Source organism: Amycolatopsis sp. NPDC114478 (assembly GCF_055633805.1).
Genome location: NZ_JBVKDO010000043.1, coordinates 1 through 40911, shown reverse-complemented (window position 1 = coordinate 40911; position 40911 = coordinate 1). Strand labels below are relative to the sequence as shown.

The window sequence follows — 40911 nt, the reverse complement described above, 5'->3', positions numbered from 1 at the left end:
CGCCCGGTCCCATTCCGAACCCGGAAGCTAAGCCTGACAGCGCCGATGGTACTGCAACCGAAGGGTTGTGGGAGAGTAGGACACCGCCGAACTTTCTTTGGGGAAGGGCCTGGGCCCGGTTGAGACGCGAGTCTTCCGGCCCAGGCCCTTTTTCATGCCTACGGCCAACTTCCCGCCGGCACGAACGGTCGCGCGAAGCCGGCGGGCCTCGATGGCGCCACCGATCGGAACTCCAGTCGCAGTGACCGGTCCGTTCGCTGTGCACCTGGCCTTACATCAGGGCCGCCAGACTGAGGCGCCACCGGCGCGAGCGGACCGTTCGCGCCGTGGCAAGCCGAAGGGAAACCGGCCGTGCGAAGGCCGCTGGCCCGCCGGCAGCCAACGGCCGACCCGCCTCGGCGCAGTGCGAGCGACTCGCCTCGATGCAGTGGAGCGACTCGCCTCGGGCGCAGTGTGAGCGACTCGCGTCGGCGCAGTGCGAAGTGATCCGCTTCGGCGCGGTGCAAGCGACTCGCGTCGGCGCAGTACGGAGCGACCCGCTTGGGCACGAGTGCAAGCGACCCGCGTCGGCGCAGTGCGGAGAGCCTCGCCTCGGCGAGAGCGAGCGGCCCACCCCTACCGCGCACGCCCGGCACCAAGAGCGGCCCGCAGCGCGAACGGAACCGTTCGCGCTCACCTCGCCCGCGCGAACGCCCCACTCACTCCCCGCGCCAGGGCGAATGGACCGTTCGTGCCCACCTCGCCCGCGAGCGGTCCACTCACTCCCCACTCCAGGCACGAAAAAGGGCCGGAGCTCCAACCGAGCCCCGGCCCTCCCGCCGACCAAACGACCAACCAGCCAGCGGCTACTTCACCGCCGACCCGGCCTGCCAATCAGCCCAAGACTTCGTCCAGTCGCCGTACAGGTCCCACACCGGCAGCTGCGGCCCGCCCGAGTTGGTCACCTCCACGACGTCCCCCAGGCCCATGTTCTGGAAGAACCACTGGGCATTCGCCCCGTTGAGGTTGATGCAGCCGTGGGACACGTTCGAACTTCCCTGCTGCCCCACGCTGTTCGGGTTCTCGTGGACGAACTCGCCGTCGTTGGAGATCCGCTCCGACCACTTCTCGTTGGACCGGTACGCCTTCGGGTCCGGTGGGCAGACCCCGTACGTGCACGAGTCCATCGTGTAGTTGGCCTGCTTGTCCGAAATGACGTGCGCGCCCAGGTGGGTGGGCGTCGCGTCCTTGCCCATCGAGATCGGCATCGACTTGACCATCGCGCCGTTGTGGAAGATCTGCATCTGCTCGGTGTTCCCGTCCGCCTTCGCGATCCAGGAGTCGTGGACCTTGTACGTCTCCGTGCGGTCCTCCGCGCCGAACACCCCGCCGCCGAAGTCGACGCCGTAGATCTTCGCCGTCACCTTCAGCGTCGTGCCGGCCTTCCAGTACTCCTTCGGCCGGTAGTGGACGTTCGAGTCGTCGATCCAGTACCAGCTGCCCTCCTGCTTCGGCGTCGACTCGACCGTCAGGGCCTTCTCCACCGCCGCCTTGTTCTTGACGGCGATCTTGCCGAAGCTGAACACGATCGGCTGGCCGACGCCGACGCCCGTGCTCGCCACCGCGGACGGCGCCGGGATCAGGTTGGCGTTCGCCTGCTTCTTCGGCGCGATCGTGCTGATCTGGTTGTCCTGCTCGACCGCCTTGCCGTCGGCGCCCTGGGCGTGCGCGACGATCTTGTACGTCGCGCCGTAGCCGAGCGGCTCGGTCGAGGTCCAGCTGGCTCCGTCGGCCGCGAGGTTGCCGCCGACCTTCGTCCCCTTCGCGGTGTTGGTCACCGTGACGTCGAGGAGCTTCCCGTTGGCCACCTTGACGACGATGGGGGTCGCCGGGTTCACTCCCGCGCCGCCCGCGGGTTCGAACGACACGGCGACCGGGTTCGCCGCCGCCGACGCGGAACCGGACACGGGCGCCCCGCCGCCGGGTGAGCCGCCGTCGTCACCGGACGAGCAAGCGGAAGCCAGCAGTGCTCCGGCGAGGATTCCGGCCACCGAAAGTAAAATCTTCTTGGGGGGCATATTATCTCTTTTTGGGAATTGGGGTCGGCGGGCATTCGTCGTTCAAAACTACGCGATAGCGATGACGTTCTTCCCGGCGGATCGGTGCATCGGCGTGACGCGAATCACGTGACGACGAGGCCTGGAGCCCCGTACAGTCCCGGCCCGCTCACCGAGATCCCGTCGAGGAACTCGCGGGCGGCCGAGTACGCCTCATCCGCCAGTGCTTCGGTGTGCCCGAAATCGAGCGGGTTCACACGTACCGGTGCCGGCCCCGGCAGGTACACCACCGGCACCGAGCCCGCCGCCACCGGCGCTTCCAGCACCGCCTGGTTCCGCATGCTGATCATCGCGGTGAACATCATCACCTCGGCGAACGTCCGCGGCGCCTCCGGCAGCTTCCCCGGGAACGCGCAGTCGAGCACCACCAGCGACTTCGCGCCCATCGCCAGCGCTTGGCGCATCGGCACGTTCGCGACGAGCCCGCCGTCGTACAGCAACCGCCCGTCGTGCTCCACCGGCGGGAAGATCCCCGGGATCGCGCAGCTGGCCAGCAGCGGCTCGAGCAGCCGCCCGGACCGGATCAGCAGCGGCTCGGCCGTGTCGACCTGCGTCGTGACGACGCCGAGCGGCAGCGCCAGGTCCTCGAACCGGGTGCCGGCGCCGAGGTGGTCGGCGATGATCCCGGTCAGGCCGCTGTTGGGGAACAGGTGCGTCTTGCTCTGCGTCAGCGTCCGGACGCGGCTCAGCACGCCGCCGGGGAACGCCTCGGCGCGCGTCATGTGCGCCCAGATGTCGTGCAGGCGCGGCAACGGGTCGCCGCCAGGTAGGGCGAGCACCGCCGCGTTGAGCGAGCCGACCGACGTGCCCGTCACCAGATCGGGTGACAGCCCGGCCTCGGCGAGCGCGCGCAGCATGCCGACCTGCATGGCGCCGAGGCTGCCGCCCCCGCCGAGGACGAACCCGATCGGCCGGGGAAGATCCGCGAGACTCATACCGCCGAATGTAGTAAGCCCGACTTTCGCAGGTCGTGCGGGTCGTGAAGACGGCGTTAGCCTGCTGGGCGTGGCCGAGCTGGAGCTGCGCCATCTCAGGGCCGTCCGCGCCGTCGCGGACGGCGGCAGCGTGAGCCGTGCCGCGACCGTCCTGGGCGTCAGCCAGCCCGCGCTCACCGCGCAGCTCAAGCGGATCGAGCGGATCCTCGGCGGCGACCTGTTCGTGCGCGGGCCCAGCGGCGTCCGCCCGACGGAGCTCGGCCGGTTCGTGCTCGCCCGCGCCGACGCGCTGCTGTCGGACATGCAGGCGCTCGTCGCTTCCGCGCGGCGCCACGGCGAAAGCGGGCCGGAGACGCTGCGGATCGGGTACGTGCCGCTGCTCATCATCGGCCGGTTCATCGAGGAGCTGGGGGAGCGGGAGCTCGACGTCCAGACGTACGCAGAACCGGCGTCGCTGACGCTGCTGAAGCTGCTCTCGACCGGCCGGGTCGACGTCGCGCTGCTCGAACGGTTCGACGGCACCGAAGCACACCACTTCGCCGGCCTGACCGTCCGGACGCTGGCCACCGAGCCGATCTTCGTCGGCATCGCCGAGGGACACCCGGCGATCCGCGACGGCGTCGTCGACCTCGCCGACCTGGCCGGCTGCGACTGGATCCTCCCGCCCCCGCACGAAAACTGCGTGCGCGTGCGGTTCCTGCAGGCGTGCGCGGCGGCCGGGTTCAGCCCGCGCGTGCGGCACTTCACGTCGGAGGCGGGCACCGCGGGGACGCTCATCGCGCAGGGCGCGGTCTGCCTCGCGCAGGCGGCGTCGGCGCCACCGCCGGGGCTGGTCGCGCTGCCCCTGCGCGGCGACCCGCTGTGGACGACGCTGCTGTTCGCGACGCGCGAGGACGACGCGCGGACGCCGACCACCGACGAGGTGTTCCGGTGCGCGAAAGCCGCGCACACCGCGTCGCGGCAACGGAATCCGCACTTCGCGCGGTGGTGCGGGCTCGCGCCCGCTCGATAGGCGGCACAACGCCGGTGTTGTCCCCGCTGGGATTACGAGTCCCCACCTGTTGCCGACGAGGAGCAACGAATGCACTTCAGACGAGCAATGGCGCGCTGGGCCGCGAGCGGCCTGACCATCGCGCGGTTCCTCGGCTACGGCACGAGCGTCAGCCAGAACACCTTCTGCGACTACTCGCGCGGCTACCAGGTGCTCGGGCTGCGGCCGGGCACGGTGACCGGCGCGCTCAGCCTGGCGTCGGTGCAGACGGAGATCGGCGCGCGCCGCCCGATCGAGACGGGCATCTACTGGACCGCCGGCGGCGGCCAGGCTTCGGCTGCGTCTTCGCCCGCCGATGACGTCGTCGCGGCGGTCCGGGCGGCGCAGCCCCAGCTTTCGGCGTTCTACGGCCAGCTCGACCGGCGGGCGGGCGTGGCGCGCGCCGGGACGCCGGGTGCGGCGCCGGCGACGTTCGCGTACTACGCGGTGCGGACGGCCGCCTCGACGTGCCGTCAGGCGACGGTGTGGGTGGCGCGCGCGGCGGACGGCTGGACCGCGACCACCTTCACGACGGGCACCGAGGAGCTGACGTACCCGGCGCAGGCGGGCGGTGACCTGGTGTTCACCGAGCCGCAGGTCAACGCGTGGTACCGGGTGCGCGGCGGCCGCGTGCCGGCGCTCAACGACCCGGGTCGGCGAGTGCGTGCCGGTGGCGGCGTACCAGCGGCTGGTGCACGGGCTGTACGGCGACAAGCTGCCCGGCTCGGCTTACCGGGCGCAGGGCAAGCTCGGTGGCTACGACTTGGCCGCGGCGCCGGTTTCGGCGCCGGGTAAGGGAACCTGGCCGCTCGTCGCCGGTGGGGCGCTGCCGGCGCTCGGCTGGGCCACCGGCAAGGCGGCGCGCGCCCGCCGTCGACGCCGGGAGGGTGCGGCCCGGGTCGCACCCTCAGGGAGTCACGGGACTCGCTCGGGTTCGCGGTCCGAAGCCGCCGATACCTTCCGCTTCTTCAAGCGCAGCAAGAAGAACACCGCTACCGCGGCGAGCACGCCCACCACGATCAAGCCGCCCGTGTTCAGCGCGCCTTCGATCCGCTTCGCCGCCTCGCCCAACGCCGCGCCGATGCTGATGTGGACCAGTGACCAGCAGAACGCGCCCGCCGCCGCGGCGGGCAGGAACCTGCGGAACGGCAGCCCCGAGGTGCCCGCCGCCGCCGGGGTCAGCGTGCGGATCACCGGCAGGAACCGGGCGAAGAACACCGCCCACGCGCCCCGGCGTTCCAGCACCGACGTCGCCTTGTCCCAGGCGTCGAGGCCGTACTTGCGGATCAGCTTCGTCTCGCGCAGCCGTGGCCCGAAACGGCGGCCGATCGCGTAGCCGAGCGCGTCGCCCGCGGTCGCGCAGAGCGTCACGACCAGCCAGAGCACCACGAACCGGGCGACGGTGTTCGCCGTCGTCGCGGCGATCAGCAGGCCGGATTCGCCCGGCGCCAGGAAACCCAGCCCGATCGTGCACTCGGCGAACACCAGGCCGCCGGTCGCCGCGACGAGGCCCGGTTCCGGGAGTCCTTGCAACCAGCTGAGGAGGTCCGAAACCAGGGCCATGCCACCCACTTTACCGATCCTTTAAGGACCATGGGGTGACGTGCGTCACCGCGCCAGCAGCGACGCCGCTTCCTGCGCGGCCGGGCCTTCGGCGGCCAGGTGGGCCAGGTTCTCCGGGAGGACTTCGCCGCGGTGCGCCTTGGTCTGGGCGTAGAGCCGTCCCGCGCGGTAGGACGACCGCACCAACGGACCCGCCATCACACCCGCGAAACCCATCGCCTCCGCAGCCTTCGAATGCTCGACGAACTCCTCCGGCTTCACCCACCGATCCACCGGATGATGCCGAGCAGAAGGACGCAAATACTGCGTGATCGTCAAGATCTCACACCCCGCGTCGACCAGATCCTGCATCGCCGGAGCCACCTCATCCGGCGTCTCACCCATCCCCAGGATCAGGTTCGACTTCGTCACCAACCCGGCCTCACGCGCCTTCGTGATGACCTCCAGCGACCGCGCGTACCGGAAACCAGGACGGATCCGCTTGAAGATCCGCGGCACCGTCTCCACGTTGTGGGCAAGGACCTCCGGCCGCGACCCGAACACCTCAGCCAGCTGCGCCGGATCCGCGTTGAAGTCCGGGATCAGCAACTCAACACCCGTGCCGGGGTTCAGCGCGTGGATCTGCCGGACCGTCTCGGCATACAGCCAAGCGCCGCCATCCTCAAGGTCATCACGGGCCACGCCGGTGACCGTCGAATACCGCAACCCCATCGCCTGCACGGACTCCGCCACCTTCCGCGGCTCAGTCCGATCCAGAGCGGCGGGCTTACCGGTGTCGATCTGACAGAAGTCACACCGCCGCGTGCATTGGTCCCCACCGATCAAGAACGTGGCTTCGCGGTCTTCCCAGCACTCGTAGATGTTGGGACACCCGGCCTCTTCGCACACCGTGTGCAGACCCTCGCGACGCACGAGACCTTTGAGTTCGGTGAACTCCGGTCCCATCCGCACCCGCGTCTTGATCCACGACGGCTTCTTCTCGATCGGCGTCTCACTGTTGCGAACCTCGAGACGCAGCAGCTTCCGGCCTTCAGGCGCAGCACTCACGTCCCCAACCGTACGCCCGTCCGGGCTACGCGGGGTCGGGGGTGACGCCGGTCAAGCCCGCCGTCAGCTCCCACAGTGCCGACCCCAGCGACTCGCTGCGCGCCGCGGCCACCGTCGGCACGCGAGCCGGGTATCCGCGCAGGTTGCCGAGGCCGCGGGGGCCGAAGTAGCTGCCGCCTTCGACGCCGTCCGCCGTCGCCGCGTACAGCTGCGGGAGGGCGCCGACGCGGGTGTTCTGGGCGAACAGCAGCTCGCCGGCGCGGTGGCCGCCGGCGATCAGCGAGCGCACCACCGGGTTCGAATACGAGCGAGCCATGCCGCTGCCGAGACCCGTCGCGGTGTAGCCCGGGTGAGCGGCGACGCTGATCACGTCGGAGCCGGCCGCGCGCAGGCGGCGGTCCAGCTCGAGCGCGAACACCTGGTCGGCGAGCTTCGACTGCCCGTACGCGGCGGCCGCGTTGTAGCGGCGGTGGTCGCCGTTCGGGTCGTCGAGGTGGATGCGGGCGCCGACGGCGGCCAGGCTCGACAGCGTGACGACCCGGCCGCGCAGGGCGGGCATCAGCAGCCACGTCAGCGCCGCGTGGCCGAGGTAGTTGGTGCCGAACTGCAGCTCGAAGCCGTCGGCGGTGCGGCCGCGGGCGGTCGCCATCACACCGGCGTTGTTGACCAGGATGTCCAGGGCGTCACCGGTCAGCTCCCGGGTCGACGCGGCGGCCGCGCGCACCGAGGCGAGCTCGCTCAGGTCCAGTGGGATGAGCTCGGGCTCGGCGCCCGCGGCGGCCGTCTTGACGATGTCCAGTGCCTTCGCCCCGCGTTCGGCGGAGCGGCAGGCGAGGAGCACGCGAGCCCCCTTGCTCGCGAGCACCTCGGCGGTGCGCAGCCCGAGCCCCGAGTTCGCCCCGGTGACCAGCACGGTCCGGCCGGTCTGGTCGGGGATGTCGGCGTCGGTCCAGCGCTCCGTCATGCGCTCACTAAACCCTGTTCACGCCGAGGGCGCGAGCAGACGCCGCAGGTGTCCCATGACGGGACGGCGGCGGGCGGGCTCTTCACGGCTCGTGCGCAGCAGCGCCTCGAGCGCGTAACCCACCTTGGCGATCTCTTCACCCGGCTCGCGCGGGTCGGCCAGTCCGGCCGTGACGGCGAGCATCCGCAGCTCGCCTTCGTGCATGCGGCGCAGCGACGCGTGCCGCTCGTAAGCCCCGTCGAGCACCGCGCGCAGCGTCTCGTGCTCGTCGACGGCGGAGCGCCACGCACGCGTGACGGCGTCGACGTGGTCGCCGAGGCCGTCGGCGTCGTCCGGGTCGGTGACCTCGGCGCGCAGGCGGCCGCTCAGCGTCCGCGTCCACTGGTACTGCAGCGCCAGCAGGACGTTCTCCTCGGTGCCGAAGTGCTCTTCGGCGCCGGGGACCTCCTCCAGCGGCAGCGGCGCGGCCGGGTTGCGGCCCGCCAGGCGGACGGTGGCTTCGAGGATTTCCTGGCGTCGGTAGAAGTCTGTCCAGCTCATGGTGTGGCTCCCCTTCCGTGGCCCGGGTCATACCGCGGGTCTGCGGCATACTCCCGGTACGGACCTGACGACGCGAACATACCATGAGTACGGAGAGATCCTCCGGGCGTAAGGTTGTGAAGGTGGCGACAATGAGGTCCAGACGACTCGACTACTCCGAGTCGACGCGGTCGGCGCTGGTCGACAGCGCGGTGGAACTGTTCACGAAACGCGGTTACGCGGGTACCTCGCTGGACGAGATCGCCAAACGCGCCCGCGTCACGAAAGGCGCGCTGTACCACCACTTCAGCGGCAAGCAGGCGCTCTTCGAAGCCGCGTTCGACCAGGTCGAAAGCCTCGTCTACGACCGCCTGGACAAGATCATGACCGGCGAGGGCTCCCCGTGGGAACGCGCCCTCGGCGGCCTCAACGCGTTCATCCGCGCCTGCCTCGACCCCGCTTACCAGCGGATCGCCATCCACGAGGCGCCGGTCGTCATGGGCTGGGAACGCTGGCGCGAAGCCGAGGAGCGGTGCAGCTTCGGGCTCGTGCGGTCCGGCCTGCAGTCGCTGATCGACGCGGGCGAGGTCGAACCCGTGCCGGTCGAGGTGACCGCGCGGCTGCTGTTCGGCGCGCTGTCGAGCGCGGCAACCGAAATCGCCAGTTCGCCGGACCCGAAGAAGGTCGGCGCCGAGATCGAGGACGTCATCGTCCGCATGCTGGTACGGCTGCGGCGCACGGAGCCCGACGTCTCTATAGGCTGACTTTCGTGGACTTGAGGATCTTCACCGAGCCCCAGCAGGGGGCCAGCTACGACGACCTGCTGCGCGTCGCCAAGGCGACCGAAGCCGCCGGCTACGACGCCTTCTTCCGCAGCGACCACTACCTGAAGATGGGCGCGGCCGACGGCCTGCCCGGCCCGACCGACGCCTGGATCACCCTCGCCGGCCTGGCTCGCGAGACCAGCCGGATCCGGCTCGGCACGCTCGTCACCGCGGCGACGTTCCGGCACCCGGGCCCGCTGGCCATCTCGGTCGCCCAGGTCGACCAGATGTCCGGCGGCCGCGTCGAGTTCGGCCTCGGCTCCGGCTGGTACGACGCCGAGCACGAGGCGTACGGCCTCACGCTGCCGCCGCTGAAGGAGCGCTTCGACCGCTACGCCGAACAGCTCGAGATCATCACCGGGCTGTGGAAGACGCCGGTCGGCTCGACGTTCTCGTTCAAGGGCGAGTACTACTCGCTGTCGGACTCGCCGGCCCTGCCGAAGCCCGCCCAGTCGCCGGCGCCGCCGGTGATCGTCGGCGGCCAGGGCAAGAAGCGCACCCCGCAGCTGGCGGCCAGGTTCGCGGACGAGTTCAACCTGCCGTTCGTCGACGCCGAGGCGGCGGCCGCGCAGTTCGCGCGCGTCGACGCAGCGGCCGCGGAGATCGGCCGCGACCCCAAGGAGATCCTGCGGTCGGTGGCGCTGACCATCGCCGTCGGCCGCTCCGAAGATGAGGTCGCGCGCCGGGCGTCGGCGGTCGGCCGCGATGTCACCGAGCTGCGGGCGAACGGCCTGGCCGGGACGCCCGCCGAGGTCGTCCACCGGATCGGGCAGTGGCGGGAGAAGACCGGGATCACCCGGATCTACCTGCAGCTGCTGGACCTGTCGGACCTGGACCAGATCGAACTGGTCGCTTCCGAGGTCGCGCCGCAGCTGGACTGAACGCGGACCGGGCGCCTCCCGCGGGAGGCGCCCGTTTCCGTCAGTTCTGCAGGGCGAAGGTGACGCCCGCCGCCTTCGGGGCCTCCGGGCGCGGGAGCCAGCGGTCCTCGCTCACCGGGAGCTCGCCTTCCAGCGCCGCCAAAACCGCGTCGCGGGCCAAGGGCAAGACCGCTTCCACGCTCACGTCCCGCTGCAGCTCGTACGACAGCGACGTCACGCCCGCGTCGCGGATGCCGCACGGCACGATCGTGTCGAACGCCGACAGGTCCGCGTTGCAGTTCAGCTCGAAGCCGTGCATCGTCACGCCGCGCTGGACGCGGATGCCGATCGCCGCGATCTTGCGCTCGATGCCGCGGTCGTCGGCCGGGATCCAGACGCCGCTGCGGCCCTCCACCCGGCCGCTGTGCACGCCCAGCTGGTCGCACACGTGGATCAGCGCTTCCTCCAGCCGCCGCACGTAGTGGACGACGTCGATCGGGTCGCCGAGCTTCACGATCGGGTAGCCGACCAGCTGGCCCGGGCCGTGCCAGGTGATCTTGCCGCCGCGGTCGACGTCGATCACCGGGGTGCCGTCGGCCGGGCGGTCGGCCGGCTCGGTGCGCTTGCCCGCGGTGTACACCGACGGGTGCTGCAGCAGGAACATCGTGTCCGGCGCGGTGCCGTCGGCGCGCTCGGTGAGCCGGGTCCGCTGGAGCTCCCAGGCTTCGGTGTAGTCGATCGTGCCGAGCTCCCGGACGTCGACGGGCTCGGTGCTGGCGCGGCAAGTGGTGCGGGAAGAACTCACTCGTCGAGGCTACGCCCGTCACCCGGGGGAAGCAGCCGCAAGGCGCACGCTGAGAGCAGCCCGACACCGGTCACCGCGAGCACTGCGCCGATCGTGTCGGTGACCCAGTGCACGCCGAGCACGACGCGGCAGGCGGCGGACAGCACGACGGCGACCGCGACGGCTGCCGCCACCCGGCGGACCACCCGCGGCCACACCCACGCGCACAGCAGGAGCAGCACGAACCCGGTGCTCGCCACCGACACCACGTGCCCGCTCGGGTAGCTCAGGTCCGGGTAGTCGCGCGGGCGCTCCCGCAGGAAGATCGGCTTGAACACCAGGCTCGTCAGCCGGCACAGCAGCAGCACCACGGCGAGCCGCACGCACAACCCGAAGTGCTGCCGGCGGCGCAGCGCCAGCGCCAGCAGCGCGGCTCCCAGGACGAAGGGGAGCACCGGCCCGAGGACGTCGCTGCCGATCTGCGCGACCCGGCCCAGTGGCTCCGCGTACACGCCGCGCAGCGCGTTCGCGACTTCGACGTCGAGGGTCAGCGGCTGCCGCGCCACGCTCAGCCCGAGCAGGACGAACGCGGCGAAGAACACTCCGCCGACGACCAGCCAGCGCTGCAGCGGGACGCTCATGCCGCTGCCAGCGCGCGGTCGAGCGTCGGGTGCCGGAACGCGTAGCCGGACCGTTCCAGCGCGGCCGGGACGGCCCGCTGCCCGAACAACGCCATCTCTTCGCCGGCCTGGCCGAGCACGGCCTTGAGCGCGACGCCCGGCACCCACCACGGCGCCGGGCGGTGCAGCGCGCGGCCGACCGCGCGGGTGAACTCGGCGTTGGTCACCGGCTCCGGCCCGGTCAGGTTCACCGGCCCGGACAGGTCGTTCGCCAGGACGTGGGCGATGGCGCCGACCTCGTCGTCGAGGGAGATCCACGGCATGTACTGGCGGCCGTCGCCGAGCCGCCCGCCCAGGCCCAGCCGGAAGAGCGGCCGCAGCGTGCCGTAGAGGCCGCCCTTCGCCGAAAGCACCAGCCCGGTCCGGATGTGCACGACCCGCGCGTCACCCGCCGGCGCCGTCGCGGCTTCCCAGGCTTCGCAGAGTTCGGCGAGGAACCCGCGCCCGCGCGGAGCCGATTCGTCCACTGTGGACTCGTGGGTGTGGCCGTAGTAGCCGACGGCGGAAGCGTTGACCAGCACGCCGACCCCGTGTTCGGCGACGGCTTCGGCGAGCACCTCGGTCGGCTCGACCCGGCTGTCGGTGAGCTGCTGCTTGCGCATCGCGCTCCACCGCCCGGGGAACAACGGCTTCCCGCCCAGGTTCACGACGGCGTCCACGCCCTCGAACGCGCCGTCGGCGATGGTCCCCGACGGCGGGTCCCAGCGGAATTCCCCGCCACCGCGCGCTTCCCGGCGCACCAGACGGCGGACTTCGTGCCCGTCGCCCAGCAGGCGCTCGCCCAGCGCCGACCCGATCAAGCCGCTCGCTCCGGCGATGAGTACTCGCATGCTCCGATCGTTGCGCATCCGCTGCGCGACCGCACTCCCGGACACGGCGAAGGCCGCCACGGAAAGTCCGTGGCGGCCTTCGTCAGTGGTGCCTTCAGAGGCCGAGTTCGCCCTCGAAGTTGCCCTCTTCCAGGCGCTGCTTGATCGTCGTCAGGAAGCGGCCCGCGTCGGCCCCGTCCACCAGGCGGTGGTCGTAGGTCAGCGGCAGGTACGCCATCGACCGGACGGCGATCGTGTCGTTGCCGTCGGCGTCCGCGACCACGACCGGGCGCTTGACGACCGCGCCGGTGCCGAGGATGCCCGACTGCGGCTGCACGATGATCGGCGTGTCGAACAGCGCGCCGACGCTGCCGATGTTCGTGATCGAGAACGTGCCGCCCGACAGCTCGTCCGGCTTGATCTGGCCCGAGCGCGCGCGGCCCGCCAGGTCGGCGATCCGGTGCGCGAGACCGGCCAGGCTCAGCTCGCCCGCGTCGTGGATCACGACCGAGAGCAGCCCGCGCTCGGTGTCCACCGCGATGCCCAGGTGCACGGCGCCGTGGTAGGTGATCTCCTTCGTGTCCTCGTTGTAGGACGCGTTGACGTTCGGGTGCTGCTTGAGCGCCTCGACCGTGGCCTTCGCGAAGAACGGCAGGAACGTCAGGTTGACGCCCTCGCGCTCCTTGAAGGCCGCCTTCGCGCGCTGGCGCAGCTTGGCGATCTTCGTGACGTCGACCTCCTGGACCTGCGTGAGCTGCGCGGCGATCTGCAGCGACTCGCGGGTCTTGGTGGCCGTGATCTGGCGGATCCGGCTGGCCTTCTGGACCGTGCCGCGCAGCGCGGCGAGCTCCGGCGACACCGGGGCCGCGGGACGCGCGGCCGGCGCCGACGGGGCGGCAGCGGCGGCCGGAGCGGCAGCGGCGGGAGCCGGGGCAGCCGCCTTCTGCTTCTCCTCGGCCGCGGCCAGGACGTCCTGCTTGCGGATCCGGCCGCCGACGCCGCTGCCGGACAGCGACGCGAGGTCGATGCCGTGCTCGGTCGCCAGCTTGCGGACCAGCGGCGTGACGTACGGGCCGTCCGCCGAACCGTCCTTCGCCGCGGCGGCCGGGGCCGCCTCGGCCGCCTTCGCCGCGGGCGCGGCCTGCGGCTCGGGCTTCGGTTCCGGCTTGGGCTCGGGCTTGGACTCCTGAACCGGCTCGGGCTTCGGCTCCGGCTTGGGTTCCGGCTTCGGCTCGGGCTTCGACTCGGCCTTCGGCGCCGCGTTCGCGTCACCGATGACCGCCAGGACGCCGCCGACCTCGACGGTCTCGTCCTCGCCCGCGCGGATCTCCAGCACCGTGCCGGCGACCGGCGACGGCACCTCGGTGTCGACCTTGTCGGTGGAGATCTCGAGCAGCGGCTCGTCGACCTCGACCGAGTCGCCGACCGCCTTCAGCCAGCGCGTGACGGTGCCTTCGGTGACGCTCTCGCCCAGCTCGGGCAGCTTCACCTCGGTGCCTTCGCCACCGGCGGCCGGCGCGGTGTCCGGCTTGCTCGGCGCGCTGTCGGCGACCTGCGGCTCGGACTGCGCCGGCTCGGACGGCTGCTCGGGCTCGGGCTCCGGCTCGGACTTCTGCTCTTCCTGCGCGGGGGCGGAGGACTCGGGCGCGCCGCCGGAACCGTCGTCGATCACGGCCAGCTCGGCGCCGACCTCGACCGTCTCGTCCTCGGCGGCGCTGATCTTCACGACCGTGCCCGCGACGGGAGAGGGGACCTCGGTGTCGACCTTGTCGGTCGAGATCTCGAGCAACGGCTCGTCGACCTCGACGGTGTCGCCCTCCTGCTTAAGCCACCGGGTGACGGTGCCTTCGGTGACGCTCTCCCCGAGCTCCGGCAATGTGACGGAGTAGGCCATCGTTCGCTGACTCCTCTTCCAAGTTCTGCGTGGTCTGGATTCTGCTGGTGGGACGTCAGCTGTGCACGTGCAGCGGCTTCCCCGCGAGGGCGAGGAACGCTTCACCGAGGGCCTCGGTCTGGGTGGGGTGGGCGTGGATGAGCGGCGCGACGTCCTCGGGGAACGCCTCCCAGCTGTAGATCAGCTGCGCTTCGCCGATCAGCTCGCCGACGCGGTCGCCGACCATGTGGACGCCCACGACCGGGCCGTCCGGGGCCTTGACCAGCTTGACCCCGCCGGAGGTCTTGAGGATCTGGCTCTTGCCGTTGCCGCCGAGGTCGTAGGTGAACGTCGTGACGTCGGCGCCGTACTTGTCCTTCGCCTGCGACTCGGTCAGCCCGACCGACGCGACCTCCGGGTGCGAGTAGGTGACCCGCGGGATGCCGCTCTCGTCGATGACGCGCGGGTTCTGCCCGGCGATCTCCTCGGCGACGAAGATGCCCTGCTGGAAGCCGCGGTGCGCGAGCTGCAGGCCCGGGACGATGTCGCCGACGGCGTAGACGTTCGGCAGGTTCGTGCGCAGCCGCTCGTCGGTGAGGACGAAGCCGCGCTCGATCTTGACGCCGGCCTCCTCGTAGCCGTGGCCCGCCGAGTTCGGCCCGCGGCCGACGGCGACCAGCAGCAGGTCGGCCTCGATCGTCTCGCCGGACTCCAGCGAGACGCTCACGCCGTTCTCGTCCTGCTTCGCGCCGGTGAACTTCACGCCGGTCTTGAAGGCGATCTTGCGGCGGCGGAAGGCGCGCTCGAGCTGCTTGGACGCGAACTCGTCCTCGTTCGGGACCAGCCGCGGCAGCGCCTCGACGATGGTGACGTCGACGCCGAAGGAGGCCCAGACGCTGGCGAACTCGACGCCGATCACACCGCCACCGAGCACCACGACCTTCTTGGGGACGTAGTCCAGGGCGAGGGCCTGCTCGCTGGCGATGACGCGCCCGCCCAGCTCCAGGCCGGGCAGCGTGCGCGAGTACGAACCGGTGGCGAGGATGACGTTCTTGCCGGTGTAGCGGGTGCCGTCCACCTCGACGGTCGTGCCGCCGACGAACGTGCCGCTGCCCTCGACCAGGTTCACCTTGTGCGCCTTGGCCAGGCCCTGCAGGCCCTTGTACAGCCGGGCGACGATGCCGTCCTTGTACTTGTTGACCCCGGCGATGTCGATGCCTTCGAAGGCGGCCTTGACGCCGACGGCTTCGGCGTCGCGGGTCTCGTCGGCGACCTCGGCGGCGTGGAGCAGGGCCTTGGTCGGGATGCAGCCCCGGTGGAGGCAGGTCCCGCCCAGCTTGTCCTTCTCGATCAGCGTGACGGAAAGGCCCAGCTCGGCCGCGCGGAAAGCCGCGGCGTAGCCGCCCGATCCGCCTCCCAGGATCACGAGGTCGGCGGAGGTGTCGGTCACTTGTATAACTCCTCGGCAAGCAGTGGGGTGGTGCTCTGTCGCCGCGTCCGCCCGGTATAACCGCGCGCGCGACATCCGCCATCTTGTCACTACGCCGGACGGGGCTGCGACCTAGCCGGGTGTGCGACGCCGACCACACGTGGACATCGGGATAATGAGTGGGGTAGGTCTCGGGAGGAGAGGTGGTCGTGGTGGGGCTCTTCGACTCGCTGCGCAGGCGGGCCAAGGGTGGTCAACGGGCCGGTACGCTGCGGAAAGCCAATTCCGAGGACACCCGGCACCTGGAGGAGTGGGTGGCCTCCCGCCGGGGTGTCGAGGCCTTCGTCGAACCGAAGACGAACGTCACCGAGACCACTGTGGTGTTGATCGCCCACGACGGCGAGTGGACCCGGCGCCGCATCGGCAGCCTGGAGGCCGCCCAGCAGTTCGGCCACCGCCGGTCGATCCCGGTCTACGAGGTCGCGCGGGTCGGCTACCCGAAGCGGATGCGGGAGTACACCGAGCGCAAGAAGCGCGGCCAGGTCTAGAGCTCGATCCGGCCGACGACCTCGCCGTTGAAGGTCTGGCCGGTCGGTTTGAAGCCAAGCTTGAGGTAGAACTCCTCCGGCCCGCCCTCGGCCGGGATCCAGAGCACCGTTGCGCTCGTGTTGGCCCGCCGGCGGGCCTCCTCCAGGACCGTCTCCACGGCGAACCGGCCGTAGCCGCGGCCCTGCACGCCCGCGCCGACGTTGAGCCGCCAGATCCCGCAGCGGAAGAAGTCCAGCTCGGCACCCGGGTCGAAGGCACCCATCACGAACGCGACCGGCTCGCCGTCGTCCAGGACCAGCCGTGGCCAGGCGACCGCGGGCTGCGTGTACGCCTCGGCCAGCGAAACCGCGACCGGCGCGACGAACTTCCGCTGGTGCGGCTCGACGGCCAGCTGGCACGCGGCGGCGACGTTGGCCGGGGTGATCGTCTCCGCGCTGAGGGTGGTCACCGGGCCCAACCTAGCCTGCCTGGGCGAGCAGTGCGGCGTGCTTGACCAGCGCCGCGCGGAACGACGGGTGGACCGTCGTGCCGAGCACCGGGTCCACCTCGACCACGTGCCCCGTCGACAGCAGCAGCACCGCCGGTTCGGAAAGCACCACGACGCCGCCTTCGACGCGCAACTCCGCCGTGCCCAGTAGCCGGGGGAAGACCACGTCGGCGGGCAGGCCGTCGCAGGTGCGGAGGAACTCGCGGTGGTCGGGTGGCAGTTCGACGCCCAGCCGCAGCTCGGCCGACCGGATCGCCGCCTCCGACGCCGGGGGCGGCGCGGTTCCGGTCTCGCGCAGCCGCATGATCGAGGCGATCAGCTCCGGCCAGGTCCCGAGGTCCGGCGGGTACCGCTCGTGCAGCGCCGCGACCAGCGCACCCGCGCACGCCGGCGCCCAGTCGCGCAGGCCGAGCGGGTCCGCGCCCGCCACCAGCGCCGGGGCCAGCGCCCGCGTCGCCGCCAGCGACGCGACGTCCGGCCGCGGCCCGGCCAGCTCGGCCCACCGGGCGAGGTCACCGTCGGCGAGGGCGCCGCGGACGCGATCCGGGCGCGTGGGCGCGACGTGCTTGACCACCTCCGCGACCGGACCCGGCGGGAGCACACCCTCCAGATCGGACACCGGACGGCGCAGCGACACCGCGTGCGCGCGCTCCTCGGCGTCGAGGTCCAGCGGGGACAACCCCTCGGCCCACGCCGGACGTCCACCCCGTGCCTCGAACAGCATCGCCCACGCGCGGGCCCGCACCGGGTCGGGCGCCAACGCCGTCACCGGGCGTTCCGCGCGGGCCAGCCACTGCTCGACCAGCCGGTCGGCCTCGTCGAGCGCGCCGGTGACGGCGAGCAGCAAGGCGGCGTACCCGACCTGGTCGTCCACAGTGGACGAAGCGGCGGTCAGGACGTCCCTGACCGCCGCTTCGAGGTATTCGCCGGGCTCCACTCGGCGACCCTAACCGAGGGCCTGCTTCGTCCCCGGGTGGACCTTCGCCGGCTCCGCCTGCTTGTCGAAGATCAGCCTGGTGATCACACCGAAGGGGGCTCCCGCCGCGGCGGGAGCCCCCTTCGGAAAAGCGCGTCAGCCGTTGGCGGCGATGTCCGCCAGGACCGCGGCGATCGTCCGCACCGGGACGCCCGTGCCGCCCTTGCCGGTGTAGCCCCACGGCGAACCGGTGTTGAACGAGGGGCCCGCGATGTCGATGTGGACCCAGTCGAGGCCGTCGGCGACGAACTCGCGCAGGAAGATGCCGGCGGCGAGCATGCCGCCCCAGCGGTGGCCCGTCACGTTGGCCAGGTCGGCCAGGCGCGAGTCGAGGTCGGCGCGCAGCTCCTCCGGCAGCGGCATCGCCCAGCCGTTCTCGCCGGTCGCCTGCATGATCGCGGCGACGCGGTCGCGGAAGTCGTCCGAGCCCATGACGCCGGCGGTGCGGTTGCCGAGCGCGACGACCTGGGCGCCGGTCAGCGTCGAGGTCTCGATCAGGTAGTCCGGGTTCTCCTCGGCCGCGCGGACCATCGCGTCGACCAGGACGAGCCGGCCTTCGGCGTCGGTGTTGAGGACCTCGACGGTCTTGCCGCCGTACATCGTCAGCACGTCACCCGGGCGGTACGACGTCCCGGACGGCAGGTTCTCCGCCAGCGGGATGTGCGCGACGACCTCGAGCGGGTACTTCAGCTTGGCGGCCAGGACGACCGAGGCGAGCACGCCGGCCGCGCCGGACATGTCCGAGGTCATGTGGTCCATGTTCGCGGCGGGCTTGAGCGAGATGCCGCCCGAGTCGAACGTGATGCCCTTGCCGACGAGGGCGACCTTCTTGGCGGCCTTGGCCGGCTTGTAGCCGATGCGCACCAGGCGCGGCTGGCGGGACGAGCCGCCGCCGACGCCGAGGATGCCGCCGAAACCCTTGCGCTTCAACGCCTTCTCGTCGAGGACCTCGAACTCGAGGCCGTTGTCCTCGGCCAGCTTCTTCGCGCGGTCGGCGAAGGAGGCCGGGTAGAGGTCGTTCGGCGGGGTGTTGATCAGGTCGCGGGCGGTGAGGACGGCCTCGGCGATGCTGGTCGCGGCCTTCAGCGTCGCCTTGTGCTCGCGGGCGGTGCCGTCGGCCGGGCTCGCGAAGTCGACCTTCGCGACGGGTGCGTCACCCTTCTCCGAGCGGTAGGCGGTGAAGACGTAGGAGCCGAGGACGGTGCCCTCGACGGCGGCCTGCAGGTCGAGTTCCGACAGCGTCACGAACGCGCGGTCGGTGCCGGCCAGCGCGCGGCCGGCGGCACCGGCGGCGCGGCGGACCTGCTCGGGGGTGACCCCGTCGCCGGCCTTGCCCAGGCCGACGGCCAGGACGACGCCGGCCGCCAGCTTGCCCAGCGTCGGGATCTTGACGACCTCTTCGGCCTTGCCGCTCGCGCCGAGGGTGGCGAGCAGGCCGGCGAGCCGGCCGTCGAAGGCGGCGTCGACGGCGGCGGCGCCGTCGGCGAGAAGCGGGCCGTCCTCGCCGGCCAGGGTGCCGATGACGACCACGTCGGCGCGCGTCTTGGCCAGTGCCTCCCCGGTGTTGTCGGACAGGGCGAGCTTAGGCACGGTCACTTCTGGCTCCTCGCGCGTTCGCGGTGGTACCGGGCGCCGGCCCGGTCGGGATCGTGAGCCATGCTAATGACGACGGAAGCAGGGGTGAACAGAGGGCGAGGAGGGGCCGCGTGCGGCTGGGCGGTGGGCTGCTGGTGGCGCTGGCGGCCGGAGCGGCGGGCGCGGGCTGGTGGCTGCTCGCCGGGCTGGTGCTCGCGGCGATCGCCGCGGGCGTGTCGGCGCGGGTGCCGGAACCGGCGGATGCCCTGGTGGACCGGGTCGTCGTGGCCGTGGCGCGGCTGGCGGAGGTGACGGTCTACGCGGTCGCGTTCGGCGCTTACGTCTTCCCCTCGCACCGCGAGGCAGTGGCCGCGGCGTTCGTCGTCGTGGTCACCGGCGTGGGGTTCACCGGGTTCGAGATCCCGACGATCGTCGTACGGATCGCCGGCGCGCTCCTGCTGCTGTCGGGTCTCGTGCTCGTCGCGTTGTGCGTCGCCGTGACACCGGTGGCGACGGCGGGCGGCGGTCCGCAGCCGCCCGACTTCGCGGGCGTGCTGGTCGCCGCGGTGGTCTTCCTCCCGTTCCTGCGGCCGGGTCGGCGGGAGAACGCCGGCCGGCGCGTCCTGCTGCTCGGCGCGGTCGCGGTGCTCGTCGCCTTCGCCGCGCTCTACCAGCTCGGCCCGGTCCGGCTCGGGCTTTCCCCGACGTCGCTGCGGGATCTGCTGTCCGCTGCCGACGCCGACGCGCTGCAGCCGCTGCTCACCGCCGTCGCCGTGGTCGCGACCGTGGTGCCCGCGCTCGCCGCCGGCGGCGACGTCCGGACGCGGACCGGGACGCCCGGGCTCGTGGCCCGCCTCGCCGCCGTGCTCGCCGCGTACCTGCTGCCGGTGTGGCCGGTCCTCGTCGCCGCCGGCCTGGCGACCGTGATCGAGCTGCTACTGGGCGTACGCGCGCGCAGGTACAGTGGGTCGCGTGAGTGATCGACGCTGGCGGCCGGGGGAGACCGTGGTCGAGCGGTTCCACCGCCCCGACGGCTCGATCGGCCAGGTCCACCCGCTGCGCGTCCTCGACGACGACGGCCGCGTGCTGCGCGCGTGGCTCCCGGCGGGCACGCCCATCATCGGCAGCCGGCTCGCCGACGGCCGCCTGATGCGGGACGCCCCGCTGGACCAGCGGTTCCGCATCCCGCGGGTGCCGGTGCCGGACTTCTGGCACGGTGCGTCGACGCTGCGCCGGATCCCCGAAGACGAGTGGTCGTCGGTCTGGTGGTTCTTCGACCTCGAAGGCCGGTTCAAGAACTGGTACGTCAACCTCGAAATCCCGCTGGGCCGCACCGCCGGCGCGGTCGACCGGATCGACGGCGTGCTCGACGTCGTCGTCGAGCGCGACGGCACGTGGCGCTGGGACGACGAGGACGAGGCCGAGGCCGCCATCGAGGTCGGGCGCCTGACGCTCGAGCAGTTCGACCGGCTGCGCGCGGAAGGTGAGCGGATCGGCGCGCTGGCCGACCGCGGCGCCTACCCGTTCGACGGGACGGACACCGACTTCCGCCCGGACGAGGGCTGGCCGGCGCCCGAGCTCAGCCCGCGGTCAGGAGAAGGATCAGCGCCAGCACCGCGTTGACGACCGCGAGGATGACGACCGACTTCGTCGGGATCACCGCCGGGAACACCTTCTTGCCGTGGACGCTCCGCCACCACACGACGCCGAAGACGCCGGCGACGAGGCCGAGGAAGCCGCCGAAGCCGCTGCTGAGGACGGCCCAGCCGACCATGCCGAGCAGGCCGACGCCGAAGGTCAGCAGCACCGCGGTGACGAACGTCTTGACGTCGGCCCCGCCGGTCTTGGGCCGGGGCACCGGCTCCGTGGAGTGGTAGGTCACGGTGTCATCCTAGAGCCGTCACGCTCCGGGCGCGGGGGACCCGGAACAGTGGGACATCCGACTAACGCGCCTCCGACCAAGCGGTATCGTCTAGCCATGACGACCACGACGCAGTTCGCCCATGTCCCGCACCCGAGTCCTGCGAGCGCGGACCGTGTCGCGGAGGTACTCGAGAAGCCCGGTTTCGGGCTGTACTTCACCGACCACATGGTGACCGTCAAGTGGTCGAAGACCGAGGGCTGGCACGACGCCCAGGTCGGCCCCTACGCCCCGTTCACCCTCGACCCGGCGACGTCGGTGCTGCACTACGGCCAGGCCATCTTCGAGGGTCTCAAGGCCTACCGCCAGCCGGACGGCTCGATCGCGTCGTTCCGCCCGGACGCCAACGCGGCGCGGTTCCGGCAGTCGGCCGAGCGGCTCGCCATGCCGCAGCTGCCGGAGGAGGTCTTCGTCGAGTCGCTGCGGGAGCTCATCGCCGTCGACGGCCGGTGGGTGCCCACCCGCCAGGGTGACTCGCTCTACCTGCGGCCGTTCATGATCTCGACGTCCACCGGGCTCGGCGTCAACAGCCCGGCCGCCGACTACGTGTACACGGTCATCGCGTCCCCGGCGGGCTCGTACTTCTCCGGCGGCGTGAAGCCGGTGAGCGTCTGGCTGTCGACGGAGTACGTGCGCGCGGCCCCCGGCGGCACCGGCGCGGCGAAGTGCGCCGGCAACTACGCGGCGTCGTTCGTCGCGCAGGCGCAGGCCGTCGAAAAGGGCTGCGACCAGGTGGTCTGGCTCGACGCCGTCGAGCGGCGCTGGGTCGAGGAGATGGGCGGGATGAACCTGTTCTTCGTCTTCGGCTCCGGCGAGAACGCCCGGGTGGTCACCCCCGAGCTGACCGGCTCGCTGCTGCCCGGCGTGACGCGCAAGTCGTTGCTGCAGCTGGCTTCCCGGCTCGGGTACAAGGTCGAGGAGCGCCGGATCTCCACCGACGAGTGGGAGAAGGCGGCGGCCTCGGGTGAGCTGACCGAGACGTTCGCCTGCGGCACGGCGGCGGTGATCACGCCGGTCGGGCACGTCAAGCACACAGGTGGCGAGTTCACCATCGCCGACGGGCAGCCGGGTGCGCTGACGATGAAGCTGCGCGAGGAGCTCACCGGTATCCAGGAAGGCACCCACCCGGACGTCGACCACTGGATGGTCCCGCTCGGCTGAGCGGCTTCGCGAAGAGGCCCCCGCGTTCCCGCGGGGGCCTCTTTCCGTCGGGTCAGGTGGCGGTGGCCGGGATGACCGGGCCGGAGACGCCGGCCTGCTCGTGGGTCGCGGTCTCGGCCAGGACGCGGGCGGCCATCATCAGCAGCGGCAACGCCGTCACCGCGCCAGTGCCTTCGCCCAGGCGGACGTCCAGCTCCAGCAGCGGGCCCAGGTCCAGGTGCTCCAGCGCGAGCGAGTGGGCCGGTTCGGCCGTCCGCTGCCCGGCGACCCACCAGCGGCGCGCGCCCGGCGCGAGGTCTTCGGCGACGAGCGCCGCCGCGCACGCGACGAGCCCGTCGAGCACCACCGGCGTCCGGCGGGCCGCGGCCTGCGCCAGGAACCCGGCCATCGCCGCGATGTCCGCGCCCGCCGTCGTGCGCAGCAGGGCGATCGGGTCGGCGAGGACCGCGCGGGCCCGGCGCAGCGCGTCGCGCACCGCGGCGGCCTTGCGCATCCAGGCGTCGTCGTCGATGCCGGAGCCGCGGCCGACCACCGCGACCGGCTCACTGCCGGTCAGCGCGGCCACCAGCACCGACGCCGGCGTGCTGTTGCCGATCCCGAGGTCGCCGGGGATGAGCAGGTCGGCGCCGCCGTCGACCTCCGCGTCGGCGATCGCGATCCCGGCGCGGACGGCCTTCTGCACCTCGTCGGCGCTCAGGGCGTCCTCGACATCGATGGAGCCGGAGCCGCGGCGGACCTTGAACTCGCCGATCGAGCGGGTCGCGGGCGCTTCGGTGTCCACGGCCATGTCGACCACGCGGACGCTCGCGCCCGCGGCGGCGGCCAGCACGTTGATCGCGGCCCCGCCGGTCAGCATGGTGCCGAGCAGCTGCCCGGTGACCTCGGCGGGGTAGGCGGAAACGCCCTTCGCGGCGATCCCGTGGTCGCCGGCGAACACGATCACGCGCGGGCGGGTGAACGGCCGCGGCGGCGACTGGCCCTGGCAGGCCGCGATCCAGACGCCCAGCTCTTCGAGCCGGCCGAGCGACCCGGCCGGCTTGACCAGCTTGTCGTGCAGGGCGATCGCGTCGGACCGGGCGTGGTCGTCGGGCGGGGTGATCTCGGGGAACTCGATGCTGTCCGGCTCCACACCAGGCCCTTTCTCGTGCACGGCAACGCTGGGGCCAACCTACCGGCAGCGCGGCAGCCCCCGGCGGCGGCCGCCGTTCGGCCGGCGTCCGCCGGCCGCCCCGGTAGTCTCGCGGCTCGTGGAGACGACGGCGGCCGCGGTGGTGCTGGCCAGCGGCGCGGGCACCCGCGTCGGCGCGAAGCTGAACAAGGTCTACCTGCCCCTGGCCGGGCGGCGGGTGGTCGCCTGGTCGCTCGACGCCTTCCGGCGCGTCCCCGGCATCGGCGTGCTGGTGCTGGTGATCCGGCCGCAGGACCGCGAACTCGCCGACGAGGTGGCCGGCGACGGCGTCGAGATCGTGCACGGCGGGGACACGCGCCAGGCGTCCGAGCTCAACGCCCTGCGCCACCTCGCCCCGCGCATAAGAGGCGGCCGGGTCGACGCCGTGCTGCTGCACGACGCGGCCCGGCCGCTGGTCCACTCCGAGCTGATCGGCGCGGTGTTGGCCCGGACACGCGAGGACGGGGGGGCTGTGCCGGGCCTGGCCGCCGACGACGTCGTCGGAGTGGATGCCGGGCACCTGGTCGCCCAGGTGCCCGGCGCGATCCGAGTCCAGACGCCTCAGGGCTTCCGGGCCGGACCGCTGCTCGAGGCCTACGAACAGGCCGAGCGCGAGGGCTTCGTGGGTACGGACACTTCGTCCTGCATGGAGCGGTTCTCCTCCCTGCCGATCCGCTGGGTCCCGGGTGCTCCCGAGAACCTCAAGATCACCTACCCCCACGACCTGGTGGTCGCGGAGCGGCTGCTCGCCCGCTGACTAGGCGCACGCGGGCGGGCCGCCACCGTCGTTCCCTTCGGTCTCCGTGGTGCCCGTCGGCCGGATCGTCACGTCGTGGCGCAGCTCCGGCGGGATGTGGCACTCCGGCTGTGGCCGCAGTGCCTGCAGCGGCGCGCCCGGGGTGCCGGGCTCCGCGAGGGTGAGCACCGCCCGCAGCGTCCAGACCGGGGTGGCGTGGTATTGCCACGTGACCACCTTCGGGCTGAACACGTCGGTGCCCGGGAACAAGGGCACGCGGTAGGCGCTCGCCCGGTGCTCGTCCCGCAGGACGATGACGTCCGCGCAGGTCGGCCACCGGTGCACGGCCGCGTAGATCTCCGGGGCCTCGCGGCCGCCGAACAGGTGCAGCACCCACTTGCGGCGCCGGAGCTCCTCGAGGAGTTCCTCGAGGCCCTGGCCGCTGGAGCCGTTGTGCGCTGTGGGCGGGGACACACTTTCGAGGGTAACTTGCGTACTAGAGCGCAGTCCAGCACGTGTACTAGTACACCTGGGTGGTTCTGAACAGGTCTTTGTGGGAGACACCCCGGCGTGCTAGAACACTTGTGCGTGTTGTCCTTGTGAGGAGCCGCCTTGCCCACCCTCGACCGTCCTGAGCCGCCGTACCTGCAGATCGCGGGCCGCATCCGTGACGACATCCTGTCCGGCCGGCTGCAGGAGGGCGACGCGGTGCCGTCCGCCCGCGAGATCGCGCGCACGTGGGCCGTCGCCATGGCGACGGCCACCAAGGTGCTGGCCACGCTCCGCTCGCAGGGGCTCGTGCGCCCGGTGCGCGGCGTCGGCACGGTCGTCGACCGCGGCGGCCTGCACCGCACGGCCCGCGACCGCAGCGCCGCTTCGGTGCGCACGGGCCGGATCTACCCGCCCGGCCACTTCGCGGTGATCCGCTCGGCCGGCCTCGAGCCGGCGTCCGAGCGCGCCGCGGCCGCACTGGGCCTGGAGGAGGGTGCCCCGGCGATCCGGCGGCGCCGTACCACCTACGGGCCGGATTCGCGGCCGCTGTCGACGTCGACGTCGTGGTTCGACGGCGTGCTGTCGGCGAAGGCGCCGGCGCTGCTGGTGCCGGAGCGGATCGTCGAAGGCACGTCGGTGCACGCGGCCACGCGCCTGGGCACGAGCATCGCGACGACGCAGGAACGGCACGCGGCGGGCCGCGCGGGCGAGGAGGAGGCGGCCGAGCTGGAGCTGCCGGCCGGGTCGCCGGTGCTGCTCGGCCGGAGCACCTTCCTGGCGGCCGACGGGACGGTCGTCGAGTACGGTGAATCCGCCGCCTTGCCGGACCACTGGATTTTCTACGAGTACACGACTGAGGACGGCGAATGAAGCACATCCACGCGGGCAAGGTCCGTGACCTGTACGAACTCGACGGCGGGGACATCCTGCTCGTCGCGTCCGACCGGGTTTCGGTCTACGACGTCTCGCTGCCGACGCCGATCCCGGACAAGGGCGCGCTGCTCAACCAGCTGTCCGCGTGGTGGTTCGAGCGGATGGCCGGCGTCGTCCCGAACCACGTGGTGTCGACGACGGACGTGCCGGCGGAGTTCGCCGGCCGCGCGACGCGCTGCAAGCCGCTGAAGATGGTCCAGGTCGAGTGCATCGCGCGCGGCTACCTGGCCGGCCTGGGCCTGCGCGAGTACCAACGCGACGGCAAGATCTCCGGCGTCGCGCTGCCGCCGGGCCTGGTCGAGGGCGACAAGCTGCCGGAGCCGATCTTCACGCCGACGACGAAGATCTCCGACACCGGCCACGACGAGTTCATGACCTTCGACGAGGTCCTGAACGAGATCGGCGAAGACACCGCGAAGCGGCTTCGCGAGCTGACGCTGGAGATCTACACGAAGGGCGCCGAACACGCGGCCGCCCAAGGCGTCATCATCGCCGACACGAAGCTCGAGTTCGGCTTCGACGCCGAAGGCACGCTGACCCTCGGCGACGAGGTCCTGACGTCGGACTCGTCGCGGTTCTGGCCGGCCGACGAGTGGGAGCCGGGCCGTCCGCAGCACGCGTTCGACAAGCAGTTCGTCCGCGACTGGTCGCTGACGACCGGCTGGGACAAGACCCCGCCCGGGCCGGAGATCCCCGCGGAGATCGTCGAGCAGACGCGGCAGCGCTACACGGAGGTCTACGAGCGGATCACCGGGAAGACCTGGGTCCGTGGGTGATTACGACCCGTACAAGCTGATCGACGAAGTCGAGACGCTGCTGGTTTCGCACGGCCTCGCGCCGTCGCGGGTCCCCGGGCGAGGAGGCGACCGGCTGGCGGGGGCCAGCCGCCTCCTGCGCGGGTTCGGGCTGCAGCCCCGGCTGGCCCCGGAGGACGCGTTCGAGTTCGACGTGCCGTTCCAGGGCCGGATCAACCAGGACTAGGGGCTCTTGGTCAGGCTCGCGTCACGCTCGACGACGTCGCCGAGGACGTCGTCGATGGCCGTCATGAGGTCGGCGTCGAGCTTCTTGCCGGCGGCCTTGACGTTCTCGTGCACCTGCTCCGGGCGCGAGGCCCCGATGATCGCCGAGGCGACGTTCGGGTTCTGCAGCACCCACGCGACGGCGAGCTGCGCGAGGGAGAGGTCCGCCTGCTCGGCGAGCGGTTCCAGCTCGGCGACGCGCTTGAGGACGGTCTCGTCGAGGAAGCGCGCGACCATGTTGGCGCCGCCCTTCTCGTCGGTGGCCCGCGAGCCGGCGGGGTAGTCCTGGCCGGGCTTGTACTTGCCGGTCAGCACGCCCTGCGCGATCGGCGACCAGACGATCTGGCTGAGGCCTTCCCGCTCCGAGGTGGGGATGACCTGGTCCTCGATGACGCGCCAGAGCATGTTGTACTGCGGCTGGTTGGAGACGAAGGGGATCTTCAGCTCCCGGGCGAGGGCGGCCCCGCGCGAGATCTGCTCGGCGGTCCATTCGGAGACGCCGACGTAGAGCACCTTGCCCTGGCGGACGAGGTCGGCGAAGGCGAGCATGGTCTCTTCGAGCGGAACGGTCCGGTCGAACCGGTGCGCCTGGTAGAGGTCGACGTAGTCGGTGCCGAGCCGCTGCAGGGACGCGTTCGCCGACTCCATGATGTGCTTGCGGGACAGGCCCTTGTCGTTGGGGCCCTTGGGACCGGTGGGCCAGAAGACCTTGGTGAAGATCTCCAGGCTTTCCCGCCGCTGGCCCTTGAGGCCACGGCCGAGGACCGATTCGGCGGCGGTGTTGGCGTAGACATCGGCGGTGTCGAAGGTGGTGATGCCGGCCTCGAGGGCGGCCTTGATGCAGGCGTGCGCCTGGTCCTCCTCGACCTGGGAACCGTGGGTGAGCCAGTTCCCGTACGAGATCTCACTGACGTTGAGGCCACTGCGGCCGAGACGACGAAACTCCATGGGGCTCAGCCTAGGCGGTAATCGTTTGCTTTGCTAACGACCCTGGAGTGACTCCAGCTTCATCCGGCGGTCGCCGACGCCGAGCCGTACCGCGTGCGGAACTCAAGGGGCGGATACGCCGCCGGTGGCGCGTACCGGGCGAGCCCGGCGGTGTGCAGCGGTCGGGTTGCCGGAGGCCGGCCCGCTCAGCGAGAAGGGCGCGGCGTCCGGCTACCCGACATCGGTCCGGGTTGCCGAAGCGAGCCCGGACAGAAAGAAGCCGGGTGGAGGCTTGCTCCACCCGGCTTCTCGAAACCAGCTCAGTTGGGGATCGGATCCCCGGCCTTCAGCCGCGGCTTGGGCACCCGCAACCGCCGGATCTGGGACGCCCGCACGAACGCGTACCACCCGATCGACCGGCCGCTCACCGCTTCCTTCGGGAACTTCTCCCGCGCCAGCTTCGCGATCTTGCGGCCGTTCACGAAGCCCTCGATCGCCATCACCAGCAGCATCGCCGTGCACAGCAGCGTGATGTACGACTGGACCTTGGGCAGCGGCACCAGCAGCGCCAGGAACACCAGGATCGCCAGCGGCATGAACAGGCCCAGCAGGTTGCGCCGGCTGTCGACCAGGTCGCGGACGTACCTCTTGACCGGCCCGCGGTCGCGCGGCAGGAGGGCGCTGTCGTCGCCGCGCATCATCGCGTCGCGGCGGGCCTTTGCCGCCGCGCGGCGGTCTTCCTTCGTCTGCGGGTTCGACTTGCGCAGTTCCTTGTTGCGCTTCATCGCCTCGCGCATGGTGGTCGGCGGGGGCGCCACCGGGCCGCGCCGCTTCGCCTCCGCGTCACGCCGCTTCGGCGTAGCCTTGCCCTTACCGGGCGTGAACGACTTGCCGCCGATGTCGACGGCTTCGGTCGTCTCCGCCTCTTCGGCGGCGGTGTCTGTGGTGCTTCGGCGCAGGAACCTCACCTCACCAGGGTATTGCAGGCGTCACGCCGCCGTTCACCAGGTCGATCCATGTGCGACGATGGTGGGGGAACAGATCGGACGCACCGCGTGTTGAAGACGTCAGCACGAGGAGTATCCGCAGCGAGTTCGAACTTAGAGGGAGTGCCATGACGACCGCTGAGCACGCCGGCGCGACGCAGGCCGAGACCGCCGAGGAGACCCACGGCGTCACGTTGACCGACGCCGCGGCTTCCAAGGCGAAGGCCCTGCTCGAGCAGGAGGGCCGCGACGACATGCACCTGCGCATCGCCGTCCAGCCCGGTGGCTGCGCGGGCCTGCGCTACCAGCTGTTCTTCGACGAGCGCACGCTCGACGGCGACCTGTTCCGCGACTTCGACGGCCTCAAGGTCGCCGTGGACCGGATGAGCGCGCCGTACGTGTCGGAAGCCGTCATCGACTTCGTGGACACGATCGAGAAGCAGGGCTTCACGATCGACAACCCGAACGCCACCGGCTCCTGCGCCTGCGGCGACTCGTTCCACTGAGTCGTCCGCGAGAAGATCCACAGCACGCGAGAAGGCCCCGTCTCCCGGAAGGGAGGCGGGGCCTTCTTCGTCTCTGCGGACTACACGTACGCGTCGAGCTCGGCCACCTGGGCGTGGCACGCCTCGTCGACCTCCCACGGCTCGGCCGTGACGCGGGGCAGCGGCAGGCTCTCGGCCTGCAGCGTCGCCGGGATGAGCGCGCAGTCGGCGATCAGCTCGGACAGGGTCTCGGGTTCGGTGACGGCGTTCACGATTCGTAACGCTATTGATCCGCTCTCGACTGGAGAAGGAGTACCAGCCGGTAGTGTCGGCTGGGCACGCGCGAACTACCCGGTTGGGTCATGACCCGGGGGTAACTTCGCGCCTTTTGTCGTGAGGTCGAGCACAAAGGAGCAGCCGGTGGCAGACAGGGCCAGGATCGCGGTGTCCGGCAGTATCGCAACCGACCACCTCATGCATTTCCCGGGCAGGTTCGCGGAGCAGCTGGTCGCCGAGCAGCTGCACCGGGTCTCGCTGAGCTTCCTCGCCGACGACCTCGTGGTCCGGCGCGGCGGCATCGGCGCGAACATCGCCTTCGGCCTCGGGGTGCTCGGCGTGCAGCCGGTGCTCGTGGGCGCCGTCGGCGCCGACTTCGCGGACTACCGCTCCTGGCTGGAGCGCCACGGCGTCGACACGTCCGGCGTGCACGTGTCGGAGGTCGCGCACACCGCGCGGTTCGTCTGCACGACCGACGAGGACCTCTGCCAGATCGCGACGTTCTACGCCGGCGCGATGGCCGAGTCCCGCAACATCGAGCTGCAGCCGATCGCCGAGCGCGCCGGCGACCTCAGCCTGGTGCTGATCAGCCCGGACGACCCCGAGGGCATGGTCCGCCACGCCGAGGAGTGCCGCCAGCGCGGGTACGCGTTCGCCGTCGACCCGTCGCAGCAGCTGGCCCGGATGACCGGCGAGCAGGCGCGCGCGTTCGTCGCCGGCGCGAAGTACCTGTTCAGCAACGACTACGAGTGGGAGCTGCTGCTCCAGAAGACCGGCTGGACCGAGGCCGACGTCCTCGACCAGGTCGGCCTGCGGATCACGACGCTGGGGGAGAAGGGCGTCGAGATCGTCGGCAAGGACGGCGTGGCCCTGCAGATCGGCGCGGTCCCCGAGCGCGCGAAGGCCGACCCGACGGGCGTCGGCGACGGCTTCCGCGCGGGCTTCCTGGCCGGTCTCGACGGCGGCCTGAACGTCGAGCGCGCGGCCCAGCTCGGCTCGCTGATCGCGGTGCTGGTCCTGGAGACGGTCGGCACGCAGGAGTGGACGTTCGACCGCGCCGAAGCCCTGGCCCGCATCGGCGAGGCTTTCGGCCCGGAGGCGGCCGAGGAGATCTCGGCGGTCCTGCCCGCCGCCTGAGCCCGGACACGACGAAGGCCCCGCACCAAAACCGGTGCGGGGCCTTCGTCACACGAGCGTCAGAGCTTCACCGGGTACACCGGCTCGGGGACCTCGGGCTTGATCCGGTGCTCGACGAAGATGCCGTGCCACAGCATGAACACGATCAGCGCCCACAGCTGGCGGCTGCGGTCCAGCTGGCCCGCCTTGTGCTCCTCCAGCAGCGCCAGGATCGCCTTCTTGTCCAGCAGCTCGTCGGTCCGGGAATCGTTGATGATCCCCTTGGCCCAGTCGTACATCTCGTTGCGCAGCCACAGCCGGATCGGCACCGGGAAGCCGAGCTTGCGGCGGTTGAGCACGTGCGCGGGGATGATCTTCGCCAGCGCCTGGCGCAGCGCGTACTTCGTGGTGCCGTGGGCCAGCTTCTGGTCCAGCGGGATCGACGCGGCGACCTTGAACACCTCGGCGTCCAGGAACGGCACCCGCAGCTCGAGCGAGTTAGCCATGGTGACCTTGTCGGCCTTGACCAGGATGTCGCCGCGCAGCCACGTGTAGAGGTCGACGTGCTGCATGCGGGCGACCGGGTCCCAGCCGCGCGAGACGTCGTACCAGGGCGCCGTGACGTCCTTGAAGCCCACGCCTTCCTGGTAGCTCTTCAGGACGTTGCGCAGCTGGTCGTCGCGGAAGTTGCGGGCGTTGCCGTAGTAGCGGTCCTCCAGCGGCAGCGCGCCGCGGCGCAGCAGGTCCTTGCCGCGGGTGCCCTCGGGGATCTTGGTCGAGACCTTGCCGATGAGCTTGCGCATGCCGCCGGGGATCTTCTCGAACGGCGCCAGCGAAATCGGCTCGTTGTAGATCGTGTAGCCGCCGAACAGCTCGTCCGCGCCCTCACCCGAGAGCACCGCCTTGACGTGCTTGCGGGCCTCGCGGGCGATGAACCACAGCGGGACCAGCGCGGGGTCGGCCACCGGGTCGTCGAGGTACCAGACGATGAGCGGCAGGACCTCCATCATCTCGTCCGCGGTGACCGTGCGGACCACGTGCTTCACGCCGATCGCGGCGGCCGACTCGGCGGCGACGTCGACCTCGGAGTAGCCCTCGCGCTCGAACCCGGTGGTGAAGGCGATCAGGTTCGGGTTGTGTTCCTTGGCCAGCGTGGCGGTGGCCGTCGAGTCGATGCCGCCCGACAGGAACGCGCCGACGGTGACGTCGGGGTCGGAGATCATGTGCTTGCCGACCGAGTCGCGCATCACATCGGCGATCCGCTCGTACAGCGCCTCCGCCTCGGCCGGCCCGTTGACCGGCTTGGTCGCGAACTGCGGGTGGAAGTAGCGGGTGAACTCCACCTCACCACCGGGGGCCACCTCGAACGAGGTGCCGGACTCGACGCGGCGGATCGCGGTGTGCAGCGACTCGGGCTCGGGCACGTACTGCAGGACCAGGTAGTGCTGGAGGGCCTTGCGGTCCAGCTCCTGGGCGACGCCGAGGGTGTCCGACAGCTCGAGCAGGCTCTTCTTCTCGCTGGAGAACGCCACGCCACCGGGGCCGGCCGAGTAGAACAGCGGCTTGATCCCGAACGGGTCGCGGGCGCCGAAGACCTTCTTCTCCTGGGAGTCCCAGATCATGAAGGCGAACATGCCGCGCAGGCGCTTGACCCAGTCGGCGCCCAGGTAGTGGAAGCCGGCGACGATGGCCTCGCCGTCGCCCTCGGTCTCGAACTTCGCCCCGTGCCGCTCGGCCAGCTCGGCGCGCAGCTCCAGGTAGTTGTAGATCTCGCCGTTGAAGTTCATCGTGTACCGGCCGGGCGCCTCCGGCGGGCCCCAGACCAGCGGCTGGTGGGCGTGCTCGACGTCGATGAAGGCGAGCCGGTTGAAGCCGTAGACGACCTCGGCGTCGGCCCAGGTGTCCTGCTCGTCGGGGCCGCGGTGGCGCTGGCAGCGCATGGCCGCGCCGACGGCTTCACGCGCGTTCGCCGCGCCGGTCTCGGTCGCGCAGATCAGTCCAAGCAGGCCGCACACGGGTACTCACACACCTTCGGAGTTCTCACCGGGCTGGGGAAGGCCCCAGTATGCCGGGGCCGCCGTGGCGCGTAACACGCGCGTCGATGGTTACCCCTTGGTCAGCGGGACCGGCCAACTCGGCTAGAGTCCGGCTGTCACAAAGATCTGTCGTAGGAGGCTCTGGGTGAAAGGGCGAGGCGCAGTGGGACAACCCAAGCGCACCCTGGGGAAGCGGACCGTGCGCGTCGCCGCGCTGGCCGTGCTGGTCGCGCTGACCGCGACGGGCTGCTCCGGCGACGAGATCCTGCGGTTCGGCTGGCCGGTGGGCGTCACGCACCAGGCCGACCAGATGCGCACGCTGTGGACCTGGACCGTGGTGGCCGCGCTGATCGTCGGCGCCATCGTGTGGGCCCTGATCTTCTGGACCGCGGCGTTCCACCGCAAGAAGAAGACCGTCGACGGCGAGCCGGAGGAGCTGCCCCGGCAGTTCCAGTACAACATCCCGCTCGAGCTGTTCACGGTCGTCGTCCCGACGATCATGGTCTGCGTCCTGTTCTTCTTCACCGCGACGACGGAGTCGAAGGTCCTGGACAAGGTCCCGAACCCGGACGTCAAGGTCCAGGTCGTGGCCTTCCAGTGGAACTGGGAGTTCAAGTACGAGGACGCCAACGCGGCGAAGCCCGACGGCAGCGGCCAGGTCAGCACGGTCGGCTCGTCCGGCGAAATCCCGCTGTTGGTGCTCCCGGTCGGCAAGGTCATCCAGTACGACCTCATCTCCACCGACGTGATCCACTCCTTCTGGGTGCCGGAGTTCCACTTCAAGCGGGACGTCATGCCGAACCCGGACAAGAACAACCAGGACAGCTCCTTCCAGAACACGATCGACCGCGAAGGCTCCTTCGTCGGCCGGTGCGCGGAGCTGTGCGGCACCTACCACTCGGTGATGAACTTCGAGGTCCGCGCGCTGTCGCCGGACAAGTACGACCAGTACATCCAGCTGCGCAAGCAGGTGAACCCGGCCACCGGCCAGACGTTCACCGCGTCCGAAGCGCTGGCGAAGATGAACTGCGGCGTGCTGTGCACCCCGCACGCGGTGACCACCCAGCCGTTCAACACCGACCGCACGGCGCGGACCGCGTCCAACTGACGGCGTCGTCACACAGGGAGTAGGAAAGACCCATGAAGGTCGAAGCCCGCATCTTCTTCATCGTGGCGATCTTCGCCGTGTTCATGGCGGCCGTGTACTGGGTGTGGACCGCGCTGGCCGCCACCCACGGGGCCGAGCCGGTCGGCATCGTGGCCCTGTTCCTCACCGGTGGCCTCGCGTTCCTCGCGGGCAGCTACATGCAGTTCGTCGCCCGCCGCATCGAACCGCGCCCGGAGGACCGCGAGGACGCCGAGATCAGCGACGGTGCCGGCGAGCTGGGCTTCTTCAGCCCGGGCAGCTACTGGCCGGTCGGCATGGCCGCCACGGCGGCCCTCGCCGCGCTGGGCCTGGCGTTCTTCCACATCTGGCTGCTCGTCATCGCGCTGGTCGCGCTGCTCATCACGATCGGCGGGCTGGTGTTCGAGTACCACACGGGTCCGTCGCACGACTGACCTGCGGTTCTTTCTTCGACTGGCCGCGGCGCTGAGGACTCAGCGCCGCGGCCAGTACTGCGAGCATCCCCAGTGCCTCCGGCCAGGTCGGGCGGTGGCCGTAGAAGGCGATGTCCACCAGCACCGCGACCACCGGGTAGAGGTAGGACAGCAGCGCCACCGTCGTGGTCGGCAGCTTGCCGATGCTCGCGTACATCAGCACGTACATCAGGGCCGTGTGGACGGTGCCCAGCAGCACGAGCCAGAGCAGTCCCCGCGTGGTCGTCGGTAGCGGCGTGATCAGCAGCACGGGGGCCAGCACGAGCGCGCCCACCGTCGTCTGGACGGCCGCGAGCAGATGCGGGCGGATGTGCTTCAGCTGCTTCGCGACGAAGGACGCGCCGGCGTAGAGCACGGCCGCGCCGAGCGCCAGCCCGATGCCCGCGAGCTGCACGGGCTTGCCGTCCTCGCCGTGCGCGGAGAGCGAGATCAGGGCGACCCCGCCGAACGCGATCGCGGCCCGGACCAGGTGGCTCTTCGCCACCTTCTCGCCGAGGAACGCCGCCGCCAGGCCGACCAGGATGAGCGGCTGCGTGTGGTAGACGACGGTGCTGACCGAGATCGACGACAGCGCGTAGGACGCGAACAGCAGCACCCAGTTGCCGACCAGGAACAGCCCGCCGAGGACGGCCAGCCCGAGGTCGCGCCTCGAGGGCCGCCAGGACGGCAGCCAGCCGCGGGCGAAGCACCAGATCACCAGCAGTGTCCCGCCGACGAGGCAGCGGGCGAAGGCGACAGCGGGAGCGGCCGCGCCGCTTTCGAGGACGACGGCGCCGATCGTGCCGGACATCGCCATCGCCGCGGACCACTGGAGCAGCGGGCGGGTTTCGGAGTTCGTCATGGCGTCCAGGTTCGTCCGCTTGCTTGGGCGCAACCAGTGTCAGAGATGACAACGGCCGCAAAACTTGTGACATGCTGGCCGCCATGGACGTCAACCGGGTCGCGGTGGTGCTGGCCGACCACGTTTCGCCGTTCGAGCTGGGGGTCGCGTGCGAGGTCTTCGGCACGGACCGGACCGCCGACGGCATCGAGGGCTGGGAGTTCGGGGTCTGCTCGCCGGCGGGCGCGCCGGTGGCCAGCTGGTCGGGCTTCGGGCTCTCGGGGCTCCAGGACCTGGACTTCGCGGCGTCGGCCGACCTGCTGATCGTGCCGACGTGCGCACCCCGGACGGCACCACCGCCGGCCGAAGTGCTGGACGTCCTGCGGGACGCGGCAGCGCGGGGCGCGTGGGTGGCGGGGTTCTGCGCGGGGGTGTTCACGCTGGGCTACGCGGGCCTGCTGGACGGCCGCCGCTGCACGGTCCACTGGGTGTACGAAGCGGAGTTCCGCGCCCGCTTCCCGGCGGCGTCGGTGGACACCCAGGCGCTGTACGCCGACGACGGCGGGATCTCGACGAGTGCGGGCACGGTGGCGGCGGTGGACCTGTGCCTGCACCTGGTGCGCCGGCTGCGCGGCGTCACGGCGGCGACGACGCTGGCGCGCCGGATGGTGGCGGCGCCGTTCCGGGCCGGGGGACAGGCTCAGTTCGTCCAGGCGCCGGTCCCGTCGGCCCCGGACGACTCCGTGGTGGCCGAAGCCCTGGAGTGGGTGGAGCGGCGGCTGGACCAGCCGTTCACGGTGGCTGAGCTGGCTCGGCGAAGCGGGCTGGGGGAGCGGACGTTCCTGCGCCGCTTCTCGGCCGCGACGGGGACGACCCCGCACCGGTGGCTGACCGAGCGGCGGCTGGACCGGGCCCAGGCGCTGCTGGAGGAGGGCCGGCTGTCGGTGGAGGACATCGCGGTGGCGTGCGGGTACGCGTCGGCGGCCGCGCTGCGGCACCAGTTCACCCGGTTGCGGGGAACGAGCCCGACCTCCTACCGGACGGCTTTCCGCGGCTGAAGCGCCCTGACCTCAGGCGAAGGCGATCCAGCGGTCCAGCAGTGCCGCCGCGGCCCCGGAATCGATGGCCTCGGCCGCCTTGGCCAGCCCGCCGCGCAGATCGTCCTCCAGCGAGCCCGAGAACCCGGTGAACGCCGCCAACGCGGCGGCCGCGTTGATCAGGACCGCGTCCCGCACCGGACCCGGCTTGCCGCCGACCAGCTCACGGACCACCTGGGCGTTCGAAGCCGCGTCGCCGCCGCGCAGGTCCTCCGCCGTGGCCCGGGGCACGCCCACGGACATCGGATCGAAGGTCGTCTTCGTCACGGTTCCGCCCGAGACCACCCACACCGACGAGGTCGTCGTCGTGGTGATCTCGTCCAGGCCGTCGTCGCCGCGGACCACCAGCGCCGTCGTGCCGCGGCGGGCGAACACCTCCGCCAGCACGTGCGTCTTGTCCTCGTACGCGCAGCCGATCAGCGCGCTGCCCGGCTGGGCCGGGTTCGTCAGCGGGCCCAGCAGGTTGAACGTCGTCGGGATGCCCAGCTCGCCGCGGACCGGGCCCGCGTGCCGCAGCGCCGGGTGGAACGCCGACGCCAGGAAGAACCCCACGCCGACCTCGGTGAGACTGCGCTGGACGTCTTCCGGCGGCAGCGAGATCGTGACGCCGAGCGCCTCCAGCACGTCCGCCGCGCCCGACTTCGACGACGCGCTGCGGTTGCCGTGCTTGGCCACCGGGGCGCCGGCCGCCGCCGTGACGATCGTCGCCATCGTCGAGATGTTGACCGAGTTCGAGCCGTCGCCGCCGGTGCCGACGATGTCGACGGCCGGGCGGTCCAGCTCGACGCGCTTGGCGTGCGCCAGCATCGTGGCCGCCATCCCGGCGATCTCCGACGGCGTCTCGCCCTTCGCGCGCAGCGCCACCGCGAACCCGGCGATCCGGGCCGGGCTCGCCGCCCCGCTCATGATCTGGTCCATCGCCCACGCCGTGTCCTCTTCGGACAGGTCGACGCGCGCGACGAGCTGCTTGAGCAGCGGCGGCCAGGTGCGGGGGACCGGGGTGGTCACCGGGCTCAGCCGTTCACGACGGGGACCCGTCGCAGCACGTCGGCGACGGTCTCCGCGGCGGTCAGCGGGTCCAGCGGGTGCACCAGCACGGCGTCCGCCTGCGACCACGTCGCCAGCCAGCGGTCGTCCTTGCGCCGCACCGCGATCACGATCGGGGGGCACTCGGCGATTTCGCTCTTCAGCTGGCGGCAGAGGCCGATGCCGCCGGTCGGCTGCGCCTCGCCGTCGAGGATCGCCAGGTCGACGTTCCCCGCGTCCACCTCGGACAGCACGTCCGCGATGCCGGCGGCCTCGACGTAGTCCACGCGCGCCAGGTCGGCGGCGGGCCGCCGGCCGACCGCGTTCACGATCGCCTCGCGCACCTCCGCCTTGTGGCTGAACACCAGGACCCGCATCGACCGCTCGCCCATGTTGGACACGCCTCCATCTCGTCACCGCAGAACTCCCCGATCGTATCGGCCGAGACGGACATCACGCGGGCGCCTCCGGCTGGAGCGCGTCCCAGCCCAGCGCGTCACCGCCCAGCCGCTGCGCCAGACCCGCCATCCGCGACCGTTCCTGGGCGCAGTGCAGGGCGTCGAGGACCTGGACGCGCACCGCGAGCACCCGCGCGAGGTCGCCGTCCGCGGACTGTTCTCGCAGCTCATAGCCGTCCTGGGCGAGGATCGACGCCGCTTCGGCGAGCCGGTCCGGCGGCAGGAGCAGGTGGTGCCGCAGGACGGCCGGTGCCGTGCTGACCCAGGCGGGTGAACCGGCGAGGACGGCCGAGTCCGCGACGACCGGGTCGAAGGCTTCGGCGACGATCTCCAAGCCGGGCGCATCGGGGGTCAGACCAGCGGTTTCCCGCTTTTTGACCAGGTCAAGCAGCCGGTCGAGCAAACCCATGAGTAGCTCTCACCTTCCCGGGCATCCGGTGTGATCGGTTACGCAGACGGCTCGCCGTGGACCCACCCGGCGGAGCGGTGGTGCGAGAGGACATAATGCGACGCGTGACAACGGCAGCTCCCACCATCAGTCAGCGGGTCCACTCGCTGAACCGGCCGAACATGGTCAGTGTCGGCACCATCGTGTGGCTTTCCAGCGAGCTGATGTTCTTCGCCGGACTGTTCGCGATGTTCTTCACCGTCAAGGCGCAGAACTCGTCCGGCCAGTGGCCGCCGCCGCTGCACGGCGAGGAGTTCCACCTCAACGTGGCGTACGCGATCCCGTTCACGGTGATCCTCGTGCTGTCCTCGCTGACCTGCCAGTTCGGCGTGTTCGCGGCCGAGCGCGGCGATGTCTACGGCCTGCGCCGCTGGTACATCATCACGTTGATCATGGGCGCGATCTTCGTCGCCGGCCAGGCCAACGAGTACCACAACCTGGTCGACGAGGGGATGACGATCCCGTCCGGCCCGTTCGGCACGGTGTTCTTCCTCGCCACCGGCTTCCACGGCCTGCACGTCATCGGCGGGCTCATCGCCTTCGTGTACCTGCTCATCCGCACGAAACTGAGCAAGTTCACGCCCGCCCAGGCCACGTCGGCGATCGTCGTGTCCTACTACTGGCACTTCGTCGACATCGTGTGGGTCGGCCTCTTCGGTGTGATCTACCTCCTTCCGTAGGTCGCACAGCCGCCACCACCTTCACCATCGGCCTGAACTGACAGCAAGGGTTGCCGCAAGATGACCACCAGCACCAAGTCCTCAGCGCCGAAGCGTGCTTCTCAGCTGAGGCGCAATTCGGCAGAGCGCCGCTACCGCGCGCGGTCGAAGCTGCGGAGGCGGTTCGCCGGCCTGCTCGCGCTCGGCATCGCGCTGGTGGGCGCCGGCGCCCTGTACGCCGTGTTCGCCCCGGAGCCGCAGACCGCGCAGGCCCAGGGCACGCCGGCGCAGCTGCGTCTCGGCGAGCAGGTCTACAACAACACCTGCATCGCCTGCCACGGCGCGAACCTCGAGGGCGTGAAGGACCGCGGGCCGAGCCTGATCGGCATCGGTGACGCCGCGGTGTACTTCCAGACTTCTTCGGGCCGGATGCCCGCCGCGCGCCAGGAGGCGCAGATCGAGCGGAAGCCGCCGAAGCTGACCGAGGCCGAGATCGACGCGGTCGGCGCCTACATCCAGGCGCACGGCGGCGGCGTCCAGCGTCCGGCCGAGAAGGGCGCGGCCCTGCGCGGCTCCGACCCGGCCCGCGGTGGCGAGCTGTTCCGCCTCAACTGCGCGTCGTGCCACAACTTCACCGGCCGCGGTGGTGCCCTGTCGGCGGGCAAGTACGCGCCGAACCTGGACCCGGCCAGCGAAGAGCAGATCTACACGGCCATGCTCACCGGCCCGCAGAACATGCCGAAGTTCTCCGACCGGCAGCTGTCGCCGGAGGAGAAGAAGGACATCGTCGCCTACGTGAAGTCGGTGTCGGACGGCAACAACAACCCGGGTGGTAACGGCCTCGGCGGGGTCGGCCCCGCTTCGGAGGGCGTCATCGCCTTCATCGTCGGGATCGCCGCGCTGATCGGCGTGACGTTGTGGATTGGATCGAAGGCATGAGTGCCGAGGGGCCGAAGCCGCCGTCGGAGGCGGAGCTGGCTGAGATGGACCGCGACCAGCTGGTCAAGCTGGGTGGCGAGCTCGACGGGGTCGAGATCGTCGAGTACCCGACCCCGTGGCCCGTGGAGGGCACCCGCGCGGAGAAGCGGGCCGAGCGCCTGGTCGCGTTCTGGTTCGGGCTGTCCGCCCTGGCCGGGATCGGGTTCGTCGTCTCGCTCATCTGGTGGCCGTGGCAGTACCAGGCGCCGGACAACGAGACCGCCCACTTCTGGTACAGCCTCTACACCCCGATGCTCGGCATCACGCTCGGCCTGGCCATCCTCGGCCTGGGCATCGGCGTGATCCTGTACACGAAGAAGTTCGTGCCCGCCGAGGTCGCGGTGCAGCAGCGCAGCGACAACCAGGGCGAGGGGTCGGCCGAGGTCGACCGCGCGACGCTCCTCGCGCACCTGGCCGACGCCGGGAGCCGCAGCACCATCGCCCGCCGGTCGCTGATCAAGCGCTCGGCGATCGCCGGGGCCGGCGCGCTCGGCCTCGCGGCCGCGGCGCTGCCGCTGGCGTCCTTCATCAAGAACCCGTGGAAGAACAGCGAGTCGCGCGACTCGCTGTGGCACACGGGCTGGCAGCCGAACTTCCCGGGCGAGAAGGTCTACCTGCGCCGCAACACCGGCAAGCCGCTGGAAGCGGGCGAAGAGGTCAGCCTGGTCAAGGCCGAGGACCTCGACGCCGGCGCGATGGAGACGGTCTTCCCGTACCGCGACTCCGAGAAGGGCAAGCCGGAGCTGCTGGCCGCCGCGCTGACCCGGGTGGACAACCCGGTCATGCTGATCCGCCTGCGCCCGACCGACTCCGCCAAGGTGGTCAAGCGGGCCGGCCAGGAGGACTTCAACTTCGGCGACCTGTACGCGTACACGAAGATCTGCAGCCACGTCGGCTGCCCGACCTCCCTGTACGAGCAGCGGACCAACCGCATCCTGTGCCCGTGCCACCAGTCGCAGTTCGACGCCCTCCACTACGCCAAGCCGATCTTCGGCCCGGCGACCCGTCCGCTGGCCCAGCTACCGATCACGGTGGACGAAGAGGGATACTTGATCGCGCGAGGCGACTTCATCGAGGCCATCGGTCCGGCCTTTTGGGAGCGTAAGTCATGAGTTCACTCACCACGCCGACCAAGGGGTCGAGCCCGGTCGAGAAGGCGTTGGGCGACGCCGCGGACAACGCCGACCAGCGGTACCACCTGGCCAAGGGCCTGCGGCACCAGATGAACAAGGTGTTCCCGACCCACTGGTCGTTCCTGCTGGGCGAGATCGCGCTCTACAGCTTCATCATCCTGCTGCTGACCGGCGTCTACCTGACGTTGTTCTTCGACCCCTCGATGCAGGAGGTCGTCTACCACGGCAGCTTCAAGAACATGCAGGGCCTGGAGATGTCGCAGGCCTTCCGCACCACCCTGGACCTCTCCTTCGACGTCCGTGGTGGGTTGTTCATGCGGCAGCTGCACCACTGGGCGGCGCTGATCTTCGTGGCGTCGATGGCCGTGCACATGCTGCGGATCTTCTTCACCGGCGCGTTCCGGCGCCCGCGTGAGGCGAACTGGGTGATCGGCGGG

At 71.2% G+C, this 40911-nt stretch carries 46 protein-coding genes and 1 rRNA gene; 22 read left to right on the top strand and 25 right to left on the bottom strand.

Features of this window, described 5'->3' with window-relative positions; all coding sequences use genetic code 11:
- Nucleotides 1–92 (top strand): 5S ribosomal RNA (gene rrf / locus ACZ7OH_RS50790); the annotation flags it as partial.
- 753 nt (nt 93–845) lie between these two features.
- Here rrf and ACZ7OH_RS50785 read toward each other — a convergent pair.
- Nucleotides 846–2057, bottom strand: coding sequence for a L,D-transpeptidase (locus tag ACZ7OH_RS50785; RefSeq protein ID WP_470287534.1), 1212 nt, complete (start codon nt 2055–2057; stop codon nt 846–848).
- A 104-nt stretch (nt 2058–2161) separates the two neighbouring features.
- The gene (locus ACZ7OH_RS50780; RefSeq protein WP_470287533.1) at nt 2162–3031 is read right to left on the bottom strand and encodes a patatin-like phospholipase family protein; all 870 of its coding nucleotides are present in this window, start codon (nt 3029–3031) and stop codon (nt 2162–2164) included.
- A gap of 70 nt (nt 3032–3101) precedes the next feature.
- Between ACZ7OH_RS50780 and ACZ7OH_RS50775 the strand changes: the two genes are divergently transcribed.
- Both ACZ7OH_RS50775 and ACZ7OH_RS50770 read left to right on the top strand, forming a co-directional pair.
- The gene (locus ACZ7OH_RS50775; RefSeq protein WP_470287532.1) at nt 3102–4043 is read left to right on the top strand and encodes a LysR family transcriptional regulator; all 942 of its coding nucleotides are present in this window, start codon (nt 3102–3104) and stop codon (nt 4041–4043) included.
- Nucleotides 4044–4112: 69 nt separating this feature from the next.
- The gene (locus ACZ7OH_RS50770) at nt 4113–4856 is read left to right on the top strand and encodes a hypothetical protein (RefSeq protein WP_470287531.1); all 744 of its coding nucleotides are present in this window, start codon (nt 4113–4115) and stop codon (nt 4854–4856) included.
- Between the two features lie 120 nt (nt 4857–4976).
- Here ACZ7OH_RS50770 and ACZ7OH_RS50765 read toward each other — a convergent pair whose 3' ends face one another.
- The 4 genes from ACZ7OH_RS50765 to ACZ7OH_RS50750 are packed head-to-tail and all read right to left on the bottom strand — an operon-like array spanning nt 4977 to nt 8175.
- Complete coding sequence (locus ACZ7OH_RS50765) at nt 4977–5624, bottom strand: DedA family protein (protein WP_470287530.1); 648 nt, start codon at nt 5622–5624, stop codon at nt 4977–4979.
- A 45-nt stretch (nt 5625–5669) separates the two neighbouring features.
- Nucleotides 5670–6671, bottom strand: a complete 1002-nt coding sequence (lipA, locus tag ACZ7OH_RS50760) for a lipoyl synthase (protein WP_470287529.1) — start codon at nt 6669–6671, stop codon at nt 5670–5672.
- A gap of 25 nt (nt 6672–6696) precedes the next feature.
- Nucleotides 6697–7635, bottom strand: a complete 939-nt coding sequence (locus ACZ7OH_RS50755; RefSeq protein WP_470287528.1) for an oxidoreductase — start codon at nt 7633–7635, stop codon at nt 6697–6699.
- A gap of 18 nt (nt 7636–7653) precedes the next feature.
- Nucleotides 7654–8175 carry a hypothetical protein gene (locus ACZ7OH_RS50750; RefSeq protein ID WP_470287527.1) on the bottom strand — a complete coding sequence of 174 codons (522 nt, stop codon included), beginning with the start codon at nt 8173–8175 and terminating at the stop codon, nt 7654–7656.
- 131 nt (nt 8176–8306) lie between these two features.
- Between ACZ7OH_RS50750 and ACZ7OH_RS50745 the strand changes: the two genes are divergently transcribed.
- Both ACZ7OH_RS50745 and ACZ7OH_RS50740 read left to right on the top strand, forming a co-directional pair.
- Nucleotides 8307–8918: a TetR/AcrR family transcriptional regulator gene (locus ACZ7OH_RS50745; RefSeq protein WP_155541882.1), complete on the top strand. Its 612-nt coding sequence runs from the start codon at nt 8307–8309 to the stop codon at nt 8916–8918.
- 5 nt (nt 8919–8923) lie between these two features.
- The gene (locus ACZ7OH_RS50740; protein WP_470287526.1) at nt 8924–9859 is read left to right on the top strand and encodes an LLM class F420-dependent oxidoreductase; all 936 of its coding nucleotides are present in this window, start codon (nt 8924–8926) and stop codon (nt 9857–9859) included.
- Nucleotides 9860–9899: 40 nt separating this feature from the next.
- On the opposite strand, the gene lipB is transcribed toward ACZ7OH_RS50740, so the two are convergent.
- The 5 genes from lipB to lpdA form a co-directional block, all read right to left on the bottom strand.
- On the bottom strand, nt 9900–10643 hold the full coding sequence (gene lipB / locus ACZ7OH_RS50735) for a lipoyl(octanoyl) transferase LipB (RefSeq protein ID WP_400888713.1): 744 nt from the start codon (nt 10641–10643) through the stop codon (nt 9900–9902).
- Nucleotides 10640–11263, bottom strand: coding sequence for a phosphatase PAP2 family protein (locus ACZ7OH_RS50730; RefSeq protein WP_470287525.1), 624 nt, complete (start codon nt 11261–11263; stop codon nt 10640–10642). Before ACZ7OH_RS50730 ends, lipB begins: the two co-directional genes overlap by 4 nt.
- Complete coding sequence (locus tag ACZ7OH_RS50725; RefSeq protein WP_470287524.1) at nt 11260–12132, bottom strand: TIGR01777 family oxidoreductase; 873 nt, start codon at nt 12130–12132, stop codon at nt 11260–11262. The genes ACZ7OH_RS50730 and ACZ7OH_RS50725 overlap by 4 nt, the downstream gene beginning before the upstream one ends.
- Nucleotides 12133–12226: 94 nt before the next feature.
- Nucleotides 12227–14005, bottom strand: a complete 1779-nt coding sequence (gene sucB, locus ACZ7OH_RS50720; protein ID WP_470287523.1) for a 2-oxoglutarate dehydrogenase, E2 component, dihydrolipoamide succinyltransferase — start codon at nt 14003–14005, stop codon at nt 12227–12229.
- A gap of 55 nt (nt 14006–14060) precedes the next feature.
- Nucleotides 14061–15434, bottom strand: coding sequence for a dihydrolipoyl dehydrogenase (gene lpdA / locus ACZ7OH_RS50715; protein ID WP_470287522.1), 1374 nt, complete (start codon nt 15432–15434; stop codon nt 14061–14063).
- 182 nt (nt 15435–15616) lie between these two features.
- Between lpdA and ACZ7OH_RS50710 the strand changes: the two genes are divergently transcribed.
- Nucleotides 15617–15961 carry an oxidoreductase gene (locus ACZ7OH_RS50710; RefSeq protein WP_400888727.1) on the top strand — a complete coding sequence of 115 codons (345 nt, stop codon included), beginning with the start codon at nt 15617–15619 and terminating at the stop codon, nt 15959–15961.
- Here ACZ7OH_RS50710 and ACZ7OH_RS50705 read toward each other — a convergent pair.
- The 3 genes from ACZ7OH_RS50705 to ACZ7OH_RS50695 all read right to left on the bottom strand — a co-directional run bounded on the left by ACZ7OH_RS50705 (nt 15958) and on the right by ACZ7OH_RS50695 (nt 19021).
- Nucleotides 15958–16410: a GNAT family N-acetyltransferase gene (locus tag ACZ7OH_RS50705; protein ID WP_470287521.1), complete on the bottom strand. Its 453-nt coding sequence runs from the start codon at nt 16408–16410 to the stop codon at nt 15958–15960. The two genes, ACZ7OH_RS50710 and ACZ7OH_RS50705, sit on opposite strands and share 4 nt — an antisense overlap.
- Nucleotides 16411–16420: 10 nt before the next feature.
- Nucleotides 16421–17386: an SMI1/KNR4 family protein gene (locus ACZ7OH_RS50700; protein ID WP_470287520.1), complete on the bottom strand. Its 966-nt coding sequence runs from the start codon at nt 17384–17386 to the stop codon at nt 16421–16423.
- A 135-nt stretch (nt 17387–17521) separates the two neighbouring features.
- A complete protein-coding gene (locus ACZ7OH_RS50695; protein WP_470287519.1) occupies nt 17522–19021 on the bottom strand; it encodes a leucyl aminopeptidase in 1500 nt (499 codons plus the stop codon).
- Between the two features lie 110 nt (nt 19022–19131).
- On the opposite strand from ACZ7OH_RS50695, the gene ACZ7OH_RS50690 reads away from it, so the two are divergent.
- Nucleotides 19132–19980: a hypothetical protein gene (locus ACZ7OH_RS50690; RefSeq protein ID WP_470287518.1), complete on the top strand. Its 849-nt coding sequence runs from the start codon at nt 19132–19134 to the stop codon at nt 19978–19980.
- Nucleotides 19973–20623, top strand: a complete 651-nt coding sequence (locus ACZ7OH_RS50685) for a DUF402 domain-containing protein (protein ID WP_470287517.1) — start codon at nt 19973–19975, stop codon at nt 20621–20623. The genes ACZ7OH_RS50690 and ACZ7OH_RS50685 overlap by 8 nt, the downstream gene beginning before the upstream one ends.
- Here the strand turns inward: ACZ7OH_RS50685 and ACZ7OH_RS50680 are convergent.
- The gene (locus ACZ7OH_RS50680; protein WP_470287516.1) at nt 20580–20882 is read right to left on the bottom strand and encodes a hypothetical protein; all 303 of its coding nucleotides are present in this window, start codon (nt 20880–20882) and stop codon (nt 20580–20582) included. The genes ACZ7OH_RS50685 and ACZ7OH_RS50680 overlap by 44 nt on opposite strands.
- A gap of 96 nt (nt 20883–20978) precedes the next feature.
- Between ACZ7OH_RS50680 and ACZ7OH_RS50675 the strand changes: the two genes are divergently transcribed.
- Nucleotides 20979–22082: a branched-chain amino acid aminotransferase gene (locus ACZ7OH_RS50675; protein ID WP_470287515.1), complete on the top strand. Its 1104-nt coding sequence runs from the start codon at nt 20979–20981 to the stop codon at nt 22080–22082.
- Between the two features lie 52 nt (nt 22083–22134).
- On the opposite strand, the gene cobT is transcribed toward ACZ7OH_RS50675, so the two are convergent.
- The gene (gene cobT, locus ACZ7OH_RS50670; RefSeq protein ID WP_470287514.1) at nt 22135–23211 is read right to left on the bottom strand and encodes a nicotinate-nucleotide--dimethylbenzimidazole phosphoribosyltransferase; all 1077 of its coding nucleotides are present in this window, start codon (nt 23209–23211) and stop codon (nt 22135–22137) included.
- 118 nt (nt 23212–23329) lie between these two features.
- Between cobT and ACZ7OH_RS50665 the strand changes: the two genes are divergently transcribed.
- On the top strand, nt 23330–24007 hold the full coding sequence (locus ACZ7OH_RS50665) for an IspD/TarI family cytidylyltransferase (protein ID WP_400888752.1): 678 nt from the start codon (nt 23330–23332) through the stop codon (nt 24005–24007).
- Here ACZ7OH_RS50665 and ACZ7OH_RS50660 read toward each other — a convergent pair whose 3' ends face one another.
- A complete protein-coding gene (locus ACZ7OH_RS50660; RefSeq protein WP_400888755.1) occupies nt 24008–24460 on the bottom strand; it encodes a hypothetical protein in 453 nt (150 codons plus the stop codon).
- A 138-nt stretch (nt 24461–24598) separates the two neighbouring features.
- Here ACZ7OH_RS50660 and ACZ7OH_RS50655 point away from each other — a divergent pair, with 138 nt between their 5' ends.
- From ACZ7OH_RS50655 to ACZ7OH_RS50645, 3 genes are read left to right on the top strand one after another with little or no spacing between them, the layout of a single operon-like run.
- The gene (locus ACZ7OH_RS50655) at nt 24599–25348 is read left to right on the top strand and encodes a GntR family transcriptional regulator (RefSeq protein ID WP_400888758.1); all 750 of its coding nucleotides are present in this window, start codon (nt 24599–24601) and stop codon (nt 25346–25348) included.
- On the top strand, nt 25345–26187 hold the full coding sequence (locus ACZ7OH_RS50650) for a phosphoribosylaminoimidazolesuccinocarboxamide synthase (RefSeq protein WP_470287513.1): 843 nt from the start codon (nt 25345–25347) through the stop codon (nt 26185–26187). Before ACZ7OH_RS50655 ends, ACZ7OH_RS50650 begins: the two co-directional genes overlap by 4 nt.
- A complete protein-coding gene (locus ACZ7OH_RS50645; protein WP_400888764.1) occupies nt 26180–26392 on the top strand; it encodes a hypothetical protein in 213 nt (70 codons plus the stop codon). The genes ACZ7OH_RS50650 and ACZ7OH_RS50645 overlap by 8 nt, the downstream gene beginning before the upstream one ends.
- Here the strand turns inward: ACZ7OH_RS50645 and ACZ7OH_RS50640 are convergent.
- Nucleotides 26389–27378: an aldo/keto reductase family protein gene (locus ACZ7OH_RS50640; RefSeq protein WP_400888767.1), complete on the bottom strand. Its 990-nt coding sequence runs from the start codon at nt 27376–27378 to the stop codon at nt 26389–26391. The two genes, ACZ7OH_RS50645 and ACZ7OH_RS50640, sit on opposite strands and share 4 nt — an antisense overlap.
- 299 nt (nt 27379–27677) lie before the next feature.
- Nucleotides 27678–28325 carry a DUF3043 domain-containing protein gene (locus ACZ7OH_RS50635; protein WP_470287512.1) on the bottom strand — a complete coding sequence of 216 codons (648 nt, stop codon included), beginning with the start codon at nt 28323–28325 and terminating at the stop codon, nt 27678–27680.
- 146 nt (nt 28326–28471) lie between these two features.
- Here ACZ7OH_RS50635 and ACZ7OH_RS50630 point away from each other — a divergent pair, with 146 nt between their 5' ends.
- A complete protein-coding gene (locus ACZ7OH_RS50630) occupies nt 28472–28849 on the top strand; it encodes a HesB/IscA family protein (RefSeq protein ID WP_004562664.1) in 378 nt (125 codons plus the stop codon).
- Nucleotides 28850–28929: 80 nt separating this feature from the next.
- On the opposite strand, the gene ACZ7OH_RS50625 is transcribed toward ACZ7OH_RS50630, so the two are convergent.
- Nucleotides 28930–29100, bottom strand: coding sequence for a hypothetical protein (locus ACZ7OH_RS50625; RefSeq protein ID WP_470287511.1), 171 nt, complete (start codon nt 29098–29100; stop codon nt 28930–28932).
- Between the two features lie 148 nt (nt 29101–29248).
- On the opposite strand from ACZ7OH_RS50625, the gene ACZ7OH_RS50620 reads away from it, so the two are divergent.
- Nucleotides 29249–30241: a carbohydrate kinase family protein gene (locus ACZ7OH_RS50620; RefSeq protein WP_400888776.1), complete on the top strand. Its 993-nt coding sequence runs from the start codon at nt 29249–29251 to the stop codon at nt 30239–30241.
- A gap of 59 nt (nt 30242–30300) precedes the next feature.
- On the opposite strand, the gene asnB is transcribed toward ACZ7OH_RS50620, so the two are convergent.
- Entirely contained in the window at nt 30301–32235 is a 1935-nt protein-coding gene (asnB, locus tag ACZ7OH_RS50615) for an asparagine synthase (glutamine-hydrolyzing) (RefSeq protein WP_470287510.1), read from the bottom strand.
- Between the two features lie 184 nt (nt 32236–32419).
- On the opposite strand from asnB, the gene ctaC reads away from it, so the two are divergent.
- The gene (ctaC, locus tag ACZ7OH_RS50610) at nt 32420–33364 is read left to right on the top strand and encodes an aa3-type cytochrome oxidase subunit II (RefSeq protein WP_470287509.1); all 945 of its coding nucleotides are present in this window, start codon (nt 32420–32422) and stop codon (nt 33362–33364) included.
- Nucleotides 33365–33396: 32 nt separating this feature from the next.
- On the top strand, nt 33397–33816 hold the full coding sequence (locus ACZ7OH_RS50605; protein WP_372668948.1) for a cytochrome c oxidase subunit 4: 420 nt from the start codon (nt 33397–33399) through the stop codon (nt 33814–33816).
- On the opposite strand, the gene ACZ7OH_RS50600 is transcribed toward ACZ7OH_RS50605, so the two are convergent.
- Complete coding sequence (locus tag ACZ7OH_RS50600; protein WP_470287508.1) at nt 33764–34696, bottom strand: DMT family transporter; 933 nt, start codon at nt 34694–34696, stop codon at nt 33764–33766. The genes ACZ7OH_RS50605 and ACZ7OH_RS50600 overlap by 53 nt on opposite strands.
- 83 nt (nt 34697–34779) lie before the next feature.
- On the opposite strand from ACZ7OH_RS50600, the gene ACZ7OH_RS50595 reads away from it, so the two are divergent.
- Nucleotides 34780–35733 (top strand): GlxA family transcriptional regulator, encoded by a 954-nt coding sequence (locus ACZ7OH_RS50595; RefSeq protein ID WP_470287535.1) that lies wholly within the window; start codon nt 34780–34782, stop codon nt 35731–35733.
- Nucleotides 35734–35745: 12 nt separating this feature from the next.
- On the opposite strand, the gene trpD is transcribed toward ACZ7OH_RS50595, so the two are convergent.
- From trpD to ACZ7OH_RS50580, 3 genes are all read right to left on the bottom strand, one after another.
- Complete coding sequence (gene trpD / locus ACZ7OH_RS50590; protein ID WP_470287507.1) at nt 35746–36780, bottom strand: anthranilate phosphoribosyltransferase; 1035 nt, start codon at nt 36778–36780, stop codon at nt 35746–35748.
- Between the two features lie 5 nt (nt 36781–36785).
- Nucleotides 36786–37190: a hypothetical protein gene (locus tag ACZ7OH_RS50585; RefSeq protein ID WP_400893303.1), complete on the bottom strand. Its 405-nt coding sequence runs from the start codon at nt 37188–37190 to the stop codon at nt 36786–36788.
- Between the two features lie 61 nt (nt 37191–37251).
- A complete protein-coding gene (locus tag ACZ7OH_RS50580; RefSeq protein WP_470287506.1) occupies nt 37252–37665 on the bottom strand; it encodes a hypothetical protein in 414 nt (137 codons plus the stop codon).
- Between the two features lie 95 nt (nt 37666–37760).
- On the opposite strand from ACZ7OH_RS50580, the gene ctaE reads away from it, so the two are divergent.
- From ctaE to ACZ7OH_RS50560, 4 genes are all read left to right on the top strand, one after another.
- Nucleotides 37761–38384 carry an aa3-type cytochrome oxidase subunit III gene (gene ctaE / locus ACZ7OH_RS50575; protein ID WP_470287505.1) on the top strand — a complete coding sequence of 208 codons (624 nt, stop codon included), beginning with the start codon at nt 37761–37763 and terminating at the stop codon, nt 38382–38384.
- A gap of 60 nt (nt 38385–38444) precedes the next feature.
- Nucleotides 38445–39302 carry a cytochrome bc1 complex diheme cytochrome c subunit gene (qcrC, locus tag ACZ7OH_RS50570; RefSeq protein WP_470287504.1) on the top strand — a complete coding sequence of 286 codons (858 nt, stop codon included), beginning with the start codon at nt 38445–38447 and terminating at the stop codon, nt 39300–39302.
- Complete coding sequence (gene qcrA, locus ACZ7OH_RS50565; RefSeq protein WP_470287503.1) at nt 39299–40453, top strand: cytochrome bc1 complex Rieske iron-sulfur subunit; 1155 nt, start codon at nt 39299–39301, stop codon at nt 40451–40453. Before qcrC ends, qcrA begins: the two co-directional genes overlap by 4 nt.
- The coding region (locus tag ACZ7OH_RS50560; protein ID WP_470287502.1) for a cytochrome b N-terminal domain-containing protein at nt 40450–40911 on the top strand (462 nt) is incomplete at its 3' end. The genes qcrA and ACZ7OH_RS50560, both read left to right, overlap by 4 nt.

What these genes read in the sequence shown, in the direction of transcription:
- ACZ7OH_RS50785 (WP_470287534.1), bottom strand. Translation starts at nt 2,057, where the DNA reads ATGCCCCCCAAGAAGATTTTACTTTCGGTGGCCGGAATCCTCGCCGGA.
- ACZ7OH_RS50780 (WP_470287533.1), bottom strand. Translation starts at nt 3,031, where the DNA reads ATGAGTCTCGCGGATCTTCCCCGGCCGATCGGGTTCGTCCTCGGCGGG.
- ACZ7OH_RS50770 (WP_470287531.1), top strand. Translation starts at nt 4,113, where the DNA reads ATGCACTTCAGACGAGCAATGGCGCGCTGGGCCGCGAGCGGCCTGACC.
- ACZ7OH_RS50765 (WP_470287530.1), bottom strand. Translation starts at nt 5,624, where the DNA reads ATGGCCCTGGTTTCGGACCTCCTCAGCTGGTTGCAAGGACTCCCGGAA.
- ACZ7OH_RS50755 (WP_470287528.1), bottom strand. Translation starts at nt 7,635, where the DNA reads ATGACGGAGCGCTGGACCGACGCCGACATCCCCGACCAGACCGGCCGG.
- ACZ7OH_RS50750 (WP_470287527.1), bottom strand. Translation starts at nt 8,175, where the DNA reads ATGAGCTGGACAGACTTCTACCGACGCCAGGAAATCCTCGAAGCCACC.
- ACZ7OH_RS50745 (WP_155541882.1), top strand. Translation starts at nt 8,307, where the DNA reads ATGAGGTCCAGACGACTCGACTACTCCGAGTCGACGCGGTCGGCGCTG.
- ACZ7OH_RS50730 (WP_470287525.1), bottom strand. Translation starts at nt 11,263, where the DNA reads ATGAGCGTCCCGCTGCAGCGCTGGCTGGTCGTCGGCGGAGTGTTCTTC.
- ACZ7OH_RS50725 (WP_470287524.1), bottom strand. Translation starts at nt 12,132, where the DNA reads ATGCGAGTACTCATCGCCGGAGCGAGCGGCTTGATCGGGTCGGCGCTG.
- sucB (WP_470287523.1), bottom strand. Translation starts at nt 14,005, where the DNA reads ATGGCCTACTCCGTCACATTGCCGGAGCTCGGGGAGAGCGTCACCGAA.
- ACZ7OH_RS50675 (WP_470287515.1), top strand. Translation starts at nt 20,979, where the DNA reads ATGACGACCACGACGCAGTTCGCCCATGTCCCGCACCCGAGTCCTGCG.
- ACZ7OH_RS50650 (WP_470287513.1), top strand. Translation starts at nt 25,345, where the DNA reads ATGAAGCACATCCACGCGGGCAAGGTCCGTGACCTGTACGAACTCGAC.
- ACZ7OH_RS50640 (WP_400888767.1), bottom strand. Translation starts at nt 27,378, where the DNA reads ATGGAGTTTCGTCGTCTCGGCCGCAGTGGCCTCAACGTCAGTGAGATC.
- ACZ7OH_RS50630 (WP_004562664.1), top strand. Translation starts at nt 28,472, where the DNA reads ATGACGACCGCTGAGCACGCCGGCGCGACGCAGGCCGAGACCGCCGAG.
- ACZ7OH_RS50605 (WP_372668948.1), top strand. Translation starts at nt 33,397, where the DNA reads ATGAAGGTCGAAGCCCGCATCTTCTTCATCGTGGCGATCTTCGCCGTG.
- ACZ7OH_RS50600 (WP_470287508.1), bottom strand. Translation starts at nt 34,696, where the DNA reads ATGACGAACTCCGAAACCCGCCCGCTGCTCCAGTGGTCCGCGGCGATG.
- ACZ7OH_RS50595 (WP_470287535.1), top strand. Translation starts at nt 34,780, where the DNA reads ATGGACGTCAACCGGGTCGCGGTGGTGCTGGCCGACCACGTTTCGCCG.
- ACZ7OH_RS50585 (WP_400893303.1), bottom strand. Translation starts at nt 37,190, where the DNA reads ATGGGCGAGCGGTCGATGCGGGTCCTGGTGTTCAGCCACAAGGCGGAG.
- ACZ7OH_RS50580 (WP_470287506.1), bottom strand. Translation starts at nt 37,665, where the DNA reads ATGGGTTTGCTCGACCGGCTGCTTGACCTGGTCAAAAAGCGGGAAACC.
- ctaE (WP_470287505.1), top strand. Translation starts at nt 37,761, where the DNA reads ATGCGACGCGTGACAACGGCAGCTCCCACCATCAGTCAGCGGGTCCAC.
- qcrC (WP_470287504.1), top strand. Translation starts at nt 38,445, where the DNA reads ATGACCACCAGCACCAAGTCCTCAGCGCCGAAGCGTGCTTCTCAGCTG.
- qcrA (WP_470287503.1), top strand. Translation starts at nt 39,299, where the DNA reads ATGAGTGCCGAGGGGCCGAAGCCGCCGTCGGAGGCGGAGCTGGCTGAG.